Here is a 57,149-nt window from a genome sequence, read left to right on the forward strand (position 1 = left end):
GCTTCCGCGGTGGCTTCGCCGATGAGGTGGTCGGCCTGTTCGGCGGCTTCGGTGCGCAGTCGTCCGGCTTCGGTGCGGGCCTCGTCGAGGGTGTTGGCGGCTTCGGCGCGGGTGGCGTCCGCCGCGGCGATCGCCCCGGTGGTGAGCCGTTCGGCCTCGGCCGCGGCCTCGCCCACCGTGCGCTCGTTGGCCGCTCGGGTCTCCTCCGCGAGCCGCTCCGCTTCCGCGGTGGCTTCGCCGATGAGGTGGTCGGCCTGTTCGGCGGCTTCGGTGCGCAGTCGTCCGGCTTCGGTGCGGGCCTCGTCGAGGGTGTTCGCGGCTTCGGCGCGGGTGGCGTCCGCCGCGGCGATCGCCGCGGCGGTGAGCCGTTCGGCCTCGGCCGCGGCCTCGCCCACGGTCAGGGCGTTCGCGGCCAGGGTCTGCTCCGTGTGGGCCTCGGCCCGCTCCGTCGCCTCGGCGACGATCCGGACACCCTCGGCGCGGGAGGTCTCCAGGGACTCCGCCGCCTCCCCGCGGATGCGGTTGGCGTCCTCACGGGCGTCGGCGCGGGTCCGCGAGGCGTCCCGCTCGGACGCGGCCAGCGCGTCCGTGGCCTCGGTGCGCACCCGCTGCGCGTAGTCGGCGGTGTCCGTGCGCAGCTGCTCGGCCTCGGCGATCGCGTCCCCGACGGTCCGCTCGGCCAGTGCCTTCGCCGCGTCGGTCTCCAGCCGGGCCTCGCTGCGGATCCGGTTCGCGTCCTCGGTGGCCCGCTCCCGCTCGGCGTACGCGTCGCCGCGGACCCGGTCCGCCTCCTCCTGTGCCTCGGTCTTCGTGCGCTCCGCGGCGTGGTCCGCCGCGCTGCGCAGCCCGGCGACCTCCTCCTCGGCCTGCTCGTGCAGGCCGGCGACGGCGTCGCGGACCTGCTGGGCGGTCGCCTCGGCGGCCGACACCACCTCGGACGCGCGCCGCTCGGCCTCCTCGGTCAGCCAGACCGCCTCGGCGGTGGCCTCCTCCGAGCGCTTGCGGGCCTGCGCCAGCAGTTCCTCGCTCTGCTCGCGGGCCTGCGCCCGCTCGCTCTCCGCGTCGGTACGGGCCGAGGTCAGGGTCTCCTCGGCCTCCCGGCGACGCCGGGCGGCCTCCTCCTGCGCGGCGGCCAGCGCCTCCGCGGCCTCCGCGGCGACCCGCTCGGCCGCCGCCTTCGCCTCGGCGCGCAGCCGGTTCGCGGTCTCCTGGGCCTCGGTGCGCAGTCGCTCGGCCTCGGTCTGCGCTTCCGTGCGCAGCCGGATCCCGGTCTGCTCCGCCTCGGCCCGGGTCTGCCCGGCCTCCTCGGCGGCGTCCGTGCGCAGGCCGGTGGCCTCCGCCTCCGCCTGCGCCTGGAGGGTGCGGATCCGCTCCGCCGCCTCGGCGCGCAGCCGGTCGCTCTCCTCGGTGGTCTCCCGGCGGATGCCCTCGGCCGCCGCACGGGCGTCCTTCAGCGTCTGCTCGGCGCCCGCGAGTCGGCTCTCGGCCTCCTGCTGGAGGCGCACCAACTCGGCGTCCGCCTCGGTGCGCTGCCCCGCCAGGGCCCGGTCGGTCTCCTCGCGGCGCGCGGCCACGGCCGCCTCGGCCTCGGCGTGCAGCGCCTCGGCCTGCTCCTGGGCCTCGGCGCGCAGCCGGTCGGCCTCGGCGCGGGTGCGCTCCAGGGTCTCCTCGGCCTGCCGGCGCAAGGTGGTGGCGCGCTCGACGGCCTCGGCGCGCACCCGCTCGCTCTCGGCGGTCGCCCCGCCGCGCAGCTCGTCCGCGTCCGCCTTGGACTTGCCGAGCAGCTCCTCGGCGGTCCGGGCCGCCTCCTCGATCTGCTGGACGGCCTCGCGGCGGGCCTCGCCGCGGATCCGCTCGCCCTCGGCGACGGCCTCGGCGCGCAGCTGCTCGGCCTCGCCGCGCAGCCGCCGGGCGTCCGCCTGGAGCTCGACCGTGCGGGCGCGGTACTCCTCGGTGTCGTCCTTCGCCGCGCCCTTGAGCTCGTCGGCGGTGGCCGCGGCCTGGGCGCGCAGCCGCTCGGCCTCCGCCTCCGCCTCGCCGCGGATCCGTTCCGCCTCCTCGGAGGCGGCCCGGGTGGTCGCGCGGGCGTCCTCGGACGCCTTGTCGAGCACGTCCTCGGCGGCGCGCGCCGCCTTCGCGAGCTGGGCCGCGGTGTCCTCGGCGGCCGCGGTACGGGCCTTGTCGCCGGCCTCGGCGGTCACCCGGTCGACCTCGCCGCGGGCATCGGCGAGCAGCTGCTCGGCCTCGGCCTTGAGGGCCTCGGCCTCCTTGGTGGCCTCGCCGACGAGCCGGGCGACCTGCTCCTTGGCGGTGCGGGTGCGCTGTTCGTTGACGGACTCCACCGACGCCAGCTGGCGGGAGGCGCTCTCCTTGGCGTCGCTCAGTACCCGCTCCGCCTCGGAGCGGGCCTCGCGCAGCGCGCCGTCGGCCTCCTGCACCCGCTGCTCGGCCACCCGGCCGAGGTCCATGGTCTGCTGCCGGGTCTGCTCGGCCTCGGCGGACGTACTGGTGCGCAGCCGCTCGGCGTGCTCGGTCGCCTCCTGGGCCTGCGCCGAAGCGGCGGTCAGCAGCCGCTCGGCCTCCTTGCGGGCCCGCAGCAGGGTGGACTCGGCCTCGGCGCGGGAGGCCTCCGCGTCGGCGGTGAGCCGGCGGCGGGCCTCCTCGGCGAGCCGGGCGGCCTCGGTCCGGGCCGCGTTCAGCGACTGCTCGGCCTCGGCGCGGGACTCCTCCATGAGCCGGCGGGCCTGGGCCTCCGTACGGGCGCGCAGCTGCTCGGCCCAGGCCACGTTCTCGTTGACGTGGGCCTCGACGGTCTGGCGGCGCTCGTTCAGTTCCTGGTCCAGGCGCTGGCGCCGGTTGACGGCCTCGCCGTGGAGCTCGGCCTGCAGGCGCGCCTGGTGCTCGGCGTGCTCCTGGAGGATGCGCTGGGTCTGGGCCCGGGCATCGCGCAGTTCGCGCTCGGCGTCCGACCGCATCTGATCGGCCTGGATCTGGGCATTGCGGAGCAGCTGCTCCGCCTGGTAGCCCATGTCCGCACCGTCGTAGGCGGGGCGGGACGCGAGACTGCGGCGCACCTCATGGAGCTTGGCGCGCAGCACCTCGACCTGGTACCCCAGGTCCTCGGCGTGCTGGACGGCCTTCCCGCGTTCTTTCTTCAGCCGCTCCATCTCGGCCTCGAACCGCGAGAGATGGTCGGCCTCGGCCTGATGGCTCTCCTGGCTTTCGTAGCCCCGCACAGCGCGGTCCCATCCGTCCCCTGGTCGCAAGCTCACTCCCAAATGAGCATCGTCCGCCCGCTGAACGACGCCCCCGGGGGAATGGTGTCAGATGGCGGGCCGAGACCCGCAGGCCCCGACCCCTCTGCGCACCGAACCCCGGCCGAGCCACCCTCACTCTACCGGCCGGGGAATCGGGCGGTCAGTGCTCAGGGTTGGCGGTGACCAGTTCCGTGAGGACACCGTGGCAGTCCTTGGGGTGCAGGAAGGTGATCCGGGAGTCCATCGAGCCCCTGCGCGGCTCGTCGTACAGGACGCGGACGCCCTTGCCGCGGATGGCCTCGGAGTCGCCGTCGACGTCCTCGGTGCCGAAGGCGATGTGGTGCACCCCCTCACCGTTCTTGGCCAGCCACTTGCCGACCGCGGAGTCCTCGCGGGTGGGTTCCAGGAGCTGGATGTAGGAGGCGCCGCCGTCGGAGGTCCCGTTGATCTTCAGCATGGCCTCGCGGACGCCCTGCTCCTCGTTGACCTCGGAGTGGAACACCTCGAAGCCGTACGTGGCACGGTAGAACTCGACGGTCTTGTCCAGGTCGAAGCAGGCGATCCCGATGTGGTCGATTCTTGTCAGCATGGGACCAGTGCACTCTGGAGGAGGGCGGTCACGCAACGTGCCAGCGATCACACCTGCGCCCCGGTGACGGCGCGGGTACCGCTCAGTACATTCGGGTAAACCCTCGTTCACTCCTCTCATCCAAGGGGCTGTGCCTCATGTCCGGAACGAACAACACCACTTCAGTGATCGTCGCCGGGGCCCGCACGCCCATGGGGCGACTGCTCGGCTCGCTGAAGTCCTTCTCGGGTGCCGACCTCGGCGGTTTCGCCATCAAGTCCGCGCTGGACCGGGCCGGGATCACCGGTGACCAGGTGCAGTACGTGATCATGGGTCAGGTGCTCCAGGCGGGCGCCGGCCAGATCCCCGCCCGCCAGGCGGCGGTCAAGGGCGGCATCCCCATGAACGTTCCCGCGCTCACCATCAACAAGGTGTGTCTGTCAGGTCTGGACGCCATCGCGCTCGCCGACCAGCTCATCCGCGCCGGAGAGTTCGACATCGTGGTCGCGGGCGGCCAGGAGTCGATGACCAACGCCCCGCACCTGCTGCCCAAGTCGCGCGAGGGCTACAAGTACGGCGCCATCGAGATGCTCGACGCGATGGCCTACGACGGCCTCACCGACGCCTTCGAGAACATCGCGATGGGCGAGTCCACGGAGAAGCACAACACCCGGCTGGGCATCGAGCGCGCCCCGCAGGACGCCTTCGCGGCCACCTCCCACCAGCGCGCCGCCGCCGCGCAGAAGAACGGCGTCTTCGCCGCCGAGATCACCCCGGTGGAGATCCCGCAGCGCAAGGGCGACCCGGTCGTCTTCGCCGAGGACGAGGGCATCCGCGCCGAGACCACGGTCGAGTCCCTGGGCCGGCTGCGCCCGGCCTTCGCGAAGGACGGCACGATCACCGCCGGTACCTCGTCCCAGATCAGCGACGGCGCGGCCGCCGTGGTCGTGATGAGCCGGGCGAAGGCCGAGGAGCTGGGCCTGGAGTGGATCGCCGAGATCGGCGCCCACGGCAATGTGGCGGGTCCCGACAACTCGCTCCAGTCGCAGCCCTCGAACGCGATCCTGCACGCCCTGAAGAAGGACGGGCTGGAGGTCGCCGACCTGGACCTGATCGAGATCAACGAGGCTTTCGCGGCCGTCGCGGTCCAGTCAATGAAGGACCTCGGCGTCGACCCGGAAAGGGTGAACGTCAACGGCGGCGCGATCGCCCTGGGCCACCCGATCGGCATGTCCGGCGCCCGCGTGGTGCTCCACCTGGCGCTGGAGCTGCAGCGGCGCGGCGGCGGGGTCGGCGCGGCCGCCCTGTGCGGCGGCGGCGGTCAGGGCGACGCGCTGATCGTGCGCGTGCCGGCTCCCGGTTCCGACTCGAAGGCGTAAGGGCTGATCGCATGACGACGGTGGACGTTCCCTCGCTCGTGGCCCAGGCCCGGGAGGGCAGGCCGCGGGCCGTGGCCCGGCTGATCTCGTTGGTCGAGGGGGCGTCCCCGCAGCTGCGCGAGGTGATGGCGGCCCTGGCCCCGCTGACCGGCGGGGCGTACGTGGTGGGCCTCACGGGCTCGCCCGGCGTGGGCAAGTCCACGTCGACCTCGGCGCTCGTATCGGCGTACCGGCGCGCGGGCAAGCGCGTCGGGGTGCTGGCCGTGGACCCCTCCTCGCCGTTCTCCGGCGGGGCGCTCCTCGGCGACCGGGTGCGGATGTCGGACCACGCCTCGGACCCCGGGGTCTACATCCGCTCGATGGCCACCCGCGGGCACCTGGGCGGCCTCGCCTGGTCCGCCCCGCAGGCGATCCGGGTGCTGGACGCGGCGGGCTGCGACGTGGTCCTCGTGGAGACCGTGGGCGTGGGGCAGTCGGAGGTGGAGATCGCCTCCCAGGCGGACACCTCCGTGGTGCTGCTGGCCCCGGGCATGGGCGACGGGATCCAGGCCGCGAAGGCGGGCATCCTGGAGATCGGCGACGTGTACGTGGTGAACAAGGCCGACCGGGACGGCGCCGACTCCACCGCCCGCGAGCTGAACCACATGCTGAGCCTCGGGGAGTCCCGGGGCCCGGGCAGCTGGCGGCCGCCCATCATCAAGACGGTGGCGGCCCGCGGGGAGGGCATCGACGAGGTCGTGGAGGCCCTGGAGAAGCACCGGGCGTGGATGGACGAGCGCGGGGTGCTGGAGGAGCGCCGCCGGGCGCGTGCGGCCCGTGAGGTCGAGACGATCGCGATCACCGAGCTGCGGGCCCGGCTGGCCGACCTGCACGGGGACGCCCGCCTCGACGCGCTGGCCGCCCGGGTGGCGGCCGGCGAGCTGGATCCGTACGCCGCCTCCGACACCCTGCTGGCGACGCTGACGGAGGCCTGATCCGGCGTTCTGATGCGCGCTCCGCGGGGTCCGCCTAAACTGGCGAACGCCCGGAATGCCCCGACCCAGGGAGTGCGTCATGGCGAAGCGCGGCAACAAGAAGCGAGCCCGCAGGAAGAAGAAGGCGAATCACGGCAAGCGTCCCAACGCCTGACCGGACCGCCCGACCCGCGTGCGGAGAGCCGCGTCCCCGGAAGCCGGGGGCGCGGCTCTCGTGTGTCAGTTGCTGCCGCCGTCGCTACCGTCGCTGCCGCCGTCGCTGTTCTCGTCGTTGTCGCCGGAGTCGTGAGACAGGGTGGCCTTGCCCGAGGTGGGGTCGACGTGGACGTTCTGCGTCTGCCCGCCCGAGGTCTTGACCTCGACGTTCCAGTAGCGGGACGTCTTGCCGTTGTCATTGTCGTCGTCGTCCCAGCTGACCGACCGGACCTGGCCCGGGTGGGCGGCGACGGCGGCCTTCAGGGCCTGGATGGCGGTGACCTTGGCGGCGATCAGGGCCGCGTACCCGTTGTCGTTGTCGTCGTTGTCGTCGCTGTTCTGCTGGGTGACCGCGCCGCTGCTGGAGTCGACCTCCAGCTCCGCGTGCTTGCCGCCCTTGCCGATCACGTCGACGTGCCAGACGGAGCCGTCCTTGTCGAGCGACTCGACGACGCCGGGGAACTTCTTCAGCGCCGCGCCGGCGGCCGTCTCGGCCGATACGTCGGCCGGTACGGCGGTCACCGCCGTCGGGGCCCGCGCCGCGTCGCCCGCCGTCGATGCGGCGGCGGCGGCGACGGGGCCGCCGGCGACCAGGACCACGGCCGCGGCGGACGAGACGAACAGCTTGCGCTTCATGAGTGACCTCCCTGCCGGAAAAGACCCCCTCACCATGCTGGGGGGTGCCGGGAGGATCGGCGCGGCGGGCCCGCGGGCGGGCCGGCCGCGCGCGCTCAGGCCTTGCCGCGCTGGTCCCGCAGGTGGTCGGCGACCGGTCCCAGCGACGCCCGCAGGTCCGCCAGGCCCTCGGGGGTCAGCAGGTCGATGAAGTGCTTGCGCACCGACGCCACGTGGTGCGGGGCGACCTTGCGCATGAGTTCCATGCCGGCCTCGGTCAGCACGGCGTACAGACCGCGCCGGTCGGACTCGCAGTTGACCCGGATGACCAGCCCCGCCGCTTCCATGCGCGTGATCTGGTGCGAGAGCCGGCTCTTGGACTGGAGGGTCGAGGTGGCGAGGTCGCTCATCCGCATCCGCAGACCCTCGGACTCGGAGAGGTTGACCAGGATCTCGTAGTCGTTGTTGGTGAGCCCGAAGGGCTGGAGATCCTTTTCCAGCTGGTGCATCAGCAGCCTGCTGACGTCCAGGTGCGTGCGCCACACGCACTGCTCGGCGTCGGTGAGCCAACGAGTGGCCGTGTCGGTCTCCATGGTCTCCATGAATGAACTCTACCTAAGAAGTTGAATTACGTACAAAATTGCATGTCAAACCGGCTTCACAGGCCGAAGCGCCGCTGGAGGTCCCCGAGCTGCCCCGGCATCCGCGGCACGCCCAGCTGGGACAGCGGCCCCTGCGCCCCGATCCCGGCCCCCGGCACGCCCGGCTCGCCGGCGCCCGCTCCCACGGCCCCGACCGCCTGCTCCGCCATCAACAGTTCGGTGGACTGGAGCAGCACCGTGCCCGCCCCGACGAACTCGAACTGGTGCTCCTCGCCCGAGGTGCCGCCGATGCCGGTGAGCGAGCGCAGCCCGCCCAGCACTCCGGACATGTACCCGTGGTCGTAGTGGTGACACGGTGAGGGGCAGTCCGCCCAGCCCACCAGTGCCTGCGGATCGACCCGCAGCGGTGGTTCCATGAACACCACCGGTCCGTTGGACGCGGCCACGAACTTCCCGGTTCCGATGAGCGTCAGGAAGCCGGGGACGATCGACTGCTTCAGGGCCAGGGTGGGCTGGTAGGCCAGCAGGTTCCCCGACCGGATCGTCAGGTTCCCGTTCTCCAGGTCGAAGGAGTTCACGTCGAAGGCCCGGTCGGCGAGGAGCATCTTGCCCTGCCCCTCGGCCACCACCCAGTCGCTCGCGTGCAGCGGCGAGTGGAAGCTCGTGCGCAGCAGCCGGTCGAACCGGCCGTGGCCGATCCCGTTGAACTCGATGCGCCCGTAGTAGGCGATCATCTTGCCCTTCTGCAGGAACCACTGACTCCCTTTGAGTTCCACGCAGAAGGTGTACGCATTGACGTTGTCGTCGGACGGCAGCGTGTGCGGGTCGAAGACCGTCGGCCCGCCGGGGCCGCCCGGCACCGGTCCGTAGTTCACAGCTTGTCCTCCGAGGCCTGTACGTACACCGCGCCCTGGCCGGACAGCTCCAGCTGGAACGCCTCGCCCGAACCGCGCCCCACCATGTCACGCCACCCGAGCGCGGTGGAGAGCTTGTTGCGCACCTCGCCGTGGTGGGCGACGTAGGCCTGCGGGTCCACGTGGATCGGGCGCTGCGGGGTGATCGGCAGTTCGATGACCCCGCCGTGCGCCATCACGGCGACCGCGCCGTGCCCCTTGAGGGTCGTGGTGAACAGGCCCTGGCCGGTGACCTGGCCGCGCACCATGCCCATGACCCCGCCCTGCGAGCCCATGAACATCGTGCCCTGCTGGAGGGTGCCGTCGAAGGCGAGCAGTCGGTCGGCCTCGACGTAGAGGGTCTCGCCGGTGAGGTTGATGACCTGGACGTGGTGGCCGCCGTGGCCGAACATCACGGTGCCGCTGCCCTCGACCGTCATCAGCGGGGTCTGCTCGTTCGCCACCCGGCGCCCGATCATGCCCATGACGCCGCCCTGGCCGCCCGTGAGGTTCGGGGTGAAGGAGACCTCGCCGCGGTAGGCGAGCATCGCCCCGCGCTGGCTGTAGAGCTTCTGCCCGGGCACGACCTGGGCCTCGATCATCTTCGAGTTGATCTCGCGGAACGGCATCAGAGGTCGCCCCCGATGGTGTTGCGCTCGCTGGGCTGCACGTAGACCAGGCCCTCGCCCTCGAAGCGGATCTGGAAGGACTCGCCCGAGCCCTCGCCCATCAAGGTGCGGAAGTTCACCCCGGACTGGAAGTGCTGTTGGAGGTTGCCGGTGTGCGCGATGTACGCGCCCGGGTCCACGGAGAGCGGGTACTGACCGCTGACCCGCAGCACCACGGCCGGACCGTCGGACATGATCGCCGCCTGCCCCGAGCCCTCGACGGTCGTGGTGAACAGGCCGTTGCCCGTCGCCCCGCCGCGCAGCCCGGTGAAGGTGGTGCCGGTGCGCAGACCGGCGTCGGTGCACAGGAGGTTGCTGGACTCGACGTAGAGCTTCTCGCCACGGAGATCGACCAGATTGATCTCACTCGCGCGGTCGGCGAAGAAGCAGGTGCCGTGCCCCTGCACTTCCATCACGGTCATCTGCTCACCGGTGAGCCGTCGCGTGACCATCCCGCGGAGGCCCTCGCCACCGCCGGTCATCTTCTTGAAGGCCATCTGACCGTCGTACGCGACCATGGAGCCGTTCTTCGCTTTGACGGCATCCCCGGTCAGGTCGACGGCGAGCACCTTGCTGCCTTGGAGTCGGAACTGAGCCACGGGAAGACGTTATCGGCAGCGGGGCGGTGCGAACAGAGCCCGCTGGCCGATATCCGTCATAGTCGGACCCGCCGGAAGATCACCGGAGGCTGCTGAGACACTGGAGGCGACCCCCGGCCTCCACCCCGAAGGTTCCCCGTGGACATCAAGACCGCCTCCGCCCTGCACCGGCTGCGCCTCATCTCCGTACCGGAGGCGCTGTCGTTCCCGGCGCTGCTGATCTTCGGCTCGCTGCTCAGCCGGATCTCGGACATCGACTACCTGATGATGCCGCTGGGCATCCTGCACGGCATCCTGTTCGTGATCTACGCGGTCTTCCTGCTCGACGTGTGGCACAAGGCGAAGTGGCCGGTCAAGAAGGTCGCCCTGTTCTTCCTGTTCGCGCTGCTGCCCTTCGGCGGCCTCTTCGGCGACCGGATCCTCAAGCGCGACGAGGCCGACAGCGTGCTGGCCGCGCGGGCCCGCGAGGCGGCCCGCGCATGATCATCGCGTTCTCCGTGACCCCGCTGGGGGTCGGCGAAGAGGTGGGCGAGTACGTCGCCGACGCGGTCCGCGTCGTGCGCGAGTCCGGGCTGCCCAACCGCACCGACGCCATGTTCACCACGGTGGAGGGCGAGTGGGACGAGGTGATGGACGTGGTGAAGCGCGCGGTGGCCGCCGTGGAGGCGCGCGCCCCCCGGGTCTCCTTCATCCTCAAGGCCGACATCCGCCCCGGCGTCAGCGACGGCATGACCTCGAAGATCGAAACGGTCGAACGCCACCTCGCCGAGGGCTGACGCCCCCAGCGCCCTCACACGGCGTGGACGTGCACGTCCGGGGGATTCAGCACGGCCAGGTACGCGGAGATGTCCTCCGGGTCGCTGGTGAAGATCACCGCACTGCCGTGCTTCGTGGCGGCCAGGGCCACGCATGCGTCCACCGCGTCGGGCCGCTTCTTCGGTGGGAGTTGTGCCTGGCCCAGGACGGTGCCGATCCGATGCCAGTCAGCCAGGTCGAAGCCCGTCGCGCAGGCGATGCACTCGGGCCGGCCCGCCCTGGTCTCACGCATCGCCGGGGCCGAGCTACGGGCCTGCGGCACCGTGCAGTCTTTGAGAGTGGCGCCGAGTGCGTGCACGAGCGCCGGATTCGGGCGCCACGCCTGGGCCAGTACCGGACCGAGGACGAGCGCCCGGTGCGGGGTGGCCTTCAAGGCCTCGTGCAGGCGGGCGGGCTTGGCTTTGCGGTCTGCCAGGGCGATCAGCATGCCCGTGTCGTAGACGGGGACCCGTACGGTCACGCGGCTTCGCCCGAGCGGGCGCCGGGTCGATCGGGCCCGTAGACGAGGTCGAGGGCGGATTCGACCTCTCGTCGCTCCTGCTCGGTCAATGCGTCGAGGGGGGCAGCGGCCTCTGGAGGGATACCCGCGGCCGCGGCCTCGGCCGCCGCGATGGTGCCGTCCACGCCCGCGAACTGATCTTCTATGGCCTCGGTCTCGGCCATCTGCCGCGTCGCCGCGTGCACGAGGTACGCGGACACGTCCAAGCCGGCCCGCTCGGCGTGCAGCCTGATGCGGTCGGCCTGGTCTTCGTCAAGGCTGATGGTGATCCTGGTCTTGGCCACCATCGAAGTGTATGACGCGTATGACGCCGAGCCAAGCGCGACGCCGGGCACGGCCCGCCGGGGTCCGGGCGGCGCGTCAGGCACGCGTTCTGAGACCAGGGCCCGAGCGGCCGCCCCAGCGGAGCGGCTTGCGTCAGCTTGCGCGAGGGTGGTCCCCGGGGTGTGGGAGCGTCAGGACGGGCGAGCGGCTGCGGGCCGGTGGAGGGTGTTTTTTCGGCCAGACTGAAGCGCGGCGCGTCAGGACCCGCAGAGGCGGGCCGGCCCGCCCTGGTCTCACGCATGGAGGGGGAGTGCATGGCGGTTCGGTATCGGTTCGGGGCCGCCGATCTGTTGCGGTGTCGGTTCGCCATCTCGCCGTGTTGGGAGACCGTCGAGGCGGTGCGGACCTTGAAGCTGCCCGAGCGGCACGGTTACCACCTGCCCTGGCTGGACGGCATCCGCGGCGCCGCGGCCGGGCTCGACCTGCGGCCCCTGTGGCTGCTCATGCCGCACCGCGGGCACAATCCCGACTTCCTGTGCCCGCCCCCGCTCGGCCCCGACGTCACCTTCGAGGAGGAGCTGGCCCGGGTGCGCGCCGTGGATCCGATCGCCGCGCAGGCGGAGATCCGGCTCTCCCTCTCCTGCACCCCCGGCGCCCTGGAGAGCGGGACCGGCCGGGCGCTGCTCGCCGATCCCGAGCGGGCCGTACGGGACCTGGCCGACCTCGCCGAGCGGGCCTGGCACGCGCTGGTCGCCCCGCACTGGCCCCGGCTGCGGGCCATCCTGGAGGCCGACGTCCTCTTCCACTCGCGCCGCTTCGCCGCCTCCGGGCTGGCCGGGCTCTTCGAGGGGCTCCACCCCGACCTCACCTGGTCCGAGGGGACGCTGACGATCGAGCGCCGCACCCAGCACGACCGCACGCTCGACGGCCAGGGTCTGCTCCTGATGCCGAGCGCCTTCGTCTGGCCGAAGGTGATCGGCATCTACGACCCGCCCTGGCAGCCCACCGTCGTCTATCCGGCCCGGGGGATCGGCGCGCTGTGGTCGCGGGCCGCCGAGGAGACCCCGGCGGCCCTCGCCCGGCTGCTGGGCCGCGCGCGGGCCGACGTCCTGTGCGCGCTGCGCGAACCGGCCTCGACGACCGCGCTCGCCCACCGCCTCGGCCTCGCGCCCTCCTCCGTCTCGGCGCACCTCCAGGCACTGCGCGGCGCGGGCCTGTTGGAGCCGCGCCGCCAGCGCCACCAGGTGTTCTACGAGCGCACCCCGCTCGGGATCGCGCTGGCCACGGGGGTGCCCCCGGTCGAGTCGTGAGCGGCGCCGACCGCGGTGTCGCGACCGCGCGGCTACTGTCCGTCATGTCACGATGTCCCGGTCCGCAGCCCGTCCCGCCGTCCCGAGGAAGCCGGATGCCAGGCCGCCGCCGCATCACCATCGTGACCAGCCTCGTCCTCCTGTCACTGTCGGTCACCGCCGGCTGCACCTCGTCCGGGCAGGGCGCCGCGCCCGCGCGGACGCAGGCGGCCGCGCCCGCCGACCCGGCGGCCGTCGGGTCGCCGTACTGGGTGGACCCGCAGAGCGACGCGGCCCGGCAGGTCGAGACCTGGGAGGCGCAGGGCCGCAACAGCGACGCCCAGGTGCTGCGCCGGATCGCGGACCAGCCGATGGCCCTGTGGGGGCCGGGCGACGATCCGGGGCCGGAGATCCGCCGGGCCGTGGAAGGGGCCCGCGCGGCGGGGCGGACGGTGGTGCTCGCCGCGTACAACATCCCCTACCGCGACTGCGGCCAGCACTCGGCGGGCGGGGCCCCGGACGCCACCGCCTACCGCAGCTGGATCGGCGCCTTCGCCGACAACATCGGCGAGGCGAAGGCGATCGTCGTCCTGGAGCCGGACGCCGTCCCGCACATGGTGGACGGCTGCACCCAGGTCGACCACCACGAGGAGCGCTCCCGGCTGCTGTCGGAGGCCGTCGACCGGTTGAAGCGGAACAAGAACACCAAGGTCTACCTGGACGCGGGCAACCCGGCGTGGATCCCGGACCCGATGAAGCTGGTCGGGCCGCTCTTCAAGGCGGGCATCGACCGCGCCGACGGCTTCTCGCTCAATGTGTCCAACTTCCAGCCGGACGCGGCCGGGCGGGCGTACGGCGCGGTCCTCTCCAAGGGCACCAACGGCAAGCACTTCGTCATCGACACCAGTCGCAACGGCGAGGGCCCGCTGCCGGGCGGCCGGCAGCAGGCCTGGTGCAATCCGCCGGGCCGGGCGCTGGGCGTGCGGCCCACCGACCGGACCGGCGATCCGCTGGTCGACGCGTATCTGTGGATCAAGCGCCCGGGGGAGTCGGACGGCCCCTGCCGGGGCGGTCCGGCCGCCGGCCGCTGGTGGCCGGATTACGCGCTGGGCCTCGCCCGCCGCGCCAGGGACTGACCCGCGGGGACCGGGAGCCGACCTGGCCAGGGACCGACCCGCGACCTCATTCGGGCGGCATCCACCCCACGTCCGAGGACGGCGGCGCCGTCCGCGGCGCCCTGACCCGGATCCACTTGGCCGCCGACGGCGTCCCGTCCGCGTCGGCCGCGAAGAGCATGTACCAGCCGGGGGGTACGAGCGTGGGGTCGCCCGGCACCTCCAGCGTGACGCCGTCCTTCGTCCGCGTCAGCCCCAGCTCGACGGAGCGCTGCTCGACGTCCGTGGAGTGCGTGACCGCACTGGGCCGCATCAGCCGGGCCCGCTCGATCCGCTCCGGGTGCGGGCTCGTGAAGGCGGCCCGGCCGCCCGGTTCCACCTCGTCCGGACCCGCGCCGAGGACGGGCCGCCGCGCCGGGTCCCGGTAGAGGTAGGGCGGGGTGTACACCTCCAGCCGGTGCTCGAAGGTGCCGAGCTTGGTGTTGTCCTTGTCGGCGAAGAGCGGGTCGGAACCGAAGGTGACCACCCGCCCGTCGGGCAGCAGGAGGGCCTCGGAGTGGTAGTCGCGGCCCACGGTGGGGTCGGCGGCGGCCACGAAGGAGTCGCTGCGCGGGTAGTAGAACTGCGCCTTGTGGATGTCGGAGGCGCCCCGGCCGCGGTAGTCGGTGGAGCCCCCGGTGGTGAAGACCGAGTCGTCGGGGAGCAGCACGCTGCTCAGGTACCGGGTGCCCTGCGGCAGCGGGGCGGTGGTGCGGAAGACGGGGGAGTCCGCCTTGAGGTCGATCACGGCGGTGCGCCGGGTGGAGAGCTTGGACTCGCCGACGCCGCCGCCGCCGAGCACCATCACCTTCTGGTCCTGGGCGGGCGGCAGCAGGACGGAGGAGGAGGTTTCGAGCTGGTCGGTGTCGGCGAGCCCGCCGACCTTCTTGAACTCGTTCGTCGTCGGGTTCCACACGCCCGGCGCGCGGCCCTTGTCCTTGGGACCGTAGCCCGCGTTGGAGCCGGTGTAGAGCAGGTTGCCGCCCTGGGTGAGGAAGAGGGCGGGGTAGGTGGGGAAGTAGTGGAAGGGGCCCTTGGCCCACTTCTTGGTCTGCGGGTCGTAGATCTCGTTGTCGCCCGGGACCACGTCGCCGACGTCGTTGAGGCCGGATACCGCGAGCACCCGGCCGTCCTGGAGGCCGACGAGGGTCGGGTACCAGCGGGCGTCCTTCATGGGGTCGACGGGGATGTACTTCTCGGCCAGCGGATCGAACTCGTAGGCCGACTTGATGCCCTGGAAGTCCTGCTTGACGGTGCTCAGCCGCTCGGCCAGACCGTAGACGTTGGCGGCGTCCTCGCCCCGCAGCCCGAGGACCTCGTACTGCGCCGCCTCGGTGGTCAGCCCCTCGCGGCCCTCCCGCACGGCCTCCACGAAGACCCGCGCCTCGGCGGCGGTCACCTTGGTGCGCCAGGGCCGCATCTGCCCGCCCCGCCCGTAGGTGATCTCGAACTCGCGCGTGGCCCTGGGCACGGTGACGTCGAAGCGGGAGATGTACTCGACTCCGGTCGGTGAGCGGAAGCGGGTCCCCTTCTTCAGGGTGACGGCCTTGTCCGGGCTCTCGTTCTTGACCCGCATGCCGCCGCCGGCCCGGGTCACCTTGCCGTCGAGCACCTCGTAGCGGGCGGTGCCGCCCGCCACCAGCAGTCGCCCGTCGGGCAGCTGGGCGTGCCCGGAGCAGAAGAAGTCCTCGGGGGTCGGGATCTTCTTGAAGGTGTCGTTCGAGGGGTCCCACAGGATGGTGTCGAAGGTGCCCTTGTCGAAGTTGCGCTGGTTGTTGCCGGAGCCCGCGATCAGCAGCACCTTGCCGGTGTGCAGCAGGGCCGCGTGCATGGCGTTGACCTTGTACCGGTCGGGCAGGTCGATCAGGTTCCACGAGCCGTACTGGATCTTGTAGCTGGACTGCCCGATCTTGTACGCGTGGTACGTGTCCCCGGCGAAGGAGAGCGTCGCCGGGGCGTTGAGCGCCACCAGCACGAGGGCCGCGCTCGCGCCCAGGGCCGTCTTCTTGAACCGCTTCGAGGGCCGGTAGGCCATGGGTCACTTCCCTCCTGATGTCGCGAGGGCCGCTTCCGGTTCCTCCCCGGGCTCGTGACCGCCGGACCGGCCCCCGGCGCGGCGCGCGCGCAGGCGGGTCGTGCTCCAGACGGCGAGGGGGGCGAGGGTGATGCAGAGCGCGAGGACCGCCCAGACGCGCATGGCCACGTGGGTGTGGTCGTAGCGCACCGAGGCGGCCAGGGAGGCGATCAGTACGAGGGCCCAGAAGAGGTGGATCCGGAAGGTCGCCAGCCGGTCCGGGCTGGCGTCGCCGCCCTTGGGGGTGACGACGAAGGAGCCCCGGGTGCGCAGCACCGCGGAGCCGAGCGACTTCAGGTACACGGGAGCGCAGATCGCGGACATCGCCATGCCGGCCAGTCCGCCGGACCCCTCGGGCTCGTGGGGCGAGACGTTGTGGCGGCGGTTCCACAGGTAGAGGCCCACCTGGAGGGCGGCGGCGTCGGTGTACAGCATCAGCCAGACCTCGGAGGAGACCTGGGTGCCGGAGGCGCCGAGCCAGAGGAACAGCACGCAGCTGAGGATGCCGAGGAGCCAGTTCACGGCGGTCATCGGGTAGTACACGAGCATCAGCGTGTAGTTGAGCCAGCGGCCGGGAGGCATCCGGAAGAAACTCTTCCAGTACTGCCGCAAGAGGGTCTCGTAGGTCCCGCGCGACCAGCGCAGCTGCTGGGTGAAGAAGTCGGTCCAGGAGGCCGGGCCCTCGCCGACGGCGAGCACGTCCGGGGTGTAGACGGAGCGCCAGAACCGGCCGGTGGCGGGGTTGCGGCGCAGGTGCAGCTCGAAACCGGTGGCCATGTCCTCGGTGATCGAGTCGTACAGTCCGCCGACCTGGCGCAGTGCGCTGATCCGCACGGCGTTGTTGGTGCCGACGAACATCGGGGCGCCGTAGCGGTTGCCCGCGCGCTGGATCAGCGCGTGGAAGAGGTACTGCTGGGACTCGGCGGCCTTGGTGACGGAGGCGGTGTAGTTCCCGTAGACCTGCGGACCGACGACGAAGGCGGTGTCGGGGTCACGGAAGTAGCCGAGCATCCGCTCCAGGAAGTCGGGCGTCGGGACGTGGTCGGTGTCGACCGAGGCGAAGAAGTCGTAGTCCTCCCCGTGCCCGACCAGCCAGGAGTTGTAGTTGCCGTGCTTGGTCCTCGCGCGGTGGGCGCCCTTGCGGGTGTTCCACTCGGGTACGCCCTTGCGGGTGAAGTGCCGGACGCCGAGCTCCGCGCACAGTTCCCGGGCGGCCTGGTCGTCGCCCTCGTCGAGCAGCCAGACGTCGAGCGGTCCGTCGTGGTGGATGCCCACGGCGCCCCGGAGGGTGGTCCGCACCATGGCGAGGGGTTCCTTGCCGGGCACGTACGTCGTCAGGAACGCGACCCGGGTGCCGGGCTCGGCCGGGACCGGGACCGGATCGCGGGCCACCATCGTGGCGTGGGCGATGGACACGACGTTGACCAGCATGAAGAGCATGATCAGCGCGATGGACACGAGCATCACGGTGTCGCAGTGGACCAGCCAGCGGGCGGCGCCCTCGCGGACCGTCCAGTGGCTCGGCCAGACGAGGTAGAGGAAGAGCACGGCGGAGAGCACCGGTGCGAGCGTCATGAGCGCGACGGCGCGTATTCGATGCGGCTCGCGCGACAGGAGGGAGCGGTACTGGACCCGGTAGACACCGGTCGGACCCGGTTCCGGCTCTTCGAGCGGACCGGCGAGACAGCGGTGGGTCTCGTAGTCGAAGCCTTGCGGCCGCACGGTCCCTCCAGTGCTCGATCCGGAATCGATATTCCTACAAAAATGGACAATTCAGGGCGTGTCGAACGGGATGCGGCCGAGCGGGCGATTCTCGTTCCCGACCCTCCCCGTTGGGCCGTACGGGTGACCCGGGCCGCCCGGGTGACCCGGGCCGCCCGGGGGAGCCGGACGCCCGCGGGAGATTCGGGTGGGCCCGAATCACTGGGGCGGGTGGGACGGCGGCGGCAGGCTCCGGGCATGGCATCCGCACCCCCCGGCTACGGCGCGGCCTTCCGCGTCCGCGAGTTCCGCCCCGTCTTCGCCGCCCACCTCATGTCCGTCCTCGGCCTCGTCGTCGCGGAGATCTCGCTCACCGTCCTGGTCTTCCGGGCGACCGGCTCCCCGCTCCTGGGCGCCCTCACCTTCGCCCTCGGCTTCCTCCCCTACGCCCTCGGCGGCACGCTCCTCGCCGGCATCGCCGACCGCCATCCCGCCCGCCGGGTGCTCGTCGTCTGCGACCTCGTCTGCGCGCTGTGCGCCGCCGCGATGGTGCTGCCGGGGACGCCCGTCGCCCTGCTCTTCGTGCTGCGCTGCGCCATGGCCTTCGTCGCGCCGCTCTTCCAGGGCACCCGCAGCGCCTCGCTCGCCGACATCCTCGGCGACGGCGACGCCTACGTCCTCGGCCGCTCGCTGCTGCGGATGGTGGCCCAGAGCGCCCAGCTCGTCGGCTTCGGCGTCGGCGGGATCCTGCTCACCGCGATCCCGCCGCGCGGGGCGATCGCGATCACCGCCGTGACCTTCGTCTGCTCCGCCCTGCTGCTGCGGCTGGGGACCCGCGCCCGTCCGGCCCGGGCCGCCGGCGCCGCTGCGACCTCGCCCTTCGCCGCGGTCCGGGCCGTCTTCGGCGACCGCCGGCTCCGCGCGGTCACCCTGATGTTCTGGCTGCCGCCGCTCTTCGTCGTCGTACCGGAGGCGCTGATGGCGCCGTACGTCGAGCACCTCGGCGCCGGCACGGCCGCGCTCGGCCTGCTGATGTGCGCGATGCCCGTCGGCACCATCGCCGGCGAACTCTGGGCGGGCTCCGCGCTCGGCGCCGGCGCCCGCTCCCGGATCGTGGCCCCGCTGGCGGCCGTGGGCCTGCTGCCGCTGCTCGGGTACGCCGTCCGCCCGGGGGTGTGGCCGCTGGCGGCCCTCCTGTTGGCCGCCGGCCTGGCGCACGCCTACACCCTCGGCCTCGACCAGTGGTACGTGGACGCGGTCCCCGATGCACTGCGCGGGCGGGCCATGACCCTGCTGAGCACCGGGCTGATGACCCTCCAGGGCGTGGGCATGGCACTGGCCGGGCTCGCGGCGGAGTTCTGGCCGGTGCACGCGGTGGTGGTGGGATCCGGAGTGCTCGGCACCGGATGCGTGCTGTTCCTGCTGGCCGAACTGCGGGCGAGCGCCCCGTCCGGGTCGAAGTGTGAGACGGCCCCCGCCCTCAAATGACCGGCGGGTAGGGTCGGGTGCGTGCCCAAGCCGCTCAGTCTCCCCTTTGACCCCATCGCCCGCGCCGACGAACTCTGGCAGCGGCGCTGGGGGCCGGTGCCCTCGATGGCCGCGATCACCTCGATCATGCGGGCGCACCAGATCCTGCTCGGCGAGGTCGACGCGGTGGTGAAGCCGTACGGACTCACCTTCGCGCGCTACGAGGCGCTCGTCCTGTTGACCTTCTCCAAGGCCGGCGAGCTGACGATGTCGAAGATCGGCGAGCGGCTGATGGTGCACCCGACCTCGGTGACCAACACCGTCGACCGCCTGGTCCGCTCCGGCCTGGTCGCCAAGCGCCCCAACCCGAACGACGGCCGCGGCACGCTCGCCTCGATCACGGACAAGGGGCGCGAGGTCGTGGAGTCGGCGACCCGGGACCTGATGGAGATGGAGTTCGGGCTGGGCGCCTACGACGCGGAGGAGTGCGGCGAGATCTTCGCGCTGCTGCGGCCGCTGCGAGTGGCCGCGGACGACTTCGACGAGAAGTAGGCCGGGCCGCCGCGCCCGGCCGCCGCCCCCGGCCGACGCCCGGGAGGGGCCGCCACCCCCGTCAAGATCGCGCAAAACGGACGGTTACGCTCGTGTTCATGAAACGAAGCGTGCTGACCCGCTACCGGGTGATGGCCTTTGCCACCGCAGTGATGCTGCTGGTGCTGTGCACCTGCATGATTTTCAAGTACGGCTTCGACAAGGGCGCCGACCTGACCTTCGTGGTCTCCCAGGCCCACGGCGTGCTCTTCATGATCTACCTGGTCTTCGCCTTCGACCTCAGCTCCAAGGCCAAGTGGTCCTTCGGCAAGATGCTGTGGGTCATGGTCTCCGGCACGATCCCGCTCGCCGCGTTCTTCGTCGAGCGCAAGGTCCGCGCCGAGATCGAGCCCCTGGTGAGCGGCGCCCCCGTGCCCGCGACCGCCAAGGCCTGAGGACGCCGCTCCGCACTGGAGCGGCACTCGATCTCCTCCACCCCGGGACGACTTCCCGGGGTGGGCCATCGACATTTACTAGGACGTCCTAGTAAATTCGAAGCATGGACGCTGACGCCATCGAGCAAGGCCGCCTTCGCTGGCAGGCCCGTTATGACAGGGCCCGCACCCGCGAGGCCGACTTCACCACGCTCTCCGGCGACGAGGTCGAACCGGTGTACGGTCCCCGGCCCGGAGACACCTACGAGGGCTTCGAGCGCATCGGCTGGCCCGGGGAGTACCCGTACACCCGGGGCCTACACGCCACCGGCTACCGCGGGCGGACCTGGACCATCCGGCAGTTCGCCGGCTTCGGCAACGCCGAGCAGACCAACGAGCGCTACAAGATGATCCTGGCGGCGGGCGGCGGCGGCCTCTCGGTCGCCTTCGACATGCCGACCCTGATGGGCCGCGACTCCGACGACCCGCGCGCTCTCGGCGAGGTCGGGCACTGCGGCGTCGCCATCGACTCCGCCGCCGACATGGAGGTCCTGTTCAAGGACATCCCGCTCGGCGACGTCACCACCTCGATGACGATCAGCGGGCCCGCCGTGCCGGTCTTCTGCATGTACCTCGTCGCCGCCGAGCGCCAGGGCGTCGACCCCGCCGTCCTCAACGGCACGCTGCAGACCGACATCTTCAAGGAGTACATCGCCCAGAAGGAGTGGCTCTTCGAACCCGAGCCGCACCTGCGCCTCATCGGCGACCTGATGGAGTACTGCGCGCAGGGCATCCCCGCCTACAAGCCGCTCTCCGTCTCCGGCTACCACATCCGCGAGGCCGGGGCGACGGCCGCGCAGGAGCTGGCGTACACCCTCGCGGACGGCTTCGGCTACGTCGAACTCGGACTCTCGCGCGGCATGGACGTGGACGTCTTCGCCCCCGGCCTGTCCTTCTTCTTCGACGCGCACCTCGACTTCTTCGAGGAGATCGCCAAGTTCCGCGCCGCCCGCCGGATCTGGGCGCGCTGGATGAAGGAGGTGTACGCGGCGAAGTCCGACAAATCCATGTGGCTGCGCTTCCACACCCAGACGGCCGGGGTCTCCCTCACCGCCCAGCAGCCGTACAACAACGTCGTCCGCACGGCCGTCGAAGCGCTGGCGGCGGTCCTCGGCGGCACCAACTCCCTGCACACCAACGCCCTCGACGAGACCCTCGCGCTGCCGAGCGAGCAGGCCGCGGAGATCGCGCTGCGCACGCAGCAGGTGCTGATGGAGGAGACCGGGGTGGCCAATGTGGCCGACCCGCTCGGCGGTGCCTGGTACGTCGAGCAGCTGACCGACCGGATCGAGGCGGACGCCGAGAAGATCTTCGAGCAGATCAAGGAGCGCGGGCTGCGCTCCCATCCGAACGGACAGCACCCGATCGGGCCGATCACCTCGGGCATCCTGCGGGGCATCGAGGACGGCTGGTTCACCGGCGAGATCGCCGAGTCGGCCTTCCAGTACCAGCGTTCGCTGGAGAAGGGCGACAAGCGGGTCGTCGGCGTCAACGTGCACCACGGCTCCGTCACCGGCGACCTGGAGATCCTCCGGGTCAGCCACGAGGTCGAGGTGGTCCAGGTCCGCGAACTGGCGGAGCGCAAGGCCCGCCGGGACGACGCGAAGGTGCGGGCCGGGTTGGACGCGATGCTGGCCGCCGCGCGCGACGGCTCGAACATGATCCCGGCGATGCTGGACGCCGTACGGGCCGAGGCGACGCTCGGCGAGATCTGCAACGTGCTCCGGGACGAGTGGGGCACCTACACGGAGCCGCCCGGCTTCTGATCCGGCCCCTTCGCGAAGCGGCCCCTTCGCAAGGCCGCCCCTTCGCCAGGCCGCTCCTTCGCAGGACCGCGCCCCGACGGCGGGCCCCCGACCACCGGGGGCCCGCCGTCAGGCCGTACCGGCGGCGCCCGCGCCCAGCAGGCCGTGCATCAGCAGGGCGGTGAAGGTGGCGACCCAGATCTCGTCCACCGGCTCGGCGCTCACCAGGGCGCGGTGCACCACGGTGCCCGCGATGACGTCGAAGATCAGGTCCGTGGTGCGCCCCGCGAGGTACGGGTCCGGCTCGTGGGGGAGTTCGCCGCGGGCCTGGGCGCGTTCCCGGCCCAGCACGACGAGACGTTTCTGCCGGTCCACGATCGCCGACCGGATCCGGTCGCGCAGCGCCTCGTCGTGGGTGGACTCGGAGACCACCGCCATCAGCGCCGTACGGGCCTCCGGGCGCCGCAGCAGCTCCGCGAAGCGCAGGACGACGTACTCGATGTCGCCCTGGAGCGAGCCCCGGTCGGGGAGTTCGAGGGAGTCGAAGAGCTCGGCGACGGCGTCCACGACCAGCTCGTTCTTGCCCGCCCAGCGTCGGTAGAGCGTGGTCTTGGCGACCCCGGCGCGGGTCGACACGTCGCCCATGGTCAGCTTGGACCAGCCGAGTTCCACCAGCGCGTCCCGTGTGGCGGCGAGGATCGCGGCGTCCGCGGTGGCGCTGCGGGGGCGGCCGGTGCGGCCGGAACCGGAGACGGGGTTGCGCATGGACGGTGACCATACCCGCCAGTAGTGCAACCGGGGCGACCCCGGACGGTGTGGTTCAGATCACGGGGCGCGAGGGCCCGTGGGGAGTTACGCTACGGCTCGTAGCGTAAGAGCGACAACCACGCGAAGCTACGGCGCCAGGTGGGGACCCGGCGCCACAGCAGTTCAGGTGCACGGCAGTTCGGACGGGGTCCGGCCGTGGTGAGCAGTGCAGTTTTACGACGTCTTTCACGAGGTCTTTTCGTCGGCGCGCGCACACGGGGGAGGATGTACGCATGCAGCCCAGAAACATGTCCATGAGCGGCGTCGTCGACCTCGCCGCGGTGAAGGCGGCCGGCGAGGCCAAGGCGAAGGCGGAGCAGGCGCGTGCGGCCGCGGCCCGGCAGGGCGGCGGCTCCGACGCCGGCGTCCCCGGTGCCGTGGCGCCGTCGGCGCTCGTCATCGATGTCGACGAGGCCGGTTTCGAACTCGACGTGCTCGAACTCTCCCACCAGGTACCGGTCGTCATCGACTTCTGGGCCGAGTGGTGCGAGCCGTGCAAGCAGCTCAGCCCGGTGCTGGAACGCCTGATCACCGGGGCCAACGGCCGACTGGTTCTGGCCAAGATTGACGTCGACGCCAACCAGATGCTGATGCAGCAGTTCGGCGTCCAGGGCATTCCCGCCGTGTTCGCGGTCGTCGCCGGTCAGGCGCTGCCGCTGTTCCAGGGCGCGGTGCCCGAGCAGCAGATCCGCGAGACCCTCGGCCAGCTCATCCAGGTCGCCGAGGAGCGCTACGGCCTCACCGGCATCGTGGTGGATCCGTCCCAGGGCGGTGCCGGGGGCGCCGCCGGCACCGGTGGCGCGGACGAGGAGCCGGAAGGCCCGTACGACGCGCTGCTCGAAGCGGCCGTCGTCGCGTTGGACGGGGGTGACCTGGGCGGAGCCGTCCAGGCGTACAAGAACGTACTGGCCGACGATCCGGCCAACAGCGAGGCCAAGCTGGGTCTGGCCCAGGCCGAACTCCTCGCGCGGGTGCAGCACATGGACCCGCAGGACGTGCGCGCCGCGGCGGCCGCCAACCCGACCGATCCGGCGGCGCAGATCGCCGCGGCCGACCTGGACATGGCCGGCGGTCACGTCCAGGACGCCTTCGGGCGACTGGTGGACGCGGTGCGCGTCACGGCGGGTGACGACCGGGACGCGGTGCGGGTCCGGCTGCTGGAGCTGTTCGAGGTGATCGGCGCGGACGACCCGCGGGTCCCGGCGGCGCGCACGGCGCTGGCGCGGGTGCTCTTCTAGGGCAGGCCCGGGGCCGGTCCCGCGGCTCGCTCGCGGGTCGGTGGACCGCCGACGATTTATTGACACGGAGATAAACAGCGGCCGCGCTTTGCCAAAACTTGGCAATCGCGGCCGCTGTTACTCGTAGTAAGCCGAACCCCGTGAACTGTCCGGTTGGTTCGCTCTTCCACCCATCTGTCGTGGCCATGGGTGACACCCTGTGTTGCTGCTCGACGGCGACGTGTCGCACGGGGGTTATCCAGCCGTTACCCGCCAGTAACGAACCCCCTTGTGCCCCGGCCGGTAATGGACAACGATCGGCCACGCTCGGTCCATCCCGCAGCGCCGGTCACCCGGAACCGCGAGGATGGGTCCCCACCGAGCCGGCCGGTGGCAGTGGCACCGGCCGTGGGACAGGGGGGTCGCCACCGATTCCGGTGGTGCCTGTCCTCATCAGGTTGCGCGAACGCGTGGCCCAGTGGTTGTCGCTCGGGGGTGATCGCCGGTGTTCCTGACGCGGCACAGCCGTGACTCGGCCGCCTGCGCTCCTTCCCGAGGACGTAGCACTTCTCCCATCCCAGGACGGGCAGGGCCCGGACCGGAGATGTACGTCCGATGAGGAGGAACAACATGAATTCCCAGGTTCGTGGTGGGACCAGATGGAAGCGCTTCGCTCTCGTCATGGTGCCGAGCATCGCGGCCACCGCCGCGGTGGGCGTGGGTCTGGCGCAGGGTGCCCTCGCGGCGTCCTTCAGCGTCTCGGGCCAGGACTTCAAGGTGTCGGCCGACGAGCTCGTCGGTGACAACCTGATCCAGTACGGCAGCGTGGCCAAGGGCAAGACCCTCGGCGACGACAAGAAGGACGCGTACCACCCGGTCACCATCTCCGGGTTCAGTCACGCCGAGATCACCAACATGTGCCAGTCGCTGGTCACCCCGGTGCCCGGCCTCGGCAACATCACCCTGCAGCTGCGGACGGGCAACAAGGGCCGTCCCGCCGTCGCGGAGAACATCTACCTCGATGTCGCCGAGCTGGACGCGGACGCCAAGTTCGAGCAGCTCGACATCGGTGTCGCGGTCGGCGACCCGAGCCACGCCACCAAGCCGGTGGCGGGCACGGTGGCCGACGGTGGTCTCTTCTCGCAGCGCGCGAAGAAGGCCACGCTGACCAACGTGCGGCAGAAGGCATGGGCGACGACGGCGGGCACCTTCACGCTGCCGGACCTCAAGCTGCGTCTGCTCAGCGGTGACCAGCCGTGCTACCAGGACGCCAAGTAGTCCGTCCGGTCGCTTGAACCGGCCGGGTGGGCGCGGTGGCGGATCCGCCGCCCCGTCCGCCCGTCCGGGCGCTCCACGTAGTTCTCCGTACGACCGTTTTCAGGGAGCTGTTGTCCATGTACCCCGAGGCCCCCGTAACCCCGGCAGATGATCACTGGCTCACGGCGCTCCGGTACCGGTTCCGCGCCTGGCGCGGGGCCCGGCCGTTCTGGGCGGGAGTCTTCACGCTGCTCGGCGGCATCCCGATCGCGTACTTCCCGTACGCGGACGTCCGGTTGGGCAACATCACGATCGCCATGGCGACAACGGCCGGCGCGGGCTCACTGATCATCGGTGTCCTGCTGGTCACGCTCGGCTTCGCCCTCTGGTTCCAGCAGAGCATCAGGATCTTCGCCGGAGTCGCCACGATCCTGCTCGGACTGGTGTCCCTGCCGGTGTCCAACATCGGTGGCTTCATGTTGGGCTTCCTGGCCGCGCTGATCGGCGGCTGCCTCGCCCTGGCGTGGGCGCCCGGCAGGCCCGTCGAGCCCGAGGTCGACCTGCCCGCTCCCCGTGACGCGGAAACGGACCACGCTTCCCAGACGACTGCCCACGCCGATGGCGGGAGGAACAGTGCGGGGTGACGAAACGCAAAGGGGCCAGTCCCCGGGCGAAGAGTCCCGTGAGAGAAGGGGCCCGCGCCACGCGGCGCCCAGGAAGTCGCTGCTGACCAAGCTCCAGATACCCGTCGGCAAGACGATGGCGCTGGCTGCCATGCCGACCGCGGTCTTCGTCGGGATGGGCATGGCGCCGAAGATGGCGCTGGCCGACGACAAGGAGATCCCGTTCGCGCCCGGACCGTGCGTCACGCGGTCCGACGAGCCCACGGAATCGCCCTCCCCGTCGGCATCGACCTCCAAGAGCCCCTCCCCGAGTACGTCGCCCAGCGCGACCCCCTCGGAGGGCGTCCCGGTGGTCCCGGTTCCCTCGGCCTCCGCGTCGGCGGCCAAGCCCGCGGGCAAGCAGGGCGGCAGCGCGTCGCAACCGGCGAAGCCGGGGGCCTCCGCCTCGCCGTCCGCGAGCGCCTCCCCGTCGGCGGCCAAGCCCCCGAACCCGCTGGACCCGCTGGGTCTGGGCGACACGGTCAAGGACTTCTTCGACGAGCTCGGCAAGCCCCTCAAGGGTGCCAAGGGCGCGGCCACCCCCGCGCCCGCCACCACCCCGAGCGCGAAGCCGAAGCCCGACCCGGCCGCGGACGCGATCCGCGAGGCGGCGAAGAACGCCGGCGTCTCGGTCTCGGAGCTGTCGCAGGACGTCAAGGACACCGCGAAGGCGGCGAAGGACGAGACGGGCGCGTCGGACGACGACAAGGACGGCAAGGACGCCAAGGACGCCAAGGACAAGGACGCGAAGGACAAGGACAAGGACGGCAAGGCCGACGACGGCAAGACGGTCGACGGCAAGACGCCCTTCCCCTGCCCGACCCTGGACGCCCAGGCCCTGGCCAACGCCAAGCTGGAGCAGAGCGCGCCGGTCCTGCCCGACGAGCCCTGGTACCTCGACAGCTCGCTGCTGACCCTCTACGGCCTGGACTACGCGGGCATCGTCGAGGTGAAGACGGCGAACGGCACCACCAAGAAGGTCCTGAAGTTCACGGCGGACTCGCTCGACATCAAGGACCTCTACCAGACGGTCGGCAAGAGCGGGAACGTCGCGCACCTCAAGTCCCGTCCGGGCTCCACGTCCACGATCCGCGGCGGCACGGTGACGATGTACACCGAGAGCCTGAAGGGGAACCTGTTCGGGCTCATCCCGATCGAGTTCACCCCGAACACCCCGCCGCCGCTGAACGTGCCCTTCGCGTTCTTCACGAACGTCAAGGTCGTCCAGGCGGGCCAGTTCGGCGGCGACCTGACCGTTCCCGGTCTGCACAACTACATCGGCCCGCCGGAGTAGGAACCGCCGGAGCAGGAAGCCTGAGCAGGAAGCACCCGAGCAGGACCCGCGCGGGAAGCGCGGCCGGCTCACGTGACGCGCCGAGGGCGGCACCCCGATCGATCGGGGTGCCGCCCTCGTGTGCGTGCGGTGGACGCGCGGCGCGGGCGCCGCGCCACGGCGACGTCAGGCGCCGGCGCCACCGTTCAGGTGGTGGACGCGGACCATGTTGGTCGTGCCCGGGACGCCGGGGGGCGAACCGGCCGTGATGATCATGGTGTCGCCCTGGTTGTAGCGCTTGAGCTTGAGCAGCTCGTCGTCCACGAGGTCGACCATCGCGTCGGTGTTGTCGACGTGGCGGACCACGTACGACTCGACGCCCCAGCTCAGCGACAGCTGGTTGCGGGTGCTCTCGCTGGTGGTGAAGGCCAGGATCGGCTGGACCGCGCGGTAGCGCGACAGGCGGCGGGCCGTGTCACCGGAGTGGGTGAAGGCGACCAGGGCCTTGCCGTCGAGGAAGTCGGCGATCTCGCAGGCCGCACGGGCGACGGAGCCGCCCTGGGTGCGCGGCTTCTTGCCCGGGACCAGCGGCTGCAGGCCCTTGGAGAGCAGCTCTTCCTCGGCGGCGACGACGATCTTCGACATCGTCTTGACGGTCTCGATCGGGTAGGCGCCGACCGAGGACTCGGCCGACAGCATGACCGCGTCGGCCCCGTCGAGGATGGCGTTCGCGACGTCGGAGGCCTCGGCGCGGGTCGGCCGCGAGTTGGTGATCATCGACTCCATCATCTGGGTCGCGACGATCACCGGCTTGGCGTTGCGGCGGCACATCTCGATGAGCCGCTTCTGGACCATCGGGACCTTTTCGAGCGGGTACTCGACGGCCAGGTCACCACGGGCCACCATGACCGCGTCGAAGGCGTCGACGACGGCCTCCATGTTGGCGACCGCCTGCGGCTTCTCGACCTTGGCGATGACGGGGACCCGGCGGCCCTCCTCGTCCATGACCTTGTGGACGTCCTTGACGTCGTTGGCGTCACGGACGAAGGACAGGGCGACCATGTCGCAGCCCATCCGCAGGGCGAAGCGGAGGTCGTCGACGTCCTTCTCGGACAGGGCCGGGACGTTGACGGCGGCACCCGGCAGGTTGATGCCCTTGTGGTCGGAGATGACACCGCCCTCGATGACGATGGTCTTGACCCGCGGGCCGACGACCTCGGTCACCCGGAGCTCGACGTTGCCGTCGTTGATCAGGACCTGGTCGCCCTTGGAGACGTCACCCGGCAGGCCCTTGTAGGTGGTGCCGCAGATGGACTTGTCGCCCGGGACGTCCTCGGTGGTGATGGTGAACTCGTCACCGCGCACCAGCTCGACGGGACCTTCGGCGAAGGTTTCCAGACGGATCTTGGGACCCTGGAGGTCGGCGAGGACGCCGACGGCACGCCCGGTGTCCGCGGAGACCTTCCGGACGCGGTCGTACCGCTCCTGGTGTTCTGCCTGGGATCCGTGGCTGAAGTTGAATCGGGCCACGTTCATACCTGCCTCGATGAGCGCTTTCAGCTGCTCATACGAGTCGACGGCGGGGCCCAGCGTGCAGACGATTTTGGAACGGCGCATGGAGCGGATCCTATCGGTTTGTTTCGTAGCGGAATATTCCGTCTGGTGGAAAGTCCAAAGTGACTAACGGGTAACCAGCTCGTACGCCTGCGTGGCGATCTCCAGCTCCTCCTCCGTCGGCACCACGGCCACGGCCACCCGGGCGTACTCGGCCGAGATCAGCCGGGGCTCGGGGGAGCGCACCGCGTTGGCCTCCAGGTCCAGCGCGAGCCCCAGCTCGGCGAGACCGTCCACGGCAGCTTCCCGCACCTGGTGGGCGTTCTCGCCGACCCCGGCCGTGAACACCACCGCGTCCACCCGGCCGAGCACGGCCGAGTAGGCACCGATGTACTTCTTCAGGCGGTGGACGTACGCCGCGAAGGCGACGCTCGCCGCCTCGTCGCCCTCGCCCGCGCGCCGCAGCACCTCGCGCATGTCGTTGTCCCCGCACATGCCCAGCAGACCGCTCTTCTTGTTCAGGAGCGAATCGATCTCATCCACCGAGAGGCCGCCCACCCGGGCCAGGTGGAAGACGACGGCCGGATCGAGGTCCCCGGAGCGGGTTCCCATGATCAGGCCCTCCAGCGGGGTCAGCCCCATGGAGGTCTCCACGCACACCCCGCCTCGGACCGCCGAGGCCGAGGCGCCGTTGCCCAGGTGCAGCACGATGACGTTCACGTCCTCGGGAGCCCTGCCCAGCAGCGCGGCGGTCGTGCGGGACACGTAGGCGTGCGAGGTGCCGTGGAAGCCGTACCGCCGGATGGAGTACTTGTCGGCGGTCGCGGCGTCGATCGCGTAGCGGGCCACGTACTCCGGCATCGTCGCGTGGAAGGCCGTGTCGAAGACCGCGACCTGCGGGAGGTCCGCGCGCAGCGCGCGGGCCACCTCGATGCCGGTCACGTTCGCCGGGTTGTGCAGCGGCGCCAGCGGCACGAGCGCGCGGATCTCCGCCAGCACCTCGTCGTCGATGACGGTCGGCCGGGTGAACTTGGTACCGCCGTGCACCACCCGGTGCCCGATGGCGGCCAGTTCGGGGGAGTCCAGGCCCATGCCGTCGGCGGCCAGCTCGGCCGCGACGGCCGTCAGGGCCGCCCGGTGGTCGGCGATCGGCCCGAGGACCTCCCGCTCGGCCTCGCCCGCCTCCGGGTCCGGGGCGGCGGTGAGCCGTTCGTGCACCAGCCGGGAGGTCTCCTCGCCGATGCGCTCCACCAGCCCGACGGCCAGGCGGGACCGGTCCGCCATGTCGAGCAGCTGGTACTTGACCGACGAGGAGCCGGAGTTGAGGACGAGTACGCGCGATGCGGTCACGGGTGCGGAACCTTCTCGTGTGGGGGTGCGGGGTGGTCGTACGTCGTGCGGGTCAGCCCGCGACGGGCTTGGACTGGGCCTGGATCGCGGTGATCGCCACCGTGGTGACGATGTCCTGGACCAGCGCGCCGCGCGAGAGGTCGTTGACCGGCTTGCGCAGGCCCTGCAGGACCGGGCCGACCGCCACGGCGCCCGCGGAGCGCTGCACGGCCTTGTAGGTGTTGTTGCCGGTGTTGAGGTCCGGGAAGATCAGTACGGTCGCCCGCCCGGCCACCTCGGACTCCGGCAGCTTGGTCGCCGCCACGGACGGCTCGACGGCGGCGTCGTATTGGATGGGGCCCTCGATCAGCAGGTCCGGGCGCTGCGCGCGGACGATCTCGGTGGCCTTGCGTACCTTGTCGACGTCCACGCCCGAACCGGAGGTTCCGGTCGAGTACGAGAGCATCGCGATCCGCGGCTCCAGCCCGAAGGCGGCGGCGGTGGTGGCCGACTGGATGGCGATGTCGGCGAGCTGCTCGGCGTTGGGGTCCGGGTTCACGGCGCAGTCGCCGTAGGCGAGTACCTTGTCGGCCAGGCACATGAAGAAGACCGAGGAGACGATGGACGCCTCCGGCTTGGTCTTGATGATCTCGAAGGCGGGCCGGATGGTGGCGGCGGTCGAGTGCACCGCGCCGGAGACCATGCCGTCGGCCAGACCTTCCTGGACCATCAGCGTGCCGAAGTAATTGACGTCCGTGACCACGTCGTTGGCCAGCTCGACCGTCATGCCCTTGTGGGCGCGGGCCGCGGCGTAGTACTCGGCGAACCGTTCCCGCAGCGGCGAGGTCCCCGGGTCGATCAGCTGCGCCGCGCTGATGTCGATGCCGAGGTCGGCGGCCTTCTTCAGGATCGCCTGCTCCTCGCCCAGCAGGGTCAGGTCGCACACTCCGCGGCGCAGCACCACGTCCGCGGCGCGCAGCACCCGCTCCTCGGTGCCCTCGGGCAGGACCACCCGGCGCCGCTCGGAGCGGGCCTGCTCCAGCAGCTCGTGCTCGAACATCATCGGCGTGACCCGGGTGGAGCGGGTGAGCGAGATGCGGTCGCGCAGGGCGGCCGTGTCGACGTGCCGCTCGAAGAGGCCGAGCGCGGTCTCCAGCTTGCGCGGGGTCGCGGAGTTCAGGCGGCTCTGCAGCGCGAAGAGTTCGGCGGCGGTCGGGAAGCTGTTGCCCGCGACCGAGACGACCGGCGTGCCGGGCGCCAGCTTCGAGGCCAGCGTCAGGATGTCCTTGCCGGGGCGCTCGTTCAGGGTCAGCAGCACGCCGGCGATCGGCGGGGTGCCGGAGGTGTGCGCGGCGAGCGCGCCGATGACCAGGTCGGAGCGGTCCCCGGGGGTGACGACCAGACAGCCGGGGGTCAGCGCGTTCAGGAAGTTCGGCAGCATGGCGCCGCCGAAGACGAAGTCCACGGCGTCGCGGGCCAGCCCGGCCTCGTCGCCGAGCAGCACCTCGCCCCCCAGCGCCCGGGTGATCTGGGCGACGGTGGGTGCGGAGAGCGTCTTGTCGTCCGGCAGCACGTAACAGGGCACGGGAAGGCGCGCGGCCAGCCGCTCGGCTATCACCTCGCGGTCCTCGGCGACCACCCGGTTGACGATCACGGCCACGACCTCGCAGCCCAGGCTCTCGTAGGCCCGGTAGGCGTTGCGGGTCTCCGCGCGGACCGACTCGGCGGTCTGCTTGGTGCCGCCGACCACCGGGACGACGACCGCGCCCAGTTCGTTGGCCAGGCGGGCGTTGAGCGCCAGTTCGTCCGGGAGGTTGGTGTCGGCGTAGTCGGTGCCGAGGACCAGCATGACCTCGTAGTCGCGGGCGGCCCGGTGGTAGCCGTCGACGAGCTGCGAGACCAGTTCGTCGGCCCCCTTCTCGGCGAGCAGCGCGGAGGCCTCGTGGTACTCCATGCCGAAGGCGGTGGAGGGGTCCTGGTCGAGCCGGTAGCGCGCCTTGAGGAGGTCGAAGAGGCGGTCGGGTCCGTCGTGCAGCAGTGGGCGGTACACGCCCACCCGACCCGTCTGGCGGGTCAGCAGCTCCATGAGTCCGAGCTCGATGACCTGCCGGCCGTCCCCCCGGTCGATGCCGGTCACGTACACGCTGCGCGTCACGCGTGCTCTCCGTCCATGTGTGTCGGTTGGCGGCGTCACCACCGGCCCCGGACGGGGCAGGCTACGGATCTTCCGAGTCGATTTACCCATTTAGTATGGGCTTGCCCTCTTGACAATACCTCTGCTGATGGATAGGGCGCTTGCCGGGAAAAAGGCCTGTCCAGGGGGGTCGAAAGGCCCCCGGGGGGCAGTCGCTCGGAGCGCGGCCCACCGGTGGCGCGTGGAACAATCGGACAGGCTTCATCAATACGGCCTTCATCTGTACGGTGGTCCGCCCGCACGTGGGCCGCTCGGTACGACCAGGAGCAGGAGACACAGCACGATGCGTATCGGAGTTCTCACCGCAGGCGGCGACTGCCCGGGCCTCAACGCTGTCATCCGGTCGGTCGTCCACCGTGCCGTGGTCGGACACGGCGACGAAGTCATCGGCTTCGAGGACGGTTTCAAGGGTCTCCTCGATGGTCATTACCGCCCCCTCGACATCAATGCGGTCAGTGGCATTCTGGCCCGCGGCGGAACGATTCTCGGCTCAGCCCGGATGGAGCGCGCCCGACTGCACGAGGCCGCCGAGAACGCGGTGGAGCTGGCGCAGCGGTACGAGATCGACGCCCTCATCCCGATCGGCGGCGAGGGCACGCTGACCGCGGCCCGGATGCTGTCGGACGCGGGCATGCCGGTGGTCGGCGTACCGAAGACCATCGACAACGACATCTCCTCCACGGACCGCACCTTCGGCTTCGACACCGCCGTCATGGTGGCCACCGAGGCGATCGACCGGCTCAAGACCACCGCCGAATCGCATCAGCGCGTGATGGTCGTCGAGGTCATGGGACGCCACGCGGGCTGGATCGCCCTGGAGTCCGGCATGGCGGGCGGCGCCCACGGCATCTGCCTGCCGGAGCGGCAGTTCGAGGTCGACGCCTTGGTGAAGATGGTGGAGGAACGATTCGCCCGCGGCAAGAAGTTCGCGGTCATCTGCGTCGCCGAGGGCGCGCACCCGGCCGACGGCTCCATGCCGTACGAGAAGGGCGCGATCGACCAGTACGGTCACGAGCGCTTCGCCGGGATCGGCAACCGACTGGCCGTCGAGCTGGAGCGGCGCCTGGGCAAGGAAGCCCGCCCGGTCATCCTCGGCCACGTCCAGCGCGGCGGCACCCCGACCGCGTACGACCGCGTCCTCGCCACCCGCTTCGGCTGGCACGCCGTCGAGGGCGTCCACCGCGGCGACTTCGGCAACATGACCGCGCTGCGCGGCACCGACATCGTGATGGCCCCCCTCGCGCAGGCCGTCACCGAGCTGAAGACCGTCCCCGAGGACCGCATGTACGAGGCCGAATCGGTCTTCTAGTGCCGTGACCCGGTGAACCTTTCCGGTCACGGCACTGGCCGCGCCATCCGGCTCTGCGCCCGGGACCTTCGTCCTGGATCCGCGCGCCGAAGGGCCCCGATCTCGTCCCCTCCCGGGACCGGTCGGGGCCTTCGCGCATCCCCTCCCCGGCCTGCCGGCCGGCAGGCCGATCGCACCCGCGCCGCGCCTACGGCACCTGCGCGAGCTCCCAGAACCGGTCCACGATGCCCGTCAGGAACTCGCGCCCCGCGTCCCCGCTGTCGGCCCGGCCGCCCGAGCCGCCCCAGCTCAAGGTGGACAGCATCCGGGCCTGGTAGTCCCCGTGCAGCAGCTCCAGTACCCGCTCCAGCTGGGCCTTGGGTACGGGGAGCAGCTTGGCCAGCGGCTTCACGTACGCCTGCCAGCGGGTGGTGACCGCGTTGCGCAGCAGCTCCGCCAGCTCGTCCTGCTTGCCGGTGGCGGTCACGAACTGGGCCAGCGTCAGCCCCAGCACCGAGGAGAGGGTGGCCGACTGCCGCTCGTTGCCCTTCCAGCGCCCGGTGTCCTCCATCTTCTGGTAGGAGGCGGGCTCCAGCCCGACCCGCCGGGCCAGCTCCTCCGGTGACACGCCGCGCGCGATCCGGTGCTCCCGCAAGGTGACCGGTTCGGCCAACAGCTCGCCGGGCGCACACCACAGCACGCCCGCGAGGGCCGTCAGCTCGGCCGAGGTCGGCGTGATCTCGCCGCGCTCCCAGGCCATGACGGTCTCGGGGGTGACGAGGAGCCCGTACTGGGCGCGCAGGCCGTAGGCGACGTGGCCGGGTGCCATGCCCAGGGCCGCCCGCAGGCGGCGGGCGGCGGGAGCATTGAAAGGAGGGCTGGAGTGCACGAGCCACACGGTAGAAGCGAAATGGGTTTGGCGACTACAGACCGTTCAAACAAGCCCACAACTCGTAGGAACCTCCTACGGTGTTCGGGCATTTAGTCCGGTATTTGCGCGACCGTCCGGTAATCGGATGGTGTGAAGATCTATTTCCCGGGGTCCGCTTCAAGCCAAGCCTACGGCTGCCGTTCGAGTGAACCCCGTCACACCCCGTCACGCCACCTGAACCACTTCGGCCACGCAGGCGTGAACCAGGCGGGGGCCCTCGTACACGGGGGTGGCGAGGGCCCCCATGACCTTGCCTTGACGTGGACGTCAAGGATTACGGTCGGCCCATGCGAATCGGCGAACTGGCGGAGCGGGCGGGCACCACCACCCGGACCCTGCGCTACTACGAGGACCGCGGTCTGCTGCCCGCACGGCGGACCGGCAACGGCTACCGCTCGTACGACGAGGACGATCTGCGGCTGCTGCGCGAGATCCGGGTGCTCCAGGACTTCGGCTTCGAGCTGGAGGAGACCCGGCCCTTCGTGGACTGCCTGCGGGCCGGCCACCCGGCCGGCGACGCCTGCCCCGCCTCCCTCGCCGTCTACCGCCGCAAGCTCGCCGAGCTGGACTCGTTGATCGGCAAGCTCGCCGACGTACGGGACCAGGTCGCGCGGCAGCTGACGACCGCCGAGGAGGCCGCCGGAGAGTCGGCCACCCCGCGCTGCGAGACCACCGCACAGGACTGACGACCCGAGCCGACGACGCACGACGCACGACACACGACGAACGACAGGGGAGAAGAAGATGTTGCGTGCCCACGGAGTGGACGAGGTCACCGACGAGACCTTCGCGGCGGAAGTGCTCGCCGAGCGCGGGCGCCCCGTGCTGGTCGAGTTCACCGCCGACTGGTGCGGGCCCTGCCGCCAGCTGGCGCCGGTGCTGTCCGCCGTCGCCGCCGAGGAGGCGCACCGCCTGAAGGTGGTGCAGATCGACGCGGACAGCAACCCGCAGACCATGGTCCGCTACGGCGTCCTGTCCATGCCCACCCTGCTGGTCCTGCGCGACGGCGAACCGGTGAAGACGCTCGTCGGAGCCCGGGCCAAGCGCCGCCTGCTCCAGGACCTCGAAGACGTCCTGGAGCAGGCGGCGCCCGTCACGGCCTGAGCCACACGGTGGACAGCGGCGGCAGCGTCATCCGCAGGCTGGCCGCCCGCCCCTGCGCGGGCACCGGCTCCGGCCGCAGCGGCCGCAGGTGGCGCACCCCGCTGCCGCCGAACCGCTCCGCGTCCGTGTTCAGCACCTCGTGCCACTCGGCGACCTCCTCCGGCACGCCGACCCGGTAGCCGTGGCGCACCACCGGGGAGAAGTTCGAGACGCACAGCAGCTGCGAGCCGTCCACCGCGTAGCGCAGGAAGGCGATGACGTTGTCCTCCGCCGCGTCCGAGGCCACCCAGGCGAACCCCTCCGGCACGGTGTCCCGCTCCCACAGCGCGGGCGTCGCCGTGTAGGTCCGGTTCAGCTCGCCCACCAGGGCGCGCACCCCGCGGTGGTCGGCGGCCGCGGCGTAGGAGGAGTCCAGCAGCCACCAGTCCGGCCCGTGCGCCTCCGACCACTCGGCGCCCTGGGCGAACTCCTGCCCCATGAAGAGCAGCTGCTTGCCGGGGTGGGCCCACATGAAGCCCAGGTACGCCCGGTGGCAGGCCCGTTGCTGCCACCAGTCGCCGGGCATCTTCCCCACCAGCGACCGCTTGCCGTGCACCACCTCGTCGTGCGAGATCGGCAGTACGTAGTTCTCGCTGTACGCGTAGACCATCCCGAAGGTCATGTCGTGGTGGTGGTACTTGCGGTGCACCGGCTCCTTCGACACGTACCGCAGCGTGTCGTGCATCCAGCCCATGTTCCACTTCAGCCCGAAGCCGAGCCCGCCCGCGTCGGTGGGCCGGGTCACGCCCTCCCAGGCCGTGGACTCCTCGGCGATCGTGACCACGCCCGGGCAGCGCCGGTAGACCGTCGCGTTCATCTCCTGGAGCAGCGCCACCGCGTCCAGGTTCTCCCGCCCGCCGTGCTCGTTCGGCGTCCACTCGCCCTCGCCGCGCGAGTAGTCCAGGTAGAGCATCGAGGCCACCGCGTCCACGCGCAGCCCGTCGACGTGGAACTCCTGGCACCAGTACACGGCGTTCGCCACCAGGAAGTTGCGGACCTCCTTGCGCCCGTAGTCGAACTCCAGCGTCCCCCAGTCCGGGTGCGCGGCCCGCTGCGGGTCGTGGTGCTCGTACAGCGGCCGTCCGTCGAACTCGGCGAGCGCCCAGTCGTCCCGCGGGAAGTGCGCGGGCACCCAGTCGACGATCACCCCGATCCCGGCCCGGTGCAGGGCGTCGACCAGGCCGCGGAACTCGTCGGGCGTGCCCATCCGCGAGGTGGGCGCGTAGAAACCGGTGACCTGGTAGCCCCAGGAGCCGCCGAAGGGGTGCTCGGCGACCGGCATCAGCTCGACGTGGGTGAACCCCAGCTCCTTCACGTAGGCCGGGAGCTGCTCCGCCAACTGCGCGTAGCTCAGCCCGGGCCGCCAGGAGGCCAGGTGCACCTCGTACACCGACAGCGGCGCCTGGTGCGCCGGCCGCAGCCCGCGGGACGCCATCCACTCGGTGTCCCGCCAGGTGTAGTGCGAGGCGGTCACGATCGACGCGTTCGCGGGCGGTACCTCGGCGCGCCGGGCCATCGGGTCGGCCCGCAGGGTGTGGCTGCCGTCCGGGCGCGTGACGTCGTACTTGTACATCGCGCCCTCGCCGACGCCCGGCAGGAACAGCTCCCACACCCCGGTCGCGCCGAGCGAGCGCATCGGGTGGGCCACCGCGTCCCAGTAGGAGAAGTCACCCGTGACCCGGACCCCCAGGGCGTTCGGCGCCCAGAGCGTGAACCGGGTGCCGGCCACGCCCTGATGCTCCATCGGCTCCGCGCCCAGCGCCGTCCACAGCTCCTCGTGCCGGCCCTCGCCGATCAGGTGCAGGTCCAGCTCGCCGAGCGCCGGCAGGAAGCGGTAGGGGTCGTGGACCTCCACCTCGTCGCTGTCGTAGGTCACCAGCAGCCGGTAGTCGGGCACACCGGTCAGCGGCAGCAGCCCGGAGAAGAACCCGTCGCCCTCGTCGTGGAGTTCGGCACGCAGCCCCTTGGCGACGATCGTGACCGCCTTCGCGTGCGGGCGCAGCGCCCGGAAGGCCACCCCGCCCCGGTGGGTCCGGGCGCCCAGCACCGCGTGCGGATCGTGGTGGCGGCCCTCCAGCAGCCGGGACCGTTCGTCCGCACCCAGCGCCGGTGCGGGCCGGACGCCGTGCGGCGGGGCGGTCCGCCGGGCCCGGGGCGTGCGCGGTTTCTTCGCCGCCTCCGCGGGGGCGGCGGGGGCGGTGGTCGGGCGGGACGTCGGCGACGGCTGTCGGGCGGCGCTCACGTGTGCGGCCTCCTAGGGGGCTGCTCGCGGGGGTGGGGGGTGGAGGAGAGCGGGAGGGGATCGGCGGCGGGCGGCGGCAGGCGGTGGGCCGGCCGCTCGCGTTCGGAGAGCCGTCGGACGGCGGCCATCGGGACGTGCAGCCAATCGGGGCGGTGCCGGGATTCGTAACGGGCCTCGTAGACCGCCTTGTCGGTCTCGTAGGCGCGCAGCAGGACGGGGTCCTCGCGCGGGTCGCGGCCGGTGGTCCGGGCGTACCCCTCGCAGAACGCGGCCCGGCAGGCGTCCGCCCAGGCGGGGGCGAACGGCCGGTGGGAGCGTGCCGCGTAGTCGAAGGAACGCAGTATCCCGGCGATGTCCCGGACCGCCGGTTCGGGGCGGCGCCGGTCGGCCAGCGGCCGGGCCGGCTCCCCTTCGAAGTCGATCAACGACCAACTGCCGTCGAGGGTGCGCAGGGTCTGCCCCAGGTGGAGGTCGCCGTGGATGCGCTGGGCGCGGACCCCCGCGCCCCGCGAGGACGCCAGCGCGTCGAAGGCGCCGCGCAGCCCCGCCTCGTACGGGCGCAGTGACGTCACCTCACGTGCGGTGGCGGCCAGCCGCGCGGTCATCCCGGCGGCCAGCCGGGCCGTCTGCTCCGGGCCCAGCGCGACGGTGGGCAGGGCGTCGGCCAGCGCGCTGTGCACCTCGGCGGTGGCCCGGCCCAGGGCGTGCGCCTCGGCGGTGAAGTCGGCGCCCGCGCCGAGGCGGTGCAGCGCGAGCTGCCAGCCGTCGTCGGAGCCCCGCAGGTAGGGCTGGAGCACGCCCAGGGTCAGCGGCTCGGACCCGGCCAGCTGGGCCTCGTACCAGGCGACCGGCGCCGGCACCCGGGCGCACCCGGCGGCGGCCAGCGCCCGGGGCAGCTCCAGGTCCGGATTGACCCCGGGGCCGACCCGCCGGAACACCTTGAGGATGTAGGCGTCCCCGTAGATCAGCGAGGAGTTGGTCTGTTCCCCGGACAGCGGCCGGGCCGCCAGCGCCGCCGGGATCGGCGCCGCCGGGTCCCGGTCGAAGCGGAGCGGGCCGAGGGAGCCGGGGGCGCGCAATCGTTCCAGCAGCAGGGCCGCGAGCCGCGGATCGCCCAGACCCTCGTAGATCGCCTGACCGGCGTACGGGCCCTCCTCGGCCCGGCCGATCAGCGCGGGCGCGAGCGCGGGCGGCAGCTCGGGACGGATCCCGAGCAGCAGTTGGTAGCAGTCGCCGTCCACGTCGAGCAGGAGGTGCAACAGCCCCGGCGAGGACCCCGGCGGGAGCAGTTCGGCCGCCGAGACCGGGCGCAGGGCGCTGATGGCGCGCCCCTTGCCGGCGAACCAGCGCTGTCTCGGCAGCCAGGCGCGCAGCAGTGGTTCGAGCGGGCCGAGCCGGTCCGGGTGGGGGGTCCCGCGATCGGCCGCCCGGCGGTCCGGCCGGCCGACCTCGCTCCGGGTGGATGCAGCCTCCGACATGGCATCGCGTCCTTTCCCCGGGCCGTCACAGAATGCGCAGAGTGTCCCGGATCGCGGCAGTTGCTGTCCGGTGGTGTGTGCGAGTGTCGGGTCAGGATGGTCCGTACAGGGCGGCGATTGACCCATTCGCCGCCCACGGATCCGCACGTGATGAGGTCCTGTCCGCCGTGCGGCAGGCGCCCTCCGCTACTGCTCGGCGCGCAGCCTGAACCAGTAGAAACCGTGCCCCGCCAGGGTCAGCAGGTACGGCCATTCGCCGATCGGCGGGAACCGGACGTCACCGGTGAGTTCCACCGGCACCCGCCCGTTGAAGGACCGCAGGTCCAGCTCCGTCGGCTGCGCGAAGCGCGAGAAGTTGTGCACGCACAGCACCAGGTCGTCCGCTTCGCCCTCGGTGGAGGGTGCCTCGCGGAGGAACGCCAGCACCGCGGGGTTGGACGACGGGAGTTCGGTGTAGGAACCGAGGCCGAAGGCGGGGTTCGCCTTGCGGATCTCGATCAACCGCCGGGTCCAGTGCAACAGCGACGAGGGCGAGGACATCGCGGCCTCGACGTTGGTGACCTGGTACCCGTAGACCGGGTCCATGATGACCGGCAGGTTGAGCCTGCCCGGATCGCACGAGGAGAAACCGGCGTTGCGGTCCGGGGTCCACTGCATGGGGGTCCGCACCCCGTCCCGGTCGCCCAGCCAGATGTTGTCGCCCATGCCGATCTCGTCGCCGTAGTACAGGATCGGCGAGCCGGGCAGGGACAGCAGCAGGGCGGTGAACAGCTCGATCTGGTGCCGGTCGTTGTCGAGCAGCGGCGCGAGCCGGCGCCGGATGCCGATGTTGGCCCGCATCCGCGGGTCCTTGGCGTACTCGGCGTACATGTAGTCGCGCTCTTCGTCCGTCACCATTTCGAGGGTCAGCTCGTCGTGGTTGCGCAGGAAGATGCCCCACTGGCAGCTCGCCGGGATCTCGGGGGTCTTGGCGAGGATCTCGGAGACCGGGTAGCGCGACTCCCGGCGCACCGCCATGAAGATGCGCGGCATGACGGGGAAGTGGAAGGCCATGTGGCACTCGTCCCCGCCCTTGCTGTAGTCGCCGAAGTAGTCGACGACGTCCTCCGGCCACTGGTTGGCCTCGGCGAGCAGCACGGTGTCCGGGTAGTGCGCGTCGATCTCCGCCCGGACCCGCTTGAGCAGGGTGTGGGTGCGCGGGAGGTTCTCGCAGTTGGTCCCCTCCTCGGCGTAGAGGTACGGGACCGCGTCGAGCCGGAACCCGTCGATGCCGAGGTCGAGCCAGAAGCGCAGGGCCGAGACGATCTCCTCCACGACGGCCGGGTTCTCGTAGTTGAGGTCCGGCTGGTGGGAGAAGAAGCGGTGCCAGTAGTACTGCTTGCGCACCGGGTCGTAGGTCCAGTTCGAGGACTCGGTGTCGACGAAGATGATCCGGGCGTCCTGGTACTGCTTGTCGTTGTCGGCCCACATGTAGTAGTCGCCGTACGGGCCGTCCGGATCCTTGCGCGACTGCTGGAACCACTCGTGCTGGTCGCTCGTGTGGTTCATGACGAAGTCGATGATCACGCGCATGCCGCGCTGGTGCGCCGCGTCGACGAACTCCACGAAGTCGGCGAGGTCGCCGAACTCCGGCAGTACAGAGGTGTAGTCGGAGACGTCGTAGCCGCCGTCGCGCAGCGGCGAGGCGAAGAAGGGCGGGAGCCACAGGCAGTCGACGCCGAGCCATTGGAGGTAGTCCAGCTTGGCGGTGAGCCCCTTGAGGTCGCCCACGCCGTCGCCGTTGCTGTCGTGGAAGGAGCGGACGAGGACCTCGTAGAACACCGCCCGCTTGAACCAGTCGGGGTCGCGGTCCTTGGCGGGGGTGTCCTCGAAGAGGTCGTGGACGGGATCGTTGATCATCATGAGGTGGGTGACCCTCCGGTGAGCGGGGACGGTCGCAGAGCGGCCAGCACGTGCGCGGGCGTACGGCCCGGTTCCAGACGCACGTAATTCGCCCTGCCCCAGTGATAGGTCTCGCCGGTGAGCTCGTCGCGCACCGCGAGGGACCCGTGCCAGTCGAGGCCGAGTACCGGCATGTCCAACGAGACCGTCGCCTCCTGGGTGTGGTGCGGATCGAGGTTGACGACCACCAATACGCAATGCGATCCGCCGTGTTTCGAATAGGCGATCACTTGCTCGTTGTCGGTCGGATGGAAATGCACGTCGCGCAGTTGCTGGAGCGCGGGATTGCGCCGGCGGAGCCGGTTCAGCGCGGTGATCAGCGGGGCGATGCTGCGGCCCTCGCGTTCGGCGGCGGCCCAGTCGCGCGGGCGCAGCTCGTACTTCTCGGAATCGAGGTACTCCTCGCTGCCCTCCTTCACCGGGGTGTTCTCGCACAGCTCGTAGCCGGCGTAGATCCCCCAGGTGGGCGAGAGGGTCGCGGCCAGCACGGCCCTGATCTCGAAGGCCGGTCGGCCGCCGGCCTGCAGGTACTCGTGCAGGATGTCCGGCGTATTGACGAAGAAATTGGGCCGCATGCAGGAAGCCGAATCACCCGACAGCTCGGTGACGTATTCGGTGAGCTCCCGCTTCGTATTGCGCCAGGTGAAGTACGTGTAGGACTGCTGGAAACCGATCGCGGCGAGTGTGCGCATCATCGCGGGCCGGGTGAACGCCTCGGCCAGGAAAATCACGTCGGGATCGCTCTTGTTGATGTCCGCGATCACCCTTTCCCAGAAGACGACGGGCTTGGTGTGCGGATTGTCGACCCGGAAGATGCGTACTCCGTGGTCCATCCAGTACCGCAGGATGCGCAGGGTCTCCTCGACGATGCCGCCCATGTCGGTGTCGAAGTGGATCGGATAGATGTCCTGGTACTTCTTCGGCGGGTTCTCCGCGTAGGCGACCGTCCCGTCCGCGCGGTGGCGGAACCACTCCGGGTGCTTCTCCACCCAGGGGTGGTCCGGCGAACACTGGAGGGCGAAGTCGAGCGCGATCTCCAGGCGCAGCTCGCGGGCCCGGGCCACGAAGCGGTCGAAGTCCTCGATCGTGCCCAGCTCGGGGTGGACGGCGTCGTGCCCGCCCTCGGTCGAGCCGATGGCCCAGGGCACACCCGGATCCCAACTGCCCGCGGACAGAGTGTTGTTGGGCCCCTTGCGGTACGTGCTCCCGATCGGGTGGATCGGCGGCAGGTACACCACGTCGAAGCCCATGGCGGCGACGGCCGCCAAGCGCTCGGCCGCGGTCGCGAAGGTGCCGCTGACCGGAGCCGCGCCGGGCTCCAGCACCGCGCCCTCCGAGCGCGGGAACAGCTCGTACCAGGCACCGAAGAGGGCCCGCTTGCGCTCGACCAGCACGGCCAGCGGCTTCGAGGCGCTCACCAGCTCCCGGAAGGGTTTGCGGGCGAGCGCCGCGTCGACCTCCGGGGCCAGGGCCGCGGTCAACCGGGCCCCGGCCGGGCGGTCCCCGTCGCGCATCGCGTCGGCGGCGGCCAGCACCGCCTCGCGCCCGTCCCGCTTGGGGACCTTGGCGGCGGCCCGCTCGTAGAGCTCGGCCCCCTCCAGCAGCATCAGGTCCGCGTCGATCCCGGCCGGCACCTTGATCGAGGCGTGCGCGCGCCAGGTCGCGACCGGATCGCTCCACGCCTCGACGACGTACGTCCACCTCCCCTCCGTGTCGGCGGACACCCGGGCGCCCCACCGGTCGGTGCCGGGTGCCAGTTCGCGCAGCGGCACGGGCGGGCGCTGGCGCCCGCTCGGATCTCGCAGCACCACGTGCGCCGCGACCGCGTCGTGTCCCTCGCGGAACACGGTGGCGGAGACTTCGAATACCTCGTCCACGACCGCCTTGGCGGGTCTGGCGCCGCAGTCGACGGCGGGGCGGACGTCCAGCACGGGAATGCGACCGATCATGATGGGATCACCTGGGGGCAGTTCGCAGGGCTCGGTGACAACGGGACAGCCGACGACGTTCCGGCTGGTCGTGCACGCTCTGTTCGCTCTGTTTCTAGCCGCTCAGTGGACGGCTGGGCTGCGGGCATGGCCGCTCCTGTCCGCGTTCACTCGGGTGGCGGGAGGTGGGGCGGGGGGTGTGCCGTGCGCGGTACCCGGGGAGCCCTTCCCACTCTCGGCCCGCCCAATCCGCGCGCTTGGTTAACTACTCGTACGTAAGGACGAGCGCAAGGCGCGAGGGTCCGCCGTGGCCGGTGTTGTTCCCTCAGGTCGCCGTCCGCGCGCGGGTCTCGGCGGGCGGTGGAGGCGGGATGGCCGAGGAGCGGGCGCGCCGCTAGCCTTCCCGGGGTGATGCGCGGGTGCACAGCGTGGTGCGGCCGCTCCGATGCGTAAGCCCCTGCGAAGGTGGACACGTGAAGGCTATCCGTCGATTCACCGTGCGCCCTGTCCTGCCGGAACCCCTCCTGCCGCTCGCCGATCTCGCGCGCAACCTGCGCTGGTCGTGGCACGGGGAGACCCGGGAACTCTTCCAATCCGTCGACCCCGAGGGCTGGCTGGCCGCCGGAGGTGATCCCGTCCGGCTGCTGGGGGACGTCGCCGCGGCCCGGCTGGAGGAACTCGCGCGGGACCGCAGGTTCCTGCGCCGGCTCTCCGCCGTCTCCGCCGACCTCGACGACTACGTCCACGGCGACCGGTGGTACCAGGGGCAGGAGAACAGCGCCGAGCTGCCCGCCGCCATCGCCTACTTCTCGCCCGAGTTCGGCATCACCGCCGCGCTGCCGCAGTACTCCGGCGGCCTCGGCATCCTCGCCGGCGACCACCTCAAGGCCGCCAGCGACCTCGGGGTCCCGCTCATCGGCGTCGGCCTGCTCTACCGCCACGGGTACTTCCGCCAGTCCCTCTCCCGCGACGGCTGGCAGCAGGAGCACTACCCGGTCCTCGACCCCAACGAACTGCCCGTCTCCCTCCTGCGCGGCCCCGACGACCTCCCCGCCCGGATCACCCTGTCGCTGCCCGGCGGCCGCAGCCTGCACGCGCACGTCTGGCAGGTCCGGGTCGGCCGGGTGCCGCTGCTGCTCCTCGACTCCGACGTCGAGGACAACGACACCGCCGCGCGCGAGGTGACCGACCGCCTCTACGGCGGCGGCAGCGAGCACCGGCTGCTCCAGGAGATGCTGCTCGGCATCGGCGGCGTCCGCGCCGTACGAACGTACTGCGCGCTCACCGGCCACCCGGACCCCGAGGTGTTCCACACCAACGAGGGTCACGCCGGCTTCCTCGGCCTCGAACGCATAAGGGAACTGGCGGGCGGGGAACCGGCGGGCGGGGGCCTGGCCTTCGACGCGGCCGTCGAGGCGGTCCGGGCCGGAACGGTGTTCACCACCCACACCCCGGTCCCCGCGGGCATCGACCGCTTCGAGCGCGGGCTGGTCGCCCGGCACTTCGCCGACGGCGGCGAACTGGTCGGCGTACCCGTGGACCGGATCCTCGAACTGGGCGCCGAGAGCTACCCGGGCGGCGACCCCGGCGTCTTCAACATGGCCGTCATGGGGCTGCGGCTCGCCCAGCGCGCCAACGGGGTGTCGACCCTGCACGGCGCCGTCAGCCGCGGCATGTTCGCGGGACTGTGGCCGGGATTCGACCCCGCGGACGTCCCCATCGTCTCCGTCACCAACGGCGTGCACGCACCGACCTGGGTCGCCCCCGAGGTGGTCCGCCTCGGCGCCCGCCAGATCGGCGCCGGACGCACCGAGGACGCCCTGTCCGTCGGCGGATCGCAGCGCTGGGACGCGGTCGCCGACATCGCCGACCAGGATGTGTGGGACCTGCGCCGGGTGCTGCGCGAGCAGCTCGTCCAGGAGGTCCGCGACCGGCTGCGGGCCTCGTGGCGCCAGCGCGGGGCCGGGGACGCCGAGCTCGGCTGGGTGGACTCCGTGCTCGATCCCGACGTGCTCACCATCGGGTTCGCGCGCCGGGTGCCCTCCTACAAGCGGCTCACGCTCATGCTGCGCGACCCGGAACGGCTGCGTCGACTGCTGTTGGACCCCGAGCGGCCCGTGCAGATCGTCGTCGCGGGCAAGGCGCACCCGGCCGACGACGGCGGCAAGCGGCTCGTGCAGGAACTGGTGCGCTTCGCCGACGACCCGCGGGTGCGCCACCGCATCGTGTTCCTGCCCGACTACGGCATGGCCATGGCGCAAAAGCTCTACCCCGGCTGCGACGTGTGGCTCAACAACCCGCTGCGCCCGCTGGAGGCCTGCGGGACCAGTGGGATGAAGGCCGCGCTGAACGGCTGCCTCAACCTCTCGGTCCTGGACGGCTGGTGGGACGAGTGGTTCGAGCCGGACTTCGGCTGGGCCATCCCCACCGCCGACGGCTACGGCACCGACGAGGACCGGCGCGACGACGTCGAGGCGAACGCCCTCTACGACCTGATCGAGAACCGGGTCGCCCCGCGCTTCTACGACCGTTCCGGGCGCGGCGCGCTGCCCGTCCGGTGGATCGAGATGGTCCGGCGCACCCTCGTCTCGCTGGGGCCCAAGGTGCTCGCGGGGCGCATGGTGCGCGAGTACGTGGAGCGGCTGTACGCACCGGCCGCGCTCGCCCACCGCTCCCTCACCGCCGAGGCGGCGTGGGAACTCGCCTCCTGGAAGGGGCGGGTACGGGCGGCCTGGCCGCGGGTCGGGGCGCTCCACGTGGAGGCCCTGGCCGCCGGTCCCGCGGGAGCCGTGGGAGGCACCGCCGAGCTGGGGTCCACCCTCACCCTGCGCGTCCAGGTCGCGCTGGACACGCTCGGCCCCGACGAGGTCGAGGTACAGGCCGTCGCGGGGCGGGTGGACGCGCAGGACGTCATCGGCGAGGCGCGGACCTTCCCGCTCAAGCCCGCCGCCGGACCGGACCTGGAGGGCCGCTGGCTGTACGAGGGCCCGCTCGCCCTGGACCGTACGGGCCCCTTCGGCTACACCGTACGGATCCTGCCCGCCCACCCGCTGCTGGCCACCCCGGCCGAACTGGGCCTGGTCGCGGGCCCGGTGGACCCGCCGACGGGCCCGGGCGGCGGGGTGCTGCTGCGCTGAGGCGGCCGCACCGGGGTCAGGGGGCGGGCGGCGGATCCACCAGCCGCCCGTCCTCCACCAGCATCCCGGCCCGCTTGATGTTCCGCAGGGTCGGGATCACCTCCACCTGCTGTACGCCCGCCACCGCGCCGATCCGCTCGGTCAGATAGGTGTAGAGCCCTTCCGTGTCCCGGCACACCACCACCGCGAGCAGGTTCGCGGCCCCCGTGACGGCCGCCGCGAACGGCACCTCGGGGTGGGTGGAGAGCGCGGCGCCCACCTCCGCCAGCCGGGCCGGCGCCGCCGTGATCAGCAAGGTGGCCTCCGCCTCGTACCCCAGCACGCCCGGGACCGTCTCCACGTCCAAGTAGAGCGCTCCCAGCTCGCGCAGCCGTTCCAGCCGACGGCGCGCCGTCGACTCCGACAGGCCCGAGGCGCGCGCCAGTTCCGGATAGCCGGCCCGGCCGTCGTGACCCAGCACCGCCAACAGGGCCAGCTCGGCCTCGTCCAGCACGTACCGCTCCCGCGACGGGGACCGCCCGACGGCCGGCTGCGCGAGCGCGGCCACCTGCTCGGGACCGAGCACGTCCATGCCGAACCAGGCCAGGGGCCCACCGGCGAAGGTCCGCAGGATGGTGTGGGCGCTGACCCCCGTCACCCGCCGGGTGCTCGGCAGCTTGTCCAGCAGCAGCCCGTCCCGCTCCCGCCGGCTCCGGGCCTTGGTCATGCAGTGGATCTCGGTCCCGCCCGAGGCGAGCTGCACCCACGCGATGTCCGGCCGCCGCGCCAGCGCCCCCGCCACCGCGAGCGCCGCGTCCGGCGCGCACTGCACGCGCAGCCAGGACTCCAACAGCCCGACCCGGCTGCCGAGCGGCAGCCCGACCACGCGCACCAGGCCGGTGGTGCGCATCCGGCGGTAGCGGCGGACCACCGTCTGATCGGAGACCTCCAGCACCTCGGCGAGGCGACTGAAGGGCGCCCGCCCGTCGATCATCAGGGCCTGGATGAGCGCGTGGTCGAGCCGGTCCAGCTCCGCGGGCTTCATGGTTTCCATCATCCCAGAGCCTGTGGTGAAGGGAATCCGGCAGAAGGCAGGTCCTGGATGGGCGATCCGGTGGCCGGCTGAAACCTTGGGACCACCGGGTGCCAGAGTCCCGGCCGCCGGAACTCCGGCCCCGGCCCGACAGGGTCCGGAGCCCCCGGACCCGGACCCCAGAACTGCCCAAGGAGAGTCCCCATGCGTAAGTGGCTGCCGTTGACCGCGGTCTGCCTCGGCGCGTTCATGCTGCTGGTCGACGTCACGATCGTGACCGTCGCCCTCCCCGACATGGCCACCGACATGCACAGCGGATTCGCCGGGCTCCAGTGGGTGATGGACGTCTACGCGCTCGCCCTCGCCGCCCTGCTCCTCGGCGCGGGCTCGCTCGCCGACCGGATCGGCCGCCGGCGGGTCTACCTGGGTGGCCTCGCCGTCTTCGCCGCGGCCTCGCTCGCCTGCGGCCTCGCCGACGGCCCGGGCACCCTGATCGCCTTCCGCGCCGTGCAGGGCATCGGCGGCGCCGCCATGTTCGCCACCACCATGGCCCTGCTCAGCGCCGCCTACCAGGGCCGCGACCGCGGGATCGCCTTCGGCGTGTGGGGCGCGGTCAACGGGGCCGCCGCCGCGGCCGGGCCGATCATCGGCGGCCTGCTCACCGAACACTTCGGCTGGCGCTGGATCTTCTTCATCAACCTGCCGGTCTGCGCCCTCGCCGTCCTCGTCACCCTCAAGGCCGTCGCCGAGTCCCGCAACCCGCACGCCAAGGGCGTCGACCTGCCCGGCATGGTCACCTTCACCGTCGGCGCCGCCGCCGTCACCTACGCCCTGATCCGGGTCGGTGAGAACGGCTGGACCTCCGCCACCACCCTCGGCCTCTTCGCGCTCGCCGTCCTCTCCTTCGTCGGCTTCGTCGTGGTCGAACTGCGCGCCGCCCACCCGATGCTGGACCTCTCGCTCTTCCGCAGCCCGGTCTTCGTCGCGGTCATGGCCGCCGGACTGCTGCTCTCCGGCGCGGCCTTCTCCTACCTCATGTACACCTCGCTGTGGCTCCAGACCGCCGAGGGAATGAGCCCCGTCGGCGCCGGCCTGGTGCTGGTGCCGCTCAGCCTGGCCGCGTTCCTGGTCGCCGCGGTGGCCGGGCGGCTGCTGCACGGGCTCTCGCCGCGGCTCACCATCGGCGGCGGGCTGCTGCTGATCGGCGTGGGGGCGCTGCTCCAGGCCCTGATGCTGGACGCCGGTGACGGCTGGTCCGCGCTGGTCCCGGGGCTCGCGGTGACCGGTGTGGGCGTGGGCATGGCGACCCCGGCGCTGGCCGCGGCCGCGATGGGCGCGGTGGCCCCGGCCCGGGCGGGCATGGCGGGCGGCGCGCTGAACACCGCGCGCCAGCTGGGCACGGCCCTGGGCATCGCGGTCCTCGGTGCCGTCTTCCACGCCGGCCTGGTCGACGGGCTGGGCGATGCGCGGGGGGCGCGCCCGATGGCCGACGCGCTGGCCTCGGGCGGAGCCGGGCAGCTGCTCGGCGCGGCCCCGGCGGGGGAGGCCCGGCAGACGCTGGACCACCTGGTGGACGCGGCCTTCGCGAGCGGGCTGCGGGAGACGTTCCTGGTGTCGGGGGCGATGGGCCTGGTCGGGGCGGCGCTGGTCTTCGTCCTGGTGCGGAGCGCCGCGCGGACCCCGGCTCCGGCCGGTGCCCCGGCGGCCGCCGGACCGGTGGTCGCCCAGTCGGCCGGGGATCGTACGCCCGTACGACCCTGAGTGCGTCCGGGCCAACGGCCCGGCCCCGCCCGGGTGAACCCTCGAACGCGCTGCGCATGGCGAATCGTTTCGGCAACCCCGTCCGCTCCTACGCTGCCGGCGGATGCCCACCGGACCCGGTATCCGAGGAACCCGAGAAACGGACTCCCCATGCGTCTTCGCACCACCGCCGCGGCCACGTTCGTCGGCGCGCTGGCCCTCGTCCTTCCGGCGGCGGGCCAAGCGCTCGCCAACGACGACGGGCACCACCGCTCGCTCGGTGAGCTGCGCTACCGGATCGAGGACGACGGATGGAGGGAGATCCACCCCCCGGAGAACGACACCTGCTACCGGCTGACCGGAACCAGCTGGGACCAGCCCGCCACCCGGGTCGAGAACGAGACGCGGTCCCTGGCGCTGGTGTTCGAGGACCGCAGCTGCGGCGGGCGGGCGGTGCGGACCCTCAACCCGTGGGACTCGACGGGCGGTCTGGAGGTCCGCTCGGTCCTCTTCAAGCCGTCCGACGACGACGATGACGACCACCACCACGGCGGTGGCCACGGGCGCTGGGACGACGACGATGACGACCGTCACCACCAGCGCCGTGACGGCGAGGGCCGCCGCGAGCAGGGCGGCCGCGACGAGCAGAGCCGGATGGACGACGACGGCCCGGAGCCGGTGACCCCGGACCAGGCGTCCCCGGACCAGTCCCAGCGCCCGGACGAGAGCCAGGGCCCGGACCAGAACCAGCGCCCGGACGAGAGCCAGGGTCCGGACCAGAGCCAGGGCCCGGACGAGGCGATGGGCCCGGACGAGAACCAGGGCCCGGACCAGAACCAGGGCCCGGACGAGGCGATGGGCCCGGACGAGAACCAGGCCCCGGACCAGAACCAGCGCCCCGACCAGGCCCAGCAGCCCGAGGAGAACCAGGGCCCGGACCAGAACCAGGCCCCGGACCAGAACCAGGCCCCGGAGCGGGAGCAGGCCCCGGACCAGGCGCAGGGCCCGGACCAGGCGCAGGGTCCCCGTGAGGACGAGGGTCGGCGCGCCCGGCAGGCCGCTCCGCAGGGCTACCGCGGCGACCGGATCGCGGCGAAGGCGGACGACGAGTCCGACGACTCCCTCATCCACGACGACGGCCTCGGCTTCTTCGAGGACGGCTTCCTGGGTCACTTCGGCTGACCCCCGCACCACCTGAAGGGCCCGGCCCCCCCGGCAGCGACCAGGGGGCCGGGCCCTTTCCGGCTGCGCGGCCGCTCGGCTACGCCGGCCGCGACTGCGCCACGGGCCGCGCCGCCCCGGCCGCCAGGCCGCCCGCCAGCCACGCCACCACGTCCGCCGCCGTGTAGGGGGAGGCGTCGGGGGACACCTCCGGCAGGAACGAGAGGTCCTTGCCGATCGTCACCAGCGGCGGTTCGACCCGGCCGCCCGGGCGGCGCTGGGCCAGCCCGATCGTGGCCAGCAGCCCGTTGCACAGACACTGCTTGCCCTCGGCGGCGGCCGCCTCGCCGCCCTTGCGGACGTACGCCGCCACCGGCTCCGCGGCGCACCGGTACACCAGCCCGCGCGGGCCGCGCACCGGCGTGCGCAGGAAGCCCAGGTCGCAGACCCGGCGCCGGGCGGCGGCGACCTCCGGCTCGGAGACCGTGCCCGGCAACTCCGCCACCTTGAAGGGGAAGGCGGTCGGCGAGGCGTCCGGGTCGTTGCGGACCACCAGCTTCCCGGCGCGGGCCCGCTCCAGCACCTCCTCGCGCAGGTGGCGGGCCATGCCGGACTCCTCGCACAGGGCGAAGGCGCTGCCGATCTGCACTCCGGTCGCGCCCTGGGCCCGCGCGGCCGCCAGCGCCCGCGGCGACGCCTGGCCGCCGGCCAGCCAGAACGGCAGCCCGAGCGCGGCCATCTTGGCGAGGTCGGGATGGTCGCGGGGGCCGTAGACCGGCTCGCCGGCCGCGTCCAGGGTCATCGGACCGCGCGGCGGGGCGCTGTGGCCGCCGGCCGAACTGGTCTCGATGACGAACCCGTCGGGCCGGGTGGCCGCGTCCCGGGCGAGGTAGGTGGCCAGCACCGGCAGCGACACGATGGCGAGCACCCGCGGGCGGCGCAGCGGCCCCGGCAGGTGCCCGGCGAGCAGGGCCTGCGGGTCGAAGAGCTGGTCCAGCGGTTCCTCGTCGCCCTCGACGTGGATCCGGGAGACGACGGGCTCGTAGCGGGCGAGGCGGGTCGCCAGCGCGGGGATGTGCCCGGGGACCCCGGCGCCCACGCAGACGTAGTCGGCCCCCGCCAGGATCGCCCCGAACATCGCGGGCGCGGTCGCCAGCTGGATCTTCTCCAGGTAGTTGATGCCGACGGGGCCGTCGTGGCCCTCCTTGGCGAGCCACACCTCGACGAAGTTCCCGAGCACGGTGAGGACTTCGGCCTGACTGCCCCCGGTGGCGCGCAACCGCGGGGTGGTGCGCATCGGGGCGCCGTCCGCGAGGTCCCCCTCCTCGCGGAAGTAGCAGTCGAGCACGGTCTGGGCGAGCTCGGGCAGCGGGAAGGCGTCGAGCGCGCGGCGCGCGTGGCCGCCGGGGTCACCGGTCTGCAGGACACGGGCCAGGACCACGTCGAGGGCCGTGCCGGAGACGACGCCCAGCTGACCGGTGAGGGCCACCGCGCGGGCGAGCCGCCAGCCGGAGACCCCGACGCCCATGCCGCCCTGGATCAGCCACGGGTGGTCGTCGGACCCGGTGCGCGCGGGGGTGTCGGCGAGGGGCTGCTGTGCTGTCGCGGGCATGTGTGCGTCCGTCCGTGCCGGTGCGGGTGTCCCGAACCTACGGTTCCGTAGGTTCGCTCCCGTTCAGTGTGAACCGGCCCGGCGCGCCTGTCCGGCGCCGAAGGTCCCGCACCTGCGGGGAGCAGGTCCCGTGGCAGAGCGGCCGTTCGGCCGTGGCACCGGCGGCGGTGGCCCCGGACATGGGACAGGGCCGCCCGGGGAGGTTTCCTCCCGGGCGGCCCCGTGTCAGGTCAGTTGGTGCTCACCGTCCCCGAGGGGATCAGAAGGTGAGCTTCCAGCTGTTGATGTAGCCGACGTCCTGGCTCGCGAGGTCCGCGACCCGGAGCTTCCAGACACCGTTGGCGACCTCGGAGGAGGCGTTCACGGTGAAGGACTGGACGATGTTGTCCGCGCTGCCGCCGGTGCGGTTGCGCAGGTTGTACACGCTGCCGTCGGGAGCGACCAGGTCGACCTTGAGGTCACCGACGTAGGTGTGGACGATGTTCACGTCGACCTTGAGGGTGCTCGGCGCGTTGCCCGAGCGGGCCACGGTGAGCGGCGACTCGACCGTCGAGTTGTCGTTGATCGTGTAGTCGGTCGTGTTCTCGAAGACGTTCTGGTCCGTGGTGCCGACGGTCCAGGTGAAGGACGTCGTACCCGTCTTCGAGGCGGAGTCGGTCACCGTGACGGTCACGTTGGACGTGCCGGCGGTGGTCGGCGTGCCCGAGATCAGACCGGTCGAGGCGTTGATCGACAGGCCGGCCGGGAGGCCGGTCGCCGCGTAGCTCAACGCGCCCGGGTTGGTGCTGGTGGCCTGGACCTGCAGGCTCACCGCGGTGTTGACCTTGGTGTTCTGGTTGGGAACCGAGGTGACGGAGACGCCGCTCTGCGGCGGGCGGGCTCCGACGGCGATACCGGCCCAGGCGTTGGCCACGTTGTTGTAGGTGGCCGAGCTGGCGCCGTACAGGTCGGCCGCCGCCTGCAGGGTCGCCGTACGGGCGGCCGCGTAGTTGGTGTTCGACTTGAAGTAGCCGACCGTCAGGGCTCGGAACCAGATCTTCGCGGCGGCGTCGCGGCCTATCGCGGTGACCGGGAGGTTGTCCGAGGTCGGGGAGTTGTAGCTGACCCCGTTGATGACCTTGGCGCCGGAGCCCTCGGACATCAGGTAGAAGACGTGGTTGGCCGGGCCCGACGAGTAGTGCACGTCGAGGTTGCCGAGGCCGGAGTACCACGCGTCCTTGGACCCGCCGTCCTTACTCGGCTTGTCCATGTAGCGCAGCGGGGTGCCGTCGCCGTTGATGTCGATCTTCTCGCCGACGAGGTAGTCGCCGACGTCGTTGGCGTTGTTGGCGTTGAACTCGACGGCCGCCGCCATGATGTCGGAGGTCGCCTCGTTCAGGCCGCCGGGCTCACCGCTGTAGGTCATGTTGCCGGTGACCGAGGTGAGGCCGTGGGTCATCTCGTGCGCCGCGACGTCGATCGAGGTGAGCGGGTGCGTGTTGCTCGTACCGTCGCCGTACGTCATGCAGAAGCAGGAGTCGTCCCAGAACGCGTTCACGTACGCGTTGCCGTAGTGGACCCGGCTGTACGGGGCCACGCCGTCGTTGCGCAGGCCATTGCGGCCGTGCACGTTCTTGTAGTAGTCCCACGTCAGCTGAGCGCCGTAGGCCGCGTCCGCACCGGCGGTCGCGCGGTTGGAGGCCGCGCCGTTGCCCCAGGTGTCGGTGGTGTTGGTGAAGAGGGTGCCGGTGCCCGACGAACCACCGTTGAGGTCGTACGTCTTGTGGTTGCCGCGGCCCGCGTCGTTCAGCGTGTAGTTGCTGCCCGACTGCGTGCTGCCCAGGGTGACCTGGCCGCTGTACATGGTGTTGCCGACGCCGGACTCGATCTTCTGCCACTCGGTGATCTTGGCGCCGGTCTTGGCGTTGGTGACCACGTGCAGCTCGCTCGGGGTGCCGTCGTGCTGGACGCCGCCGACCACGGTCTCGTAGGCGAGGACCGGGGCGCCTTCGGCTGCCCAGACGACCTTCTTCGCGCCCTTGGCGGCCTTGACGTCCTTGCCGCCCGCCGCGGACGCGGCGGAGAACGCCGTGCCCTCGGCCGCGGACGGGGTCACCGCGGCGGTGGTGTCGACCTTGATCTCGGCGTTGGTGGCCTTGGTGACGCTCTTGGTGACGCCGCCCTTGGCGTGGACGGTCAGGTCACCGCCGAGCACCGGCAGGCCGCCGTAGGTGCGCTCGTAGGTGGTGTGGGTGGTGCCGTCCACGTCCTTGACGACGTCGCGGACGATCAACTTCTCCTGGTCGCCGAGGCCGAGGGCCTTGGCAGCCTGCGCGGTGGTCGAGTTGGCCTCTGACAGGAGCGTCGCACGCTCCGAAGCCGACAGGTTGTAAGCGGCCGCGCCCGGGTTGGGCTGAGCGGCGGTGCGGGCCTGCGACGCGGTGGCGTCGGCGGAAGCGGTGCCGGTCTGGATGCCTACGGCCAGGAGTGCGGCGGCGGCAACGAGAGCGCCGGCCGCGGTGGCACGCCGGTGGGGGGTGGGACTCAACGCAGACTCCTTCTGCAAGGGGGTTCCGGAAGCTGGGTGGGCCTCCGGGCAGAACAGGCTGGTGCGCAGAACGGATCGAAGAGTGCCATCAACCGAGTGGGATGTCAGGGGCGCGTCAAAAGGTTGGCCAGAAACGGTTCGTTGTCCGAAGAGACGGGTCCGCTATGCGAACTGTTCACCAACGTGTGCGTGTTGGAGGACCCGTAAATGTGGAACCGGTCGTACCGGCCGCTAACGAACGGGCAACGAGACGGCTCGTTCACGTAAACGGCACTTACCGTACGGGTGTTTGTCGTAGTGTTTCCCGGTGCGACGCATGTTCGGGGCCAGGGGAAGCCACGGGCATACGCCATCGTCATAGTCCACGTGCCAGGGGGGCCCATGAGGCATGTCCATTTTCCTGCGCAAAGAGTGGCCGGAACGGCTCAGGGGACAGCTGCGCCCGCGCGACGCCTCGGTGACAAAGCCCGTTGGTACCTGCCCGCAGCCCTGACCGCCGACCTCGTCGGCGCGGCCGTGCCCGTCGGCCTGGTCTTCGAGGCCGCCGAACAGGCCCGACCCTTCTACTGCGCGCTCGGCGCGGCCTTCGCCTGGGTCACCGTGCAGGCGCTGCGCCGCCGTTATGCCTCCCGACTGCTGGGAGAATCGCGCGGCGTTCTGCCCGTCGTGCACGACTGGCTGATTCTCATCGGTGTCCTGGCCGTGGCCCGCGTGGTGACGGACGAGAGCACCCCCCGGATGGCCGCGCTCGGCGCGCTGTTGCCCGCCCTCCTCATCACGGTCGCCTGCCACAAGCTCACCTACCGGCACCTCTCCGGCGCCCGCCGCGAGGCCCAGGCGGTCAGCCGGGTGCTCGTCATCGGCGAGCCCGACACGGCCGAGGAGGTCATCGCCCACCTCGCCGCGCGCACCGACCACCCGTACGTGGTCGTCGGCGTCGTGCCGGTCGGTCAGGGCGCGCTCGGCAGCGGCGTCCCGGTCGCGGCCCGACTGGCGGCGGACATGCCCGCCCTGCCCGGCGGCGACGCCGGGGCCGTGCTGGAAGCGGTCGCCAGCCACCATGCGGACCTGGTGCTGGTGGCGCCCGGCGCCCGGATGGCGGGGGAGCGGCTGCGCCGGATCGCCTGGACCCTGCACGACGCCGGCCTCGAACTGGCCGTGTTCCCCGGCCTGGTGGAGGTATCCGTCAAGCGGCTGGAGACGCTGACCGCCGGCGGGCTCACCGTGCTGCGGATCGCGCCGCCGGTCAGCCGCGGCGTCCAGCCCGTACTGAAGTCCGTACTGGACCGGGTCGGGGCCGCGCTCGGGTTGCTGATGCTGTCCCCGCTCTTCCTCGGGGTCGCCCTGGCGATACGTTTCGGCTCCCGCGGCCCGGCCTTCTACAGCCAGCGCCGGATCGGCCGCGACGGCGCCCCCTTCGTGATGTGGAAGTTCCGCACGATGGTGGTCGACGCCGACGCGAAGAAGGCGGAGCTCACCGGGGCCAACGAGAACGACGGGCTGATGTTCAAGATGCGCCGCGACCCCCGGGTGACCCGGGTCGGCCGGCTGCTGCGCCGGACCTCGCTCGACGAACTCCCCCAGCTCCTGAACGTGCTGACCGGGGACATGTCGTTGGTCGGCCCGCGCCCGCCGCTGCCGGACGAGGTGGCGCGGTACGACGAGGTCGAACTGCGCCGGCTCACCGTGCGCCCCGGGATGACCGGGCTGTGGCAGATCAGCGGACGCTCCGACCTGTCGTGGGACGAAACGATTCAGCTAGATCTGCAGTACGTCGACAACTGGTCCTTCACCAGCGACGTCGACGTCGTGGCCCGTACGTTCCGCGCCGTCGTCGACGGTCGCGGAGCGTACTGAGGCCGGCCGATGCGTTCAGTTCCCGACCTGGGAGTCCAGCCACCACCGGTAGGTGGACGTGATGCCCTCGCGCAGTCCGATGCCGGGCTTCCAGCCCAGCGACGTCAGCCGGCTCACGTCCAGCAGCTTGCGGGGGGTCCCGTCGGGCTTGGACGTGTCCCAGGCGAGCCGGCCCCGGAAGCCGGTCACCTCGGCGACCGTCTCGGCCAGTTCCTTGATGGTGAGGTCCTCGCCGCAGCCGATGTTGACCGGCTCGTCCCCGTCGTAGGACTCCAGCAGCACCACGCAGGCCGCCGCGAGGTCGTCCACGTGCAGGAACTCCCGGCGGGGAGTGCCCGAACCCCAGAGCGCGACCTCGTCCCTGCCCGCCGCGGCCGCCTCGTGGAAGCGCCGGATCAGGGCGGGCAGGACGTGCGAGGACTCCAGGTCGAAGTTGTCGCCCGGGCCGTAGAGGTTCGTCGGCATGGCCGAGACGTACGAGGCCCCGTACTGCTTGCGGTACGACTGCACCTGGACGATGCCCGCGATCTTGGCCAGCGCGTACGCCTCGTTGGTCGGCTCCAGCGGGCCGGTCAGCAGCGCGTCCTCGCTGATCGGCTGCGGCGCGAGCTTCGGGTAGATGCAGGAGGAGCCGAGGAACAGCAGCCGGCCCACTCCCGCGTCGTGCGCGCCGGCGATCACGCTGAGCTGGATCTTGAGGTTGTCCTCCAGGAACTGCACCGGGTAGGTGCTGTTGGCCATGATCCCGCCGACCTTGGCGGCCGCCAGGACGACGGCGTCCGGGCGGACGTCCTTCAGGTACGCGGCGGTCGCGGCGGCGTCCCGCAGGTCGAGGTCCGCACGGCCCCGGGTGAGCACGTCGTGGCCGTCGGCGGTCAGCCGTCGGGCGACCGCGGAGCCGACGAGGCCGCGGTGACCGGCGACGAAGACGCGGGCGTGCGGGGGCAGGAGCGGCAGCGAGCTTGTCATACCGGCGATGATGCCAGCCCGCGGGAGCGCGCCGCGGCCCAGGTGCCCGCAGCGGCCGGATCGTACGCCCGAGGTGTGGGAGCCGTCGTGCGCCCCGGCCGCCGTG

46 protein-coding genes are annotated in these 57,149 nt (G+C 71.8%); 22 read left to right on the forward strand and 24 right to left on the reverse strand.

The window, feature by feature from the left end; translation table 11 throughout:
• The coding region (scy, locus tag ACIBEA_RS20460) for a polarized growth protein Scy (protein WP_399262784.1) at positions 1-3,236 on the reverse strand (3,236 nt) is incomplete at its 3' end.
• 181 nt (positions 3,237-3,417) lie between these two features.
• A complete protein-coding gene (gene mce, locus ACIBEA_RS20465) occupies positions 3,418-3,846 on the reverse strand; it encodes a methylmalonyl-CoA epimerase (RefSeq protein ID WP_354379916.1) in 429 nt (142 codons plus the stop codon).
• 137 nt (positions 3,847-3,983) lie between these two features.
• Between mce and ACIBEA_RS20470 the strand changes: the two genes are divergently transcribed.
• The 3 genes from ACIBEA_RS20470 to ACIBEA_RS20480 all read left to right on the forward strand — a co-directional run bounded on the left by ACIBEA_RS20470 (position 3,984) and on the right by ACIBEA_RS20480 (position 6,332).
• On the forward strand, positions 3,984-5,204 hold the full coding sequence (locus ACIBEA_RS20470; RefSeq protein ID WP_399262786.1) for an acetyl-CoA C-acetyltransferase: 1,221 nt from the start codon (positions 3,984-3,986) through the stop codon (positions 5,202-5,204).
• A gap of 11 nt (positions 5,205-5,215) precedes the next feature.
• Positions 5,216-6,178, forward strand: coding sequence for a methylmalonyl Co-A mutase-associated GTPase MeaB (meaB, locus tag ACIBEA_RS20475; RefSeq protein WP_399262788.1), 963 nt, complete (start codon positions 5,216-5,218; stop codon positions 6,176-6,178).
• Between the two features lie 79 nt (positions 6,179-6,257).
• Positions 6,258-6,332: a 50S ribosomal protein bL37 gene (locus tag ACIBEA_RS20480; RefSeq protein ID WP_107089157.1), complete on the forward strand. Its 75-nt coding sequence runs from the start codon at positions 6,258-6,260 to the stop codon at positions 6,330-6,332.
• A gap of 65 nt (positions 6,333-6,397) precedes the next feature.
• Here ACIBEA_RS20480 and ACIBEA_RS20485 read toward each other — a convergent pair whose 3' ends face one another.
• From ACIBEA_RS20485 to ACIBEA_RS20505, 5 genes are all read right to left on the reverse strand, one after another.
• Positions 6,398-7,009: a PepSY domain-containing protein gene (locus ACIBEA_RS20485; protein ID WP_399262790.1), complete on the reverse strand. Its 612-nt coding sequence runs from the start codon at positions 7,007-7,009 to the stop codon at positions 6,398-6,400.
• Positions 7,010-7,104: 95 nt separating this feature from the next.
• Positions 7,105-7,581: a MarR family transcriptional regulator gene (locus ACIBEA_RS20490; RefSeq protein WP_354380107.1), complete on the reverse strand. Its 477-nt coding sequence runs from the start codon at positions 7,579-7,581 to the stop codon at positions 7,105-7,107.
• A gap of 65 nt (positions 7,582-7,646) precedes the next feature.
• Positions 7,647-8,465 (reverse strand): AIM24 family protein, encoded by an 819-nt coding sequence (locus tag ACIBEA_RS20495; RefSeq protein ID WP_399262791.1) that lies wholly within the window; start codon positions 8,463-8,465, stop codon positions 7,647-7,649.
• On the reverse strand, positions 8,462-9,112 hold the full coding sequence (locus tag ACIBEA_RS20500; protein ID WP_354379920.1) for an AIM24 family protein: 651 nt from the start codon (positions 9,110-9,112) through the stop codon (positions 8,462-8,464). The genes ACIBEA_RS20495 and ACIBEA_RS20500 overlap by 4 nt, the downstream gene beginning before the upstream one ends.
• Positions 9,112-9,750 (reverse strand): AIM24 family protein, encoded by a 639-nt coding sequence (locus ACIBEA_RS20505; protein WP_330332690.1) that lies wholly within the window; start codon positions 9,748-9,750, stop codon positions 9,112-9,114. Before ACIBEA_RS20505 ends, ACIBEA_RS20500 begins: the two co-directional genes overlap by 1 nt.
• A 138-nt stretch (positions 9,751-9,888) precedes the next feature.
• On the opposite strand from ACIBEA_RS20505, the gene ACIBEA_RS20510 reads away from it, so the two are divergent.
• Both ACIBEA_RS20510 and ACIBEA_RS20515 read left to right on the forward strand, forming a co-directional pair.
• A complete protein-coding gene (locus tag ACIBEA_RS20510; protein WP_399262793.1) occupies positions 9,889-10,233 on the forward strand; it encodes a DUF3817 domain-containing protein in 345 nt (114 codons plus the stop codon).
• Entirely contained in the window at positions 10,230-10,526 is a 297-nt protein-coding gene (locus ACIBEA_RS20515) for an MTH1187 family thiamine-binding protein (protein WP_365618316.1), read from the forward strand. Before ACIBEA_RS20510 ends, ACIBEA_RS20515 begins: the two co-directional genes overlap by 4 nt.
• 14 nt (positions 10,527-10,540) lie before the next feature.
• Here ACIBEA_RS20515 and ACIBEA_RS20520 read toward each other — a convergent pair whose 3' ends face one another.
• Positions 10,541-11,026 (reverse strand): hypothetical protein, encoded by a 486-nt coding sequence (locus tag ACIBEA_RS20520; RefSeq protein WP_399262795.1) that lies wholly within the window; start codon positions 11,024-11,026, stop codon positions 10,541-10,543.
• Positions 11,023-11,352: a hypothetical protein gene (locus ACIBEA_RS20525; protein ID WP_399262796.1), complete on the reverse strand. Its 330-nt coding sequence runs from the start codon at positions 11,350-11,352 to the stop codon at positions 11,023-11,025. Before ACIBEA_RS20525 ends, ACIBEA_RS20520 begins: the two co-directional genes overlap by 4 nt.
• Before the next feature lie 291 nt (positions 11,353-11,643).
• On the opposite strand from ACIBEA_RS20525, the gene ACIBEA_RS20530 reads away from it, so the two are divergent.
• Positions 11,644-12,639: a DUF5937 family protein gene (locus tag ACIBEA_RS20530; protein ID WP_399262798.1), complete on the forward strand. Its 996-nt coding sequence runs from the start codon at positions 11,644-11,646 to the stop codon at positions 12,637-12,639.
• A 95-nt stretch (positions 12,640-12,734) separates the two neighbouring features.
• Positions 12,735-13,754, forward strand: a complete 1,020-nt coding sequence (locus ACIBEA_RS20535; protein WP_399262800.1) for a glycoside hydrolase family 6 protein — start codon at positions 12,735-12,737, stop codon at positions 13,752-13,754.
• A gap of 46 nt (positions 13,755-13,800) precedes the next feature.
• Here the strand turns inward: ACIBEA_RS20535 and ACIBEA_RS20540 are convergent, their stop codons facing one another.
• Complete coding sequence (locus tag ACIBEA_RS20540) at positions 13,801-15,807, reverse strand: galactose oxidase-like domain-containing protein (RefSeq protein ID WP_399262803.1); 2,007 nt, start codon at positions 15,805-15,807, stop codon at positions 13,801-13,803.
• A gap of 3 nt (positions 15,808-15,810) precedes the next feature.
• Positions 15,811-17,568 (reverse strand): glycosyltransferase family 2 protein, encoded by a 1,758-nt coding sequence (locus tag ACIBEA_RS20545; RefSeq protein ID WP_399262805.1) that lies wholly within the window; start codon positions 17,566-17,568, stop codon positions 15,811-15,813.
• Between the two features lie 237 nt (positions 17,569-17,805).
• On the opposite strand from ACIBEA_RS20545, the gene ACIBEA_RS20550 reads away from it, so the two are divergent.
• The 4 genes from ACIBEA_RS20550 to ACIBEA_RS20565 all read left to right on the forward strand — a co-directional run bounded on the left by ACIBEA_RS20550 (position 17,806) and on the right by ACIBEA_RS20565 (position 21,805).
• Positions 17,806-19,035 (forward strand): MFS transporter, encoded by a 1,230-nt coding sequence (locus ACIBEA_RS20550; RefSeq protein ID WP_399262807.1) that lies wholly within the window; start codon positions 17,806-17,808, stop codon positions 19,033-19,035.
• 21 nt (positions 19,036-19,056) lie between these two features.
• Positions 19,057-19,566 carry a MarR family winged helix-turn-helix transcriptional regulator gene (locus ACIBEA_RS20555; protein ID WP_399262809.1) on the forward strand — a complete coding sequence of 170 codons (510 nt, stop codon included), beginning with the start codon at positions 19,057-19,059 and terminating at the stop codon, positions 19,564-19,566.
• Between the two features lie 98 nt (positions 19,567-19,664).
• A complete protein-coding gene (locus tag ACIBEA_RS20560) occupies positions 19,665-20,000 on the forward strand; it encodes a DUF3817 domain-containing protein (RefSeq protein ID WP_399262811.1) in 336 nt (111 codons plus the stop codon).
• 104 nt (positions 20,001-20,104) lie between these two features.
• Complete coding sequence (locus tag ACIBEA_RS20565; RefSeq protein ID WP_399262812.1) at positions 20,105-21,805, forward strand: methylmalonyl-CoA mutase; 1,701 nt, start codon at positions 20,105-20,107, stop codon at positions 21,803-21,805.
• A gap of 108 nt (positions 21,806-21,913) precedes the next feature.
• Here the strand turns inward: ACIBEA_RS20565 and ACIBEA_RS20570 are convergent, their stop codons facing one another.
• Positions 21,914-22,549: a TetR/AcrR family transcriptional regulator gene (locus ACIBEA_RS20570; protein WP_399262814.1), complete on the reverse strand. Its 636-nt coding sequence runs from the start codon at positions 22,547-22,549 to the stop codon at positions 21,914-21,916.
• A gap of 275 nt (positions 22,550-22,824) precedes the next feature.
• Here ACIBEA_RS20570 and ACIBEA_RS20575 point away from each other — a divergent pair, with 275 nt between their 5' ends.
• The 4 genes from ACIBEA_RS20575 to ACIBEA_RS20590 all read left to right on the forward strand — a co-directional run bounded on the left by ACIBEA_RS20575 (position 22,825) and on the right by ACIBEA_RS20590 (position 27,021).
• A complete protein-coding gene (locus ACIBEA_RS20575; RefSeq protein WP_399262816.1) occupies positions 22,825-23,829 on the forward strand; it encodes a tetratricopeptide repeat protein in 1,005 nt (334 codons plus the stop codon).
• Positions 23,830-24,438: 609 nt separating this feature from the next.
• Positions 24,439-25,086, forward strand: coding sequence for a DUF6230 family protein (locus ACIBEA_RS20580; protein WP_399262817.1), 648 nt, complete (start codon positions 24,439-24,441; stop codon positions 25,084-25,086).
• Between the two features lie 116 nt (positions 25,087-25,202).
• Positions 25,203-25,709: a DUF6114 domain-containing protein gene (locus ACIBEA_RS20585; RefSeq protein ID WP_399262819.1), complete on the forward strand. Its 507-nt coding sequence runs from the start codon at positions 25,203-25,205 to the stop codon at positions 25,707-25,709.
• Entirely contained in the window at positions 25,699-27,021 is a 1,323-nt protein-coding gene (locus ACIBEA_RS20590; protein ID WP_399262822.1) for a hypothetical protein, read from the forward strand. Before ACIBEA_RS20585 ends, ACIBEA_RS20590 begins: the two co-directional genes overlap by 11 nt.
• A 165-nt stretch (positions 27,022-27,186) precedes the next feature.
• Here the strand turns inward: ACIBEA_RS20590 and pyk are convergent, their stop codons facing one another.
• The 3 genes from pyk to pta all read right to left on the reverse strand — a co-directional run bounded on the left by pyk (position 27,187) and on the right by pta (position 32,038).
• Positions 27,187-28,617: a pyruvate kinase gene (gene pyk / locus ACIBEA_RS20595; RefSeq protein WP_399262824.1), complete on the reverse strand. Its 1,431-nt coding sequence runs from the start codon at positions 28,615-28,617 to the stop codon at positions 27,187-27,189.
• A 63-nt stretch (positions 28,618-28,680) separates the two neighbouring features.
• Positions 28,681-29,904, reverse strand: coding sequence for an acetate kinase (locus tag ACIBEA_RS20600; protein ID WP_399262826.1), 1,224 nt, complete (start codon positions 29,902-29,904; stop codon positions 28,681-28,683).
• A 52-nt stretch (positions 29,905-29,956) separates the two neighbouring features.
• On the reverse strand, positions 29,957-32,038 hold the full coding sequence (gene pta / locus ACIBEA_RS20605) for a phosphate acetyltransferase (protein WP_399262828.1): 2,082 nt from the start codon (positions 32,036-32,038) through the stop codon (positions 29,957-29,959).
• A 322-nt stretch (positions 32,039-32,360) separates the two neighbouring features.
• On the opposite strand from pta, the gene ACIBEA_RS20610 reads away from it, so the two are divergent.
• Complete coding sequence (locus ACIBEA_RS20610) at positions 32,361-33,386, forward strand: ATP-dependent 6-phosphofructokinase (RefSeq protein ID WP_399262830.1); 1,026 nt, start codon at positions 32,361-32,363, stop codon at positions 33,384-33,386.
• Positions 33,387-33,573: 187 nt separating this feature from the next.
• On the opposite strand, the gene ACIBEA_RS20615 is transcribed toward ACIBEA_RS20610, so the two are convergent.
• Positions 33,574-34,194 carry a helix-turn-helix domain-containing protein gene (locus ACIBEA_RS20615; protein WP_399262997.1) on the reverse strand — a complete coding sequence of 207 codons (621 nt, stop codon included), beginning with the start codon at positions 34,192-34,194 and terminating at the stop codon, positions 33,574-33,576.
• A gap of 389 nt (positions 34,195-34,583) precedes the next feature.
• Between ACIBEA_RS20615 and ACIBEA_RS20620 the strand changes: the two genes are divergently transcribed.
• Both ACIBEA_RS20620 and ACIBEA_RS20625 read left to right on the forward strand, forming a co-directional pair.
• Positions 34,584-34,982, forward strand: coding sequence for a MerR family transcriptional regulator (locus ACIBEA_RS20620; RefSeq protein WP_399262832.1), 399 nt, complete (start codon positions 34,584-34,586; stop codon positions 34,980-34,982).
• A 58-nt stretch (positions 34,983-35,040) separates the two neighbouring features.
• Positions 35,041-35,400: a thioredoxin family protein gene (locus ACIBEA_RS20625; RefSeq protein WP_399262834.1), complete on the forward strand. Its 360-nt coding sequence runs from the start codon at positions 35,041-35,043 to the stop codon at positions 35,398-35,400.
• On the opposite strand, the gene glgB is transcribed toward ACIBEA_RS20625, so the two are convergent.
• From glgB to ACIBEA_RS20645, 4 genes are all read right to left on the reverse strand, one after another.
• The gene (gene glgB, locus ACIBEA_RS20630) at positions 35,390-37,681 is read right to left on the reverse strand and encodes a 1,4-alpha-glucan branching enzyme (protein ID WP_399262836.1); all 2,292 of its coding nucleotides are present in this window, start codon (positions 37,679-37,681) and stop codon (positions 35,390-35,392) included. The two genes, ACIBEA_RS20625 and glgB, sit on opposite strands and share 11 nt — an antisense overlap.
• Positions 37,678-39,159: a maltokinase gene (locus tag ACIBEA_RS20635; protein WP_399262838.1), complete on the reverse strand. Its 1,482-nt coding sequence runs from the start codon at positions 39,157-39,159 to the stop codon at positions 37,678-37,680. The genes glgB and ACIBEA_RS20635 overlap by 4 nt, the downstream gene beginning before the upstream one ends.
• A 186-nt stretch (positions 39,160-39,345) precedes the next feature.
• A complete protein-coding gene (gene treS / locus ACIBEA_RS20640) occupies positions 39,346-41,061 on the reverse strand; it encodes a maltose alpha-D-glucosyltransferase (RefSeq protein WP_330332717.1) in 1,716 nt (571 codons plus the stop codon).
• Positions 41,058-43,049, reverse strand: a complete 1,992-nt coding sequence (locus tag ACIBEA_RS20645) for a maltotransferase domain-containing protein (RefSeq protein WP_399262840.1) — start codon at positions 43,047-43,049, stop codon at positions 41,058-41,060. The genes treS and ACIBEA_RS20645 overlap by 4 nt, the downstream gene beginning before the upstream one ends.
• A gap of 452 nt (positions 43,050-43,501) precedes the next feature.
• Here ACIBEA_RS20645 and glgP point away from each other — a divergent pair, with 452 nt between their 5' ends.
• Entirely contained in the window at positions 43,502-46,165 is a 2,664-nt protein-coding gene (gene glgP, locus ACIBEA_RS20650; RefSeq protein WP_399262842.1) for an alpha-glucan family phosphorylase, read from the forward strand.
• A gap of 16 nt (positions 46,166-46,181) precedes the next feature.
• On the opposite strand, the gene ACIBEA_RS20655 is transcribed toward glgP, so the two are convergent.
• A complete protein-coding gene (locus tag ACIBEA_RS20655; RefSeq protein ID WP_399262844.1) occupies positions 46,182-47,189 on the reverse strand; it encodes an Lrp/AsnC family transcriptional regulator in 1,008 nt (335 codons plus the stop codon).
• 192 nt (positions 47,190-47,381) lie between these two features.
• Here ACIBEA_RS20655 and ACIBEA_RS20660 point away from each other — a divergent pair, with 192 nt between their 5' ends.
• A complete protein-coding gene (locus tag ACIBEA_RS20660) occupies positions 47,382-48,938 on the forward strand; it encodes an MFS transporter (RefSeq protein WP_399262846.1) in 1,557 nt (518 codons plus the stop codon).
• A gap of 150 nt (positions 48,939-49,088) precedes the next feature.
• Positions 49,089-50,099 carry a hypothetical protein gene (locus ACIBEA_RS20665; RefSeq protein ID WP_399262848.1) on the forward strand — a complete coding sequence of 337 codons (1,011 nt, stop codon included), beginning with the start codon at positions 49,089-49,091 and terminating at the stop codon, positions 50,097-50,099.
• A gap of 79 nt (positions 50,100-50,178) precedes the next feature.
• Here ACIBEA_RS20665 and ACIBEA_RS20670 read toward each other — a convergent pair whose 3' ends face one another.
• A complete protein-coding gene (locus tag ACIBEA_RS20670) occupies positions 50,179-51,690 on the reverse strand; it encodes a nitronate monooxygenase (RefSeq protein ID WP_399262850.1) in 1,512 nt (503 codons plus the stop codon).
• Between the two features lie 259 nt (positions 51,691-51,949).
• Positions 51,950-54,217 (reverse strand): M4 family metallopeptidase, encoded by a 2,268-nt coding sequence (locus ACIBEA_RS20675; RefSeq protein WP_399262852.1) that lies wholly within the window; start codon positions 54,215-54,217, stop codon positions 51,950-51,952.
• Positions 54,218-54,598: 381 nt separating this feature from the next.
• On the opposite strand from ACIBEA_RS20675, the gene ACIBEA_RS20680 reads away from it, so the two are divergent.
• Positions 54,599-56,074, forward strand: coding sequence for a sugar transferase (locus ACIBEA_RS20680; RefSeq protein ID WP_399262854.1), 1,476 nt, complete (start codon positions 54,599-54,601; stop codon positions 56,072-56,074).
• Between the two features lie 15 nt (positions 56,075-56,089).
• On the opposite strand, the gene ACIBEA_RS20685 is transcribed toward ACIBEA_RS20680, so the two are convergent.
• Positions 56,090-57,043, reverse strand: a complete 954-nt coding sequence (locus tag ACIBEA_RS20685; RefSeq protein WP_399262856.1) for a GDP-L-fucose synthase family protein — start codon at positions 57,041-57,043, stop codon at positions 56,090-56,092.
• Positions 57,044-57,149 lie beyond the last annotated feature (106 nt).

Origin of the sequence: Streptomyces sp. NPDC051555, from assembly GCF_044454405.1 — a bacterium.
Lineage (GTDB): Bacteria > Actinomycetota > Actinomycetes > Streptomycetales > Streptomycetaceae > Streptomyces.

Excerpts from the sequence above, each read along its gene's own strand:
- mce (WP_354379916.1), bottom strand. The coding sequence starts at position 3,846 with ATGCTGACAAGAATCGACCACATCGGGATCGCCTGCTTCGACCTGGAC.
- ACIBEA_RS20470 (WP_399262786.1), top strand. The coding sequence starts at position 3,984 with ATGTCCGGAACGAACAACACCACTTCAGTGATCGTCGCCGGGGCCCGC.
- meaB (WP_399262788.1), top strand. The coding sequence starts at position 5,216 with ATGACGACGGTGGACGTTCCCTCGCTCGTGGCCCAGGCCCGGGAGGGC.
- ACIBEA_RS20485 (WP_399262790.1), bottom strand. The coding sequence starts at position 7,009 with ATGAAGCGCAAGCTGTTCGTCTCGTCCGCCGCGGCCGTGGTCCTGGTC.
- ACIBEA_RS20490 (WP_354380107.1), bottom strand. The coding sequence starts at position 7,581 with ATGGAGACCGACACGGCCACTCGTTGGCTCACCGACGCCGAGCAGTGC.
- ACIBEA_RS20500 (WP_354379920.1), bottom strand. The coding sequence starts at position 9,112 with ATGCCGTTCCGCGAGATCAACTCGAAGATGATCGAGGCCCAGGTCGTG.
- ACIBEA_RS20515 (WP_365618316.1), top strand. The coding sequence starts at position 10,230 with ATGATCATCGCGTTCTCCGTGACCCCGCTGGGGGTCGGCGAAGAGGTG.
- ACIBEA_RS20525 (WP_399262796.1), bottom strand. The coding sequence starts at position 11,352 with ATGGTGGCCAAGACCAGGATCACCATCAGCCTTGACGAAGACCAGGCC.
- ACIBEA_RS20530 (WP_399262798.1), top strand. The coding sequence starts at position 11,644 with ATGGCGGTTCGGTATCGGTTCGGGGCCGCCGATCTGTTGCGGTGTCGG.
- ACIBEA_RS20535 (WP_399262800.1), top strand. The coding sequence starts at position 12,735 with ATGCCAGGCCGCCGCCGCATCACCATCGTGACCAGCCTCGTCCTCCTG.
- ACIBEA_RS20540 (WP_399262803.1), bottom strand. The coding sequence starts at position 15,807 with ATGGCCTACCGGCCCTCGAAGCGGTTCAAGAAGACGGCCCTGGGCGCG.
- ACIBEA_RS20550 (WP_399262807.1), top strand. The coding sequence starts at position 17,806 with ATGGCATCCGCACCCCCCGGCTACGGCGCGGCCTTCCGCGTCCGCGAG.
- ACIBEA_RS20560 (WP_399262811.1), top strand. The coding sequence starts at position 19,665 with ATGAAACGAAGCGTGCTGACCCGCTACCGGGTGATGGCCTTTGCCACC.
- ACIBEA_RS20565 (WP_399262812.1), top strand. The coding sequence starts at position 20,105 with ATGGACGCTGACGCCATCGAGCAAGGCCGCCTTCGCTGGCAGGCCCGT.
- ACIBEA_RS20570 (WP_399262814.1), bottom strand. The coding sequence starts at position 22,549 with ATGCGCAACCCCGTCTCCGGTTCCGGCCGCACCGGCCGCCCCCGCAGC.
- ACIBEA_RS20575 (WP_399262816.1), top strand. The coding sequence starts at position 22,825 with ATGCAGCCCAGAAACATGTCCATGAGCGGCGTCGTCGACCTCGCCGCG.
- ACIBEA_RS20580 (WP_399262817.1), top strand. The coding sequence starts at position 24,439 with ATGAATTCCCAGGTTCGTGGTGGGACCAGATGGAAGCGCTTCGCTCTC.
- ACIBEA_RS20585 (WP_399262819.1), top strand. The coding sequence starts at position 25,203 with ATGTACCCCGAGGCCCCCGTAACCCCGGCAGATGATCACTGGCTCACG.
- pyk (WP_399262824.1), bottom strand. The coding sequence starts at position 28,617 with ATGCGCCGTTCCAAAATCGTCTGCACGCTGGGCCCCGCCGTCGACTCG.
- ACIBEA_RS20610 (WP_399262830.1), top strand. The coding sequence starts at position 32,361 with ATGCGTATCGGAGTTCTCACCGCAGGCGGCGACTGCCCGGGCCTCAAC.
- ACIBEA_RS20615 (WP_399262997.1), bottom strand. The coding sequence starts at position 34,194 with ATGGCACCCGGCCACGTCGCCTACGGCCTGCGCGCCCAGTACGGGCTC.
- ACIBEA_RS20620 (WP_399262832.1), top strand. The coding sequence starts at position 34,584 with ATGCGAATCGGCGAACTGGCGGAGCGGGCGGGCACCACCACCCGGACC.
- ACIBEA_RS20625 (WP_399262834.1), top strand. The coding sequence starts at position 35,041 with ATGTTGCGTGCCCACGGAGTGGACGAGGTCACCGACGAGACCTTCGCG.
- ACIBEA_RS20635 (WP_399262838.1), bottom strand. The coding sequence starts at position 39,159 with ATGTCGGAGGCTGCATCCACCCGGAGCGAGGTCGGCCGGCCGGACCGC.
- treS (WP_330332717.1), bottom strand. The coding sequence starts at position 41,061 with ATGATGATCAACGATCCCGTCCACGACCTCTTCGAGGACACCCCCGCC.
- ACIBEA_RS20645 (WP_399262840.1), bottom strand. The coding sequence starts at position 43,049 with ATGATCGGTCGCATTCCCGTGCTGGACGTCCGCCCCGCCGTCGACTGC.
- ACIBEA_RS20655 (WP_399262844.1), bottom strand. The coding sequence starts at position 47,189 with ATGAAGCCCGCGGAGCTGGACCGGCTCGACCACGCGCTCATCCAGGCC.
- ACIBEA_RS20660 (WP_399262846.1), top strand. The coding sequence starts at position 47,382 with ATGCGTAAGTGGCTGCCGTTGACCGCGGTCTGCCTCGGCGCGTTCATG.
- ACIBEA_RS20665 (WP_399262848.1), top strand. The coding sequence starts at position 49,089 with ATGCGTCTTCGCACCACCGCCGCGGCCACGTTCGTCGGCGCGCTGGCC.
- ACIBEA_RS20670 (WP_399262850.1), bottom strand. The coding sequence starts at position 51,690 with ATGCCCGCGACAGCACAGCAGCCCCTCGCCGACACCCCCGCGCGCACC.
- ACIBEA_RS20680 (WP_399262854.1), top strand. The coding sequence starts at position 54,599 with ATGAGGCATGTCCATTTTCCTGCGCAAAGAGTGGCCGGAACGGCTCAG.
- ACIBEA_RS20685 (WP_399262856.1), bottom strand. The coding sequence starts at position 57,043 with ATGACAAGCTCGCTGCCGCTCCTGCCCCCGCACGCCCGCGTCTTCGTC.